This window comes from Lascolabacillus massiliensis, from assembly GCF_001282625.1.
In the GTDB taxonomy this organism is placed as follows: Bacteria; Bacteroidota; Bacteroidia; order Bacteroidales; family Dysgonomonadaceae; genus Proteiniphilum; species Proteiniphilum massiliensis.
This window is the reverse complement of the sequence record NZ_CTEJ01000001.1, coordinates 1095760-1153430: the sequence shown is the minus strand read 5'-3', so window position 1 is coordinate 1153430 and position 57671 is coordinate 1095760. Positions and strand designations below refer to the sequence as shown.

Annotated in this window: 48 protein-coding genes and 1 tRNA gene (2 of these 49 only partly in view); 36 read left to right on the top strand and 13 right to left on the bottom strand. The window is 34.0% G+C overall.

Annotated elements, in window-relative coordinates:
- Together BN1354_RS04725 and BN1354_RS04720 are read right to left on the bottom strand one after the other, a co-directional pair.
- Positions 1 to 557 carry the 5' end (the start) of a helix-turn-helix domain-containing protein gene (locus BN1354_RS04725; protein WP_197271974.1) on the bottom strand. 2224 nt of this gene lie to the left of the window's left edge, so the window shows 557 of its 2781 coding nt (coding positions 1-557); its start codon is at positions 555 to 557; its stop codon lies off the left edge, out of view.
- 365 nt (positions 558 to 922) lie between these two features.
- Positions 923 to 2716 (bottom strand): AraC family transcriptional regulator, encoded by a 1794-nt coding sequence (locus BN1354_RS04720; RefSeq protein ID WP_053826366.1) that lies wholly within the window; start codon positions 2714 to 2716, stop codon positions 923 to 925.
- Positions 2717 to 2974: 258 nt separating this feature from the next.
- Between BN1354_RS04720 and BN1354_RS04715 the strand changes: the two genes are divergently transcribed.
- Both BN1354_RS04715 and BN1354_RS04710 read left to right on the top strand, forming a co-directional pair.
- Positions 2975 to 3541 carry a 30S ribosomal protein S16 gene (locus BN1354_RS04715; protein ID WP_053826365.1) on the top strand — a complete coding sequence of 189 codons (567 nt, stop codon included), beginning with the start codon at positions 2975 to 2977 and terminating at the stop codon, positions 3539 to 3541.
- 277 nt (positions 3542 to 3818) lie between these two features.
- Entirely contained in the window at positions 3819 to 4622 is an 804-nt protein-coding gene (locus BN1354_RS04710) for a helix-turn-helix transcriptional regulator (RefSeq protein WP_154904824.1), read from the top strand.
- Positions 4623 to 4634: 12 nt separating this feature from the next.
- Here BN1354_RS04710 and BN1354_RS04705 read toward each other — a convergent pair whose 3' ends face one another.
- Together BN1354_RS04705 and BN1354_RS04700 are read right to left on the bottom strand one after the other, a co-directional pair.
- Positions 4635 to 5084, bottom strand: coding sequence for a lipid-binding protein (locus BN1354_RS04705; protein WP_154904823.1), 450 nt, complete (start codon positions 5082 to 5084; stop codon positions 4635 to 4637).
- Between the two features lie 39 nt (positions 5085 to 5123).
- Entirely contained in the window at positions 5124 to 6446 is a 1323-nt protein-coding gene (locus BN1354_RS04700; protein WP_082331535.1) for a right-handed parallel beta-helix repeat-containing protein, read from the bottom strand.
- A gap of 617 nt (positions 6447 to 7063) precedes the next feature.
- Between BN1354_RS04700 and BN1354_RS04695 the strand changes: the two genes are divergently transcribed.
- From BN1354_RS04695 to BN1354_RS04620, 16 genes are all read left to right on the top strand, one after another.
- Positions 7064 to 7849 (top strand): polysaccharide biosynthesis/export family protein, encoded by a 786-nt coding sequence (locus tag BN1354_RS04695; protein ID WP_053826361.1) that lies wholly within the window; start codon positions 7064 to 7066, stop codon positions 7847 to 7849.
- Between the two features lie 32 nt (positions 7850 to 7881).
- Positions 7882 to 10299 (top strand): exopolysaccharide transport family protein, encoded by a 2418-nt coding sequence (locus tag BN1354_RS04690; RefSeq protein ID WP_053826360.1) that lies wholly within the window; start codon positions 7882 to 7884, stop codon positions 10297 to 10299.
- Between the two features lie 57 nt (positions 10300 to 10356).
- Positions 10357 to 10761, top strand: a complete 405-nt coding sequence (locus BN1354_RS04685) for a sugar 3,4-ketoisomerase (protein WP_053826409.1) — start codon at positions 10357 to 10359, stop codon at positions 10759 to 10761.
- Positions 10758 to 11171: a sugar 3,4-ketoisomerase gene (locus BN1354_RS04680; protein ID WP_053826359.1), complete on the top strand. Its 414-nt coding sequence runs from the start codon at positions 10758 to 10760 to the stop codon at positions 11169 to 11171. The genes BN1354_RS04685 and BN1354_RS04680 overlap by 4 nt, the downstream gene beginning before the upstream one ends.
- Complete coding sequence (locus BN1354_RS04675) at positions 11168 to 11692, top strand: acyltransferase (protein WP_053826358.1); 525 nt, start codon at positions 11168 to 11170, stop codon at positions 11690 to 11692. Before BN1354_RS04680 ends, BN1354_RS04675 begins: the two co-directional genes overlap by 4 nt.
- A gap of 5 nt (positions 11693 to 11697) precedes the next feature.
- Positions 11698 to 12798 (top strand): DegT/DnrJ/EryC1/StrS family aminotransferase, encoded by a 1101-nt coding sequence (locus tag BN1354_RS04670; RefSeq protein ID WP_053826357.1) that lies wholly within the window; start codon positions 11698 to 11700, stop codon positions 12796 to 12798.
- A gap of 1 nt (position 12799) precedes the next feature.
- Positions 12800 to 14302: an O-antigen translocase gene (locus BN1354_RS04665; RefSeq protein ID WP_074010709.1), complete on the top strand. Its 1503-nt coding sequence runs from the start codon at positions 12800 to 12802 to the stop codon at positions 14300 to 14302.
- A 4-nt stretch (positions 14303 to 14306) separates the two neighbouring features.
- Complete coding sequence (locus BN1354_RS04660) at positions 14307 to 15224, top strand: glycosyltransferase (RefSeq protein WP_053826356.1); 918 nt, start codon at positions 14307 to 14309, stop codon at positions 15222 to 15224.
- Positions 15225 to 15236: 12 nt separating this feature from the next.
- Complete coding sequence (locus BN1354_RS04655) at positions 15237 to 16595, top strand: hypothetical protein (protein ID WP_053826355.1); 1359 nt, start codon at positions 15237 to 15239, stop codon at positions 16593 to 16595.
- A gap of 12 nt (positions 16596 to 16607) precedes the next feature.
- Entirely contained in the window at positions 16608 to 17756 is a 1149-nt protein-coding gene (locus tag BN1354_RS04650; RefSeq protein WP_053826354.1) for a glycosyltransferase, read from the top strand.
- Positions 17749 to 18873, top strand: a complete 1125-nt coding sequence (locus BN1354_RS04645; protein WP_053826353.1) for a glycosyltransferase family 4 protein — start codon at positions 17749 to 17751, stop codon at positions 18871 to 18873. Before BN1354_RS04650 ends, BN1354_RS04645 begins: the two co-directional genes overlap by 8 nt.
- Positions 18870 to 19979 (top strand): glycosyltransferase family 4 protein, encoded by a 1110-nt coding sequence (locus BN1354_RS04640; protein WP_053826352.1) that lies wholly within the window; start codon positions 18870 to 18872, stop codon positions 19977 to 19979. The genes BN1354_RS04645 and BN1354_RS04640 overlap by 4 nt, the downstream gene beginning before the upstream one ends.
- Positions 19980 to 19992: 13 nt before the next feature.
- Positions 19993 to 20925, top strand: a complete 933-nt coding sequence (locus tag BN1354_RS04635; protein WP_053826351.1) for a hypothetical protein — start codon at positions 19993 to 19995, stop codon at positions 20923 to 20925.
- 50 nt (positions 20926 to 20975) lie between these two features.
- The gene (locus tag BN1354_RS04630; RefSeq protein WP_074010708.1) at positions 20976 to 21746 is read left to right on the top strand and encodes a WecB/TagA/CpsF family glycosyltransferase; all 771 of its coding nucleotides are present in this window, start codon (positions 20976 to 20978) and stop codon (positions 21744 to 21746) included.
- Between the two features lie 26 nt (positions 21747 to 21772).
- Positions 21773 to 23179, top strand: coding sequence for an exopolysaccharide biosynthesis polyprenyl glycosylphosphotransferase (locus BN1354_RS04625; protein ID WP_053826350.1), 1407 nt, complete (start codon positions 21773 to 21775; stop codon positions 23177 to 23179).
- A 69-nt stretch (positions 23180 to 23248) separates the two neighbouring features.
- Positions 23249 to 24346 carry a GDP-L-fucose synthase family protein gene (locus BN1354_RS04620; RefSeq protein ID WP_053826349.1) on the top strand — a complete coding sequence of 366 codons (1098 nt, stop codon included), beginning with the start codon at positions 23249 to 23251 and terminating at the stop codon, positions 24344 to 24346.
- On the opposite strand, the gene BN1354_RS04615 is transcribed toward BN1354_RS04620, so the two are convergent.
- The 3 genes from BN1354_RS04615 to BN1354_RS04605 are packed head-to-tail and all read right to left on the bottom strand — an operon-like array spanning position 24316 to position 27158.
- Positions 24316 to 25965 carry an ABC transporter ATP-binding protein gene (locus BN1354_RS04615; RefSeq protein WP_053826348.1) on the bottom strand — a complete coding sequence of 550 codons (1650 nt, stop codon included), beginning with the start codon at positions 25963 to 25965 and terminating at the stop codon, positions 24316 to 24318. The genes BN1354_RS04620 and BN1354_RS04615 overlap by 31 nt on opposite strands.
- Complete coding sequence (locus BN1354_RS04610; protein WP_053826347.1) at positions 25958 to 26227, bottom strand: PqqD family protein; 270 nt, start codon at positions 26225 to 26227, stop codon at positions 25958 to 25960. The genes BN1354_RS04615 and BN1354_RS04610 overlap by 8 nt, the downstream gene beginning before the upstream one ends.
- Positions 26228 to 26270: 43 nt before the next feature.
- A complete protein-coding gene (locus BN1354_RS04605) occupies positions 26271 to 27158 on the bottom strand; it encodes a hypothetical protein (protein ID WP_053826346.1) in 888 nt (295 codons plus the stop codon).
- Between the two features lie 403 nt (positions 27159 to 27561).
- Between BN1354_RS04605 and BN1354_RS11985 the strand changes: the two genes are divergently transcribed.
- Together BN1354_RS11985 and BN1354_RS04600 are read left to right on the top strand one after the other, a co-directional pair.
- Complete coding sequence (locus BN1354_RS11985) at positions 27562 to 27699, top strand: hypothetical protein (protein ID WP_157360183.1); 138 nt, start codon at positions 27562 to 27564, stop codon at positions 27697 to 27699.
- A gap of 30 nt (positions 27700 to 27729) precedes the next feature.
- On the top strand, positions 27730 to 29373 hold the full coding sequence (locus BN1354_RS04600; RefSeq protein WP_053826345.1) for an FISUMP domain-containing protein: 1644 nt from the start codon (positions 27730 to 27732) through the stop codon (positions 29371 to 29373).
- A 170-nt stretch (positions 29374 to 29543) separates the two neighbouring features.
- On the opposite strand, the gene BN1354_RS04595 is transcribed toward BN1354_RS04600, so the two are convergent.
- Positions 29544 to 29617: transfer RNA gene (locus BN1354_RS04595), tRNA-Met, on the bottom strand.
- Positions 29618 to 29982: 365 nt separating this feature from the next.
- Between BN1354_RS04595 and BN1354_RS04590 the strand changes: the two genes are divergently transcribed.
- The 10 genes from BN1354_RS04590 (at position 29983) to tdh (ending at position 44656) form a co-directional block, all read left to right on the top strand.
- Positions 29983 to 32460 (top strand): endonuclease MutS2, encoded by a 2478-nt coding sequence (locus BN1354_RS04590; protein WP_053826344.1) that lies wholly within the window; start codon positions 29983 to 29985, stop codon positions 32458 to 32460.
- An 86-nt stretch (positions 32461 to 32546) separates the two neighbouring features.
- A complete protein-coding gene (locus BN1354_RS04585) occupies positions 32547 to 33929 on the top strand; it encodes an MFS transporter (RefSeq protein ID WP_045089504.1) in 1383 nt (460 codons plus the stop codon).
- Positions 33930 to 33961: 32 nt separating this feature from the next.
- Positions 33962 to 35953, top strand: a complete 1992-nt coding sequence (locus BN1354_RS04580) for a glucosamine-6-phosphate deaminase (RefSeq protein WP_053826343.1) — start codon at positions 33962 to 33964, stop codon at positions 35951 to 35953.
- A 171-nt stretch (positions 35954 to 36124) separates the two neighbouring features.
- Positions 36125 to 36511, top strand: coding sequence for an START-like domain-containing protein (locus BN1354_RS04575; protein WP_053826342.1), 387 nt, complete (start codon positions 36125 to 36127; stop codon positions 36509 to 36511).
- Positions 36512 to 36573: 62 nt separating this feature from the next.
- Positions 36574 to 38496: an LptF/LptG family permease gene (locus tag BN1354_RS04570; protein ID WP_082057355.1), complete on the top strand. Its 1923-nt coding sequence runs from the start codon at positions 36574 to 36576 to the stop codon at positions 38494 to 38496.
- A 12-nt stretch (positions 38497 to 38508) separates the two neighbouring features.
- The gene (locus BN1354_RS04565) at positions 38509 to 39729 is read left to right on the top strand and encodes a bifunctional 3,4-dihydroxy-2-butanone-4-phosphate synthase/GTP cyclohydrolase II (protein WP_053826341.1); all 1221 of its coding nucleotides are present in this window, start codon (positions 38509 to 38511) and stop codon (positions 39727 to 39729) included.
- A gap of 36 nt (positions 39730 to 39765) precedes the next feature.
- Positions 39766 to 41007 (top strand): glycosyltransferase family 4 protein, encoded by a 1242-nt coding sequence (locus tag BN1354_RS04560; RefSeq protein WP_053826340.1) that lies wholly within the window; start codon positions 39766 to 39768, stop codon positions 41005 to 41007.
- A gap of 8 nt (positions 41008 to 41015) precedes the next feature.
- Entirely contained in the window at positions 41016 to 42377 is a 1362-nt protein-coding gene (rmuC, locus tag BN1354_RS04555) for a DNA recombination protein RmuC (protein ID WP_045089509.1), read from the top strand.
- Positions 42378 to 42438: 61 nt separating this feature from the next.
- Positions 42439 to 43629, top strand: a complete 1191-nt coding sequence (kbl, locus tag BN1354_RS04550; RefSeq protein WP_045089510.1) for a glycine C-acetyltransferase — start codon at positions 42439 to 42441, stop codon at positions 43627 to 43629.
- Position 43630: 1 nt separating this feature from the next.
- The gene (gene tdh / locus BN1354_RS04545) at positions 43631 to 44656 is read left to right on the top strand and encodes an L-threonine 3-dehydrogenase (protein ID WP_045089511.1); all 1026 of its coding nucleotides are present in this window, start codon (positions 43631 to 43633) and stop codon (positions 44654 to 44656) included.
- Here the strand turns inward: tdh and BN1354_RS04540 are convergent.
- Positions 44637 to 45479 carry a DUF4230 domain-containing protein gene (locus BN1354_RS04540; RefSeq protein ID WP_052673138.1) on the bottom strand — a complete coding sequence of 281 codons (843 nt, stop codon included), beginning with the start codon at positions 45477 to 45479 and terminating at the stop codon, positions 44637 to 44639. The genes tdh and BN1354_RS04540 overlap by 20 nt on opposite strands.
- A gap of 145 nt (positions 45480 to 45624) precedes the next feature.
- Between BN1354_RS04540 and BN1354_RS04535 the strand changes: the two genes are divergently transcribed.
- On the top strand, positions 45625 to 46113 hold the full coding sequence (locus BN1354_RS04535) for a SixA phosphatase family protein (protein WP_053826339.1): 489 nt from the start codon (positions 45625 to 45627) through the stop codon (positions 46111 to 46113).
- 7 nt (positions 46114 to 46120) lie between these two features.
- On the opposite strand, the gene BN1354_RS04530 is transcribed toward BN1354_RS04535, so the two are convergent.
- The gene (locus tag BN1354_RS04530) at positions 46121 to 47305 is read right to left on the bottom strand and encodes a YeiH family protein (RefSeq protein WP_053826338.1); all 1185 of its coding nucleotides are present in this window, start codon (positions 47303 to 47305) and stop codon (positions 46121 to 46123) included.
- A 266-nt stretch (positions 47306 to 47571) separates the two neighbouring features.
- Between BN1354_RS04530 and BN1354_RS04525 the strand changes: the two genes are divergently transcribed.
- Genes BN1354_RS04525 through BN1354_RS04515 form a run of 3 tightly spaced genes read left to right on the top strand, consistent with a single transcriptional unit; the run spans position 47572 to position 52213 of the window.
- Positions 47572 to 50406, top strand: coding sequence for a TonB-dependent receptor (locus BN1354_RS04525; RefSeq protein WP_053826337.1), 2835 nt, complete (start codon positions 47572 to 47574; stop codon positions 50404 to 50406).
- 18 nt (positions 50407 to 50424) lie between these two features.
- Entirely contained in the window at positions 50425 to 51528 is a 1104-nt protein-coding gene (locus tag BN1354_RS04520) for a sensor histidine kinase (RefSeq protein ID WP_053826336.1), read from the top strand.
- Entirely contained in the window at positions 51497 to 52213 is a 717-nt protein-coding gene (locus BN1354_RS04515; protein WP_045089516.1) for a LytR/AlgR family response regulator transcription factor, read from the top strand. Before BN1354_RS04520 ends, BN1354_RS04515 begins: the two co-directional genes overlap by 32 nt.
- Before the next feature lie 74 nt (positions 52214 to 52287).
- Here the strand turns inward: BN1354_RS04515 and BN1354_RS04510 are convergent, their stop codons facing one another.
- Positions 52288 to 52761, bottom strand: a complete 474-nt coding sequence (locus tag BN1354_RS04510) for a Dps family protein (RefSeq protein WP_045089517.1) — start codon at positions 52759 to 52761, stop codon at positions 52288 to 52290.
- Positions 52762 to 53111: 350 nt separating this feature from the next.
- On the opposite strand from BN1354_RS04510, the gene BN1354_RS04505 reads away from it, so the two are divergent.
- A complete protein-coding gene (locus BN1354_RS04505; protein WP_053826335.1) occupies positions 53112 to 54260 on the top strand; it encodes an Sb-PDE family phosphodiesterase in 1149 nt (382 codons plus the stop codon).
- Positions 54261 to 54355: 95 nt separating this feature from the next.
- Here the strand turns inward: BN1354_RS04505 and BN1354_RS04500 are convergent, their stop codons facing one another.
- The gene (locus BN1354_RS04500; RefSeq protein ID WP_053826334.1) at positions 54356 to 54679 is read right to left on the bottom strand and encodes a hypothetical protein; all 324 of its coding nucleotides are present in this window, start codon (positions 54677 to 54679) and stop codon (positions 54356 to 54358) included.
- A gap of 423 nt (positions 54680 to 55102) precedes the next feature.
- Here BN1354_RS04500 and BN1354_RS04495 point away from each other — a divergent pair, with 423 nt between their 5' ends.
- Complete coding sequence (locus tag BN1354_RS04495) at positions 55103 to 57481, top strand: TonB-dependent receptor (protein WP_053826333.1); 2379 nt, start codon at positions 55103 to 55105, stop codon at positions 57479 to 57481.
- Positions 57482 to 57529: 48 nt separating this feature from the next.
- On the opposite strand, the gene BN1354_RS04490 is transcribed toward BN1354_RS04495, so the two are convergent.
- Positions 57530 to 57671, bottom strand: partial view of a pyrimidine dimer DNA glycosylase/endonuclease V gene (locus BN1354_RS04490; RefSeq protein ID WP_053826332.1) — the final stretch only. 287 nt of this gene lie beyond the right edge of the window; 142 of the gene's 429 nt are visible here — the last part of the coding sequence; its start codon lies beyond the right edge, outside the window; its stop codon occupies positions 57530 to 57532.

The window sequence follows — 57671 nt, the reverse complement described above, 5'->3', positions numbered from 1 at the left end:
TGTCCCTCTTTATTTTCATATTTTAAGTTTATTTTGAGAGCTTCATTAAAGTGTACTAATGCTAAATCTGACTGATTTAAATTTAAGTAGACAGAACCAAGGCCACAAAGAGTGCTTGCTTTATCTAATTCAATATTTTTAAAGCCATTTGAATTGTATTGATTATATACTAAAAGTGCATTGTAATAGTATTCAGCCGATTCATTATAAGCCGAAATTTCATTGTAGTCAGCTGCAACTCTGTTTAATGCCTTGATAATATATGTTGTATCGTTGAATTTATATGCCGTTTCTAAATATTTTTGATGATTTTCAATAGCTTTTAAAAAGCTATAATTCTTCATATAATACTGTCCTATCTTTTCGTATACCTTCATTTCAGCATATATATCACCAGATGTTTTTGTTAGATTAAGATAATTTGTCATTGCAACTGTATCTTTTGAAATGCTGGATACTAGTGAATCTATTGTAGAATATTTAGTTGTATTACCAGGTATGTAAGTATTATCATCACCCCCGTTTTTGGTGCAAGCTAATGCAAATAAAAAGTACATTAGATATGTACTTTTATGCACCAGGTTTCTGAGTAAAGTGAATCTTATACTTATCATTTTTGATGATATTAATCTATATGTGTAATATAATGGACCTAATGTTGCATATTAGGGACATGGTCAGGTATAAATAGATTGATAATCGGGTTTTTTAATTCCGTTATGCTGAGATTTTCATGCTGCTAATATAATAATGAAAAACTATAGTTGAATAAAAAAGTTATCATTTTGCAAAATAACGACACCTTAATGTGGAGATATTTACAAACTTGGACTTTTTTTACAAAATGATACTCATATTTACATTTTTATAATTTGATTGATATAACATTTTTTTAGTAAGTATGTTCACGGGATAGATATTATCAATCTTTAATAGTTTTTGTATATTGAATATTTTCTCTAAATTGAGCTGGTGTCATACCTGTTTCTTTACGAAAAGAATCAAAAAAGACTGACTTTGTATTAAACCCAACAGCTGTTGCTAACTTTTGCAGGGTATAGCTATTCCTTTCTTCATTCTCATTTTCAAATATTCTAATAACTTCACGTATACGATATCTGTTAATGATTTCATTAAATCCAATACCATGCTGATTAATCGATTTTGAAAGATAACTTCTGTTTGTACCTATTTCTCGTGCGGCCATGTTTAAATCTATATCCGGTTGAAGATATTTTTTTTCTTTTTCTAACCAGCTATTAAATTTTTCATATAAAATATCTGATCTGTTTTCACTGGAATTAATCTGTTTTTTGATTAAATCGTTCACTTTTTCTTCATATTTTAGTTGTGTCAGATTTTTTTTAACTAATACAGCAGAGCTGTTTTTTACCTTTTTGTTAAGACTATTAACTAACAAGCAACTAATAATTATTACAATTAGAATAACCAGAATCAGAATCAGGATGATTTTATTTCTCTTTTTTATTAATTCCAATTCAATAATTTGATTATATGCACTTTCTAACGCATCTTGTGTATTAACAAAGTCTGCAACCCTCTTAGATGATAATTCCTGATACTTAATAAGATTATTTTCAGCTGAATCAAGATAGTTATAAGCTAAAATAGGGTCTGTTTTGTAATAGGCCTCAGAGAGTTCTTTGTATGCTTCGTATTTTAAGTATGTACTTCCATCACTACCTATTTTGTTTAGTGCAGTTACTGCATTTTCTGCAGCTTTATTACTGTCTCCTTTTAAATTATAAATTGAAGCTAGTCTTATATAGGTCTCAATTTCTCTTATATTTGCACCAAAAAAATTGTTATCCACTTTTAAGACTTTATCAAACATCTCAATAGCATCATTATAATTACTATCAAGTTTTTCGATCATACCAATGTAATAGTATATTGAGGATAGTTTCTGATTACTCAATGTGTCATTTATTGTTATAAGTGCAAGATCGGCATAGAAACGGGCAGAATCGGGTTTTTCCGATGAGATGTAAGTTTTTAAACCTACTATATATAAATAATATAGTTCTTCTAAATCATTATATTCTTTAAGAGTTTTTTCTGCTTCATAAAGATTCTCTATTGCTAAATTATAACTTCCGAGCTGAGTATAAAAACTTGCGAGAAATTTCTTATTTATTGCTACACTTTTATCTAACTTTAATTCACCAAAAAGATTGCTTGAATTTATCATCATTTGAATAGCACTTTCAAAGTCTTCATAATAGTACAATGATCTGGCAATCTGTCGTTGGATTAAAGCTCGACATCTGGGATCTATGGTTTCGTAAGAAAGTAGTGGCGTAGCAATTTTAGCAAATTCCTGTAAATTGTCAAGCCTGAATTCAATCAATGCATGAGTAAAGTTAAAATAGTATTTATCATTTTCATTCAAACTTGTACTGTCTATATTAGCTAAAATTATCCTGGCACTATCGGCCATCCCTGATTCAGAGAGAGCTGCAGCAATAAAAATATCCCTTATTACATCATATTGAGGATATTCAGTTGACAAGTTTTTATCATTTAAAATATTAATAACAGAATCGTTCTCATTCTCTATGAAAAACAGATTTATAGCTTTCTCTATAGGGTATGGGTAATTTGTAGAATTATGAAAACAGGTAGCAAAAAAGCAAATTGCCGGAATCCACAAGAGGTGAATTATATTAATTCCTTTATGCTTCTTGGCAGTCATGGTTAAATATTTTTTTACAAATATAAGAAAATTGTTTACATAAAAAATATTATTATTGACTGATAATTATAACATTAAATATTATGTTTGAGGGGAATTCATACGAGGGTAATTTTACTGATACTATTACAAATGATAGTCTGAAAACTCTATTTACTTGATTTAAGATAAAAATGAGAGGATCAGCTTTGAAGAGATGTAATTAATTACTATCTTTGCAGCCGCAAATACAATATAAACTCATTAAAGAACTACTAAATGGCAACTAAATTAAGACTACAGAGAAGAGGACGTAAAAATCATCCATTCTACCAAATTATTGTTGCAGATAGCAGAGCTCCACGTGATGGAAAGTATATTGAGAGGATAGGTTCTTATAATCCGAACACAAATCCTGCTACAATCACTTTAGATTTCGATAGAGCTTTGTATTGGATGCAAACAGGAGCACAACCAACTGATACAGTACGAAATATACTATCAAATGAGGGTGTTCTATTGAAAAAGCACCTTTTGGGAGGTGTTGCAAAAGGCGCATTTGATGAAGCTGAAGCAGAAAGGAGATTTGAAGCATGGAAAAGCAACAAATTGAACTCAGAAAAATCTGCTATGACCAAAGATGCAGAAAAAGCACGTGCTGAAGAAAAAGCGCGACTGGAAGCAGAGAAAGAGGTAAATAAATCTCGTGCTGAAGCTTTGGCGAAAAAGAAAGCGGAAGAAGAGGCTGCAAACGCTCCTGAAGAGCAAACTGAAGAGACAACCGCCACTGAGGATACAGCTACCGCTGAAGAAGCTCCTGCTACAGAAGAGAAAATAGAAGAGTAAAACTTATATTTAGTTAGAAAATATAGAGAACGCTGGAATAAAAAAACTTTAATACTTATTAAGCCCGGTACTTTTGTACCGGGCTTTTATTTTTTATACCATTAAAAACAATTACTTACATGGTAAAATTTAAATTTTGTAAGTGGTTGATTTATAGAGTAGTAAATTACTACATATTTATTAACTAAGTTTTTGTAAGGTTTTTTTATTTGTACTATAATATATTATCACACAATAATTATATATTTGTGACAAATTTTAAAAATCAATGCTTACTATGAACTCTCCAAAAGTAGAGCTTAGGTTGGGTAGAAATATCCAATCAAGAGATAAAATAATAGTCGATATTAATGAGATTCCTTATCCTACTGCAATTTTTTTTGAAAGCTCTAATGATGTAATACTAAATAAACGTGCTTATGATACTTTAGGTATGAGGGAGGATGAGACTTTCGACTTAAAGGCATGGAAAAAAATGAATCCATACTTTACAGATATATTGAAGAATGAGGTCATGGGTGTCATTACAAATCAGAAAGTACATGTTATTCTTCTTAATGGAAAACATGAGATTATGAATTACTCACTTACTCATATTACAAACCCTTTTCTTGGTGATATATATATTATACATTTTACCAAAGCTTCTGAAAAATACTCAGTTGCATCAATATCATCACTATATAATATTAAAGAGGAAATTGTTAAACTGAAACCGTATCTTAATCGAACTGGTAAAAACATGCTTGATTCTATGATGAAAAAATATTTCAGAGACGAGAATCAGCAACTTACGCTTGACGATATTGTATATTATGAAAAAGAATTACGAGTAATCCAAAAAGCTTTCCCTACTTTATCTCATAGAGAAGTCATTTTGTGTGGATTACTCGTAAATAATATGGAAACCAAAGATATTGCTACAATAACTAATAGAACACTTGATTCAGTTTTTGTCACAATTCATCGCATCAACAAAAAACTTAATATCCTAAATAAAAAAGAGTTGTTGGATACACTTAAAGAAGTCGTTAATAATGAAGACAATGATCAGTGGTTAGTTGAAGAATTTGACATGTGACAATAAATTAGTTTATTTAACTCTATGACCCTTAATTTGGTATGTGTTGCCAAATGGAGTTATGTCATCTTCAAATTGCATCTCCATATAGATGCTATCTGAATCAATAATTTTCCCTACTGGTATTTTTACGCCAATAGCAAAATCATTAACTAACTCGTTTGTTGACAGTTTAGTCTGGAAAGTGTTGCTTTTACCATCAACACTCGCTTTAACCTGAAAATTCCAGAAGTTTACGATTGTGTCATTTATTACAATTGAGTCTCCTGATATACCTGAGGTGAATATGTTGAAAGTGTCATAAATAATTGAATCATTTAAATATGCTTTAACCTCCCAGCTACCAGGAACTGATGTTGAGAATTGCTCTTCAATATTGTTATCTTGAAAATCCTCTTTTTCACAAGATGCAATCATTACCATTGTAGCAATGATAGCAAATAAATATATTATCTTATTCATATTTTGTAGTTTGTTATATTGAAAGTGTTTGTTTGATGGTTAGAATGAAAGTTGTGTGTAGTTCATTCTATTGCCGTTTTTAACAACAACATCCACTACCATTCCTGAAGGAACAGTATAATTAATAGCGGTGTGATATCCGGTTAATCTTTGCGTGTGTGCTAAGTTATGACTTTTAACTGTAGCAGTAACAGTTGCTCCCGGATAAATACTACCAATGTTTAAAATACATACTCTATTGAATCTATCTTTATAAACTCTGATAGAAGGATGATTAACTATTTTTGATCCATCATCAACACCTGGGTTAGGAGTTGGGTCCTGTCCAGGAGTTGGTTCTGGCTCAGGAGTTGGATCCGGCTCTGGTTGTGTAGTAGGAGGTGGTGTTACAACACCGTTTCTAGCTCTACCAATAATTTGTTTTGGTAAAATAGATTCAGTTATATCAGGACGATATTCATTAGTAGATTTTCCTGCAACAGGTTCAACATTCTGATATATCCACCAGCTATTCTGAGCTCCATCCTTATTGGTATAATTAATTTTATTACCACTTACAGTAATGTTGTATGCCTGACCTTCATACCAGTTTACGGCAATAAGTCCAACATTTGTAAAGTTGTCTCTCTTAGCATATACAGTATTGTTCTTAAGTGCCATATCATGACCACCTGAGATAGCAATACCATACTGACCCGGATTAACCAAAATGTTATCTTCAGCTACCTGGTATGCACCGTTTAAATCACCAAGGTTGATACCTCCACCTGAAACCGATGGACCACCACCTCTGATCCAGTTGCCTTTAACAACAATAGGACTTTGGGCTGTACCGCTTGACTGATTGATGTTAATAAGGTCTTCAGGATCGCTCTGACCAGGGAAATTCTCATTTACATTGTAACTTACACTGTTTCCAGCTCCGGTTACCTGTATAAACTGAGCCAATACTCCAACTTCTTTTGCGCCTCTCAATTTACCAACAACGTTAGTTACATCGTTATACTCAAATTTGATACCCTGAGAAGTGGATGCTACTAGTGCCGATTGTACATCATTAAATGTATTATCGATAATAGTAATGTTTTTACAGTTGTAAAGGTAAATCGCTGTTTTTAAAGGCGTTGGACCAAATTTTGAATTCCTTATTGTTACATTCTGACTATTGTAGAGTACTATCGCATAACTATTTTCATTTGATATCTCTACTCCTTCTATAACAATATTGCTTACGCCATTATGTTGTATAGGCGCAGATTTTTTGTATGTCCCGGTATATCTTGCTCCTTGTCCAAATGACATCTGGAGTGATATAAATAGGAATACAATACTTAGTAGTGCAGTGACGTTTCTTTTTTTCATTGTGTGTGTGAGTTTGTTTAAAAAAAATAAATACAATATTGTAGCAAACCTGTTTTACTTAAACATTCATGCATTCTTGTGGTGTTTATTATACAAATAAACAAAGAAGAAATTCGTTATTATTTTTGAATTTTCTAAATTAGAAAAGTAACTTGTGGTACTATATCTATGTACAAATACTTCAAGAAAAACAGAGTATTTACATATTGATTTCCGCTGCAAAAATAGTAATTATTTTCTTGCCAAAATCTTAAAAAACAATCAAATAGCAATTAATTTGTTCATTTTAGTAAGAATTAGTTGGCATTAACTAAGGAAAAAATGTTATTTAGAAAGATTATAATTAACAGATTCTTTTATCCAAGTCCTACAAAGGGTCTCAGAAATATTTAACAACCGAATGTAAGTTTATGTAATATTTTTTCTTCGAACTTCTGTAATTTGGGCTGTTATATTTGCGATGCTTAACTAAGTTAGTTAAGATAATTGAGGTGTCATATAATTTTTTTCGTAACTAAAAGACAATACTGGATATTGTTCTGCAAAATTACGAAGATTTCATGTCATAGGCATACATGAAATTGAAATAATAATAATTTTTAAAACGCGCACTACAAATGAAGAAACTAATTTACCTGTTTTTGTTCATTACGTTTTCAGTGTCTTGTACTCAGGTTAGAGATATTGCATATTTGCAGAATGCCGAGTCAGGAATAGCAAACATTAATCAGGGTGTTTTTGATGCCAGGATTAAATCTAAGGATATATTATCAATTACAGTTGTAAGTAGTGAGCCTGAAGCATCAAGAAGATATAATCTATTGATGCCACAGCCACAGGGAATGGTGGGTTATGCCAATCAAACCTTACAAAACTTTCTTGTGGACAATGATGGAAATATAGATTTCCCTGTATTTGGTACTTTATCGGTTAAGGGATTGACCACAAAAGAACTTGAAGAACAAATTTCTGCTAAGCTTGCACCCTTCTTTACTGGAGAAATGCCGGTAGTTACAATTAGAATATTAAACTTCACAGTAAATATATTAGGTGAAGTCAATAGACCCGGGAAGTATGAATCTGTTAATGAACAATTAACAATTTTTGAGGGATTAGCTTTGGCAAATGATATGACAATATATGGTAAACGTAATAATGTCAAAGTATTAAGAGCAGATCCTGAAGGTAATGTAAATGTCTACACATTGAATTTAAATGACAGGAATGTCTTTAATTCTCCTGGATACTTCCTTGAGCAAAATGATGTTGTATATGTAGAACCCAATCAATCCAGAGCAAATTCATCAAAATATGGAGCAGCTGAGACACACAGAATCTCTACCTTATCTGTATTGATTTCACTGGCAACAATGGCAGTTACAATATTTGGGATAACCAGATAAATTAGTAAACAATTTGATTAATAAATAGTATTATGAACATGTATTCCGAAGTGGAACTTGAATTTAATAAGCTGGCCGATAAACCAATAGATATTCTTGGCATCCTTATGAAATATCTAATCCACTGGAAATGGTTTCTGCTTTCTTTATTCATATGTATTTTTTTAGCTGTAGCATTTATTTATTACTCTCTGCCTAAATATCAACTTGAAACTGCGATATTGTTCAATGATGATCAAAAAGGAGGAGCTTCTGAAGTAACTACTTTCAGAGAGATGGGGATAGTCTCAAGAAGGAATAATGCTGATAATGAGGTTGAAATACTAAAGAAAACATTGATTGTAGAAAGTGTTGTAAGAGAACTTGGATTATATGCTTTTTATACAGAATTAAGTCAACTGAGTATTCTTCGAAAAATTGGATTAAAAGATAATACACTTCCATTCTTAACCAGAAAAACCAAAAGTTTGTATGGTGAAGAAAGTCCGGTTTTAATAAGAATGGCTGATAGTGACCTGGATAAACTTACAGATGTTATAAATATTAATGTAAAAACTTACCATACAGGTAATTACGATCTTCTGGTTGAGTACAATAAAAGTAAATATCACTTTAGCTTATCTCCTGGTGATAGCACTATCAATTTACCATTTGGAAATATTGAAATATCTACAACATCTTCTATTCATTCAATGGATAGAATGCTAAATATAATGATTTATAGACCTGCAGATGTAGCTAATATGTTTCTTGGAAACCTTGATATACAATTAACGTCGAAAACTTCTTCTGTAGCCAAGATTGCACTTATATGTTCCAATCCTGCTTTAGGAAGAGAGTTTCTGATTAATTACATTGATACATATAATGAAAAAGGAATTCAGGATCAGATTGAGTTAGCAGATAAAACATCAAAACTTATTGAGGATCAGCTAGCCAAATTAAGTGGAGAGTTGAGTGACGTTGAAAGTCAGGTACAAACCTTTAAACAGTCCCAGGGCCTTACAGATATAGCATCCCAGGCGAATCTGTATAACTCACAAATGGCATCAGTAGGACAGAGGAGGATGGATATTGAGTCTCAACTAAGTATAGTTACTAATTTGAATAATTTTGTCCAGAATATTAATGATCATGAGCAACTAATTCCTACAAGTTCTGGTATCAGTAATCAAACTTTAGTTAATCAAATCAGCTCTTACAATAATTTAGTTTTAGAAAGGAATAGACTGGCACGTATTGCATCAAGCAGTAACCAGTCGATGATTGACATAAACTATCAATTATCCTCCATGCTTAACTCTATAAAAACTGGTCTTCAAAACGAGAAAAACAATCTTGAGATTCAATATAGAGATGTTGCTTCAGTATATAATCAAAATAGAGCAAGAGTAAGTGCAATACCTCAACAGGAACGTGTGTATTCTGACATAATGCGTCAACAAAATATAAAAGAGGATCTATTCTTGTTTTTACTCCAGAAAAAAGAAGAGAAATACATGAATATGGCATCTGTAGCACCAACCTCAAAGATTATTGACAATATAAGAGTTACCGGAATAGTTTTTCCACGCAAATTAATGATACTTGGAATATTCTTAGTTATAGGCATAATAATTCCTGTGATCATAATTAGGGTAAAAGAGTTACTGCGTTATCAAATAGTTTCAAAAGAAGAACTAGAGAAGATAACTACTGTACCAGTATTAGGTGAAATACCAAGAGTAATTAGAAATGCTAAAGATTCTCAAACAGATGACAAAGTTGCCACAGAGCGAACATTGATTACTGAAAATGGTAATGATAGTTTTAACGAAATGGTCAGACTTCTCCGTGCAAATCTAATGTTTGTAACAAACGGAAAGGAAAATAAAGTCATAAATGTACTTTCGAGTATAAGCGGCGATGGTAAAACTTTCACTTCTATAAATTTATCAATGAGTCTTGCAATGATTGATAAAAAAGTGTTATTGATTGATTTGGATATCAGAAAACCTAAGCTTGCAAAAGAACTGGGATTAAATAGTAAAGAGGGAATGACTCTTTATCTTTCAGGGAGAATGTCCAAAGATGAGTTAGTCAAACCCTCAGGTTTGCATCCAAACCTTTCAGTAATAACCGCAGGTGCAATTCCTCCTAATCCTAATGAATTGCTGGCAAAACCCGTTTTGGACGAGTTGATCAATGATCTGAGGAGTGATTTCGATTTTATTTTTATTGATACAGCTCCATTGGGACTGGTATCAGATGGATTCTTACTGAGTAGGTTAGCTGATATAAATCTTTATATTGCTAGATCTGAATATACACCAAAAAAATATCTTGAAGATGCAGGAAGACATTATAAAGAGGGAAAATTAAAACGATTATATTTTATTTTAAATTCAATCAATTTAGACGCGGCTGAGTATCGTTACGGATTTGGTAAAAAATATGGTTACGGCTATTAGTAATCAAACATACAAACATAATATATAATTAAGGTGGAATATAAACATGAGATTGGTATGGAATTAAGTCAAGCTAAAATTATTAATCTCCCAAAAATTTTAGATGCAAGGGGAAATCTATCTGTAATTGAAGAGAAAAAACAGATTCCTTTTGAAATAGAACGAACTTATTGGATCTATGATGTACCTGGAGGTGAAGTAAGAGGCGGTCATGCATATCGCAAAAATGAAGAATTTATTGTAGCACTTTCAGGTAGTTTTGATGTGATTCTTGATGATGGAAGTGATAGAAAAGTATTTTCACTCAATCGTTCATATTACGGCCTATATGTACCTAATGGCATCTGGAGGCAAATGGTTAACTTCTCAACAAATTCTGTAGCAATGATACTAGCATCTACAAAGTTTGATCTTTCAGATTACATATATAATTATAGTTTATTCAAAGATCAGGTAATATGAAAAGTGTAACTATATATGATTGTTCCGTGATTGAGATTGATAAACATCATCATGAGAAAGGTAATTTGAGTGTTATAGAGAATGGTAAATCAATACCATTTGAGGTAAACAGAGTTTTTTACCTATATGACATTCCTGGCGGTGAAGAGAGAGGGGCACACGCTCATAAAGAGTGCCATCAGTTTTTAATAGCAGTAAGTGGTTCGTTTGATATTCTCTTAGATGATGGGGAAACAAAACGAATTGTTACTCTAAACCGGCCATATATGGGACTTCATATACCACCGGGTATATGGGCAGGTGAATTAGGCTTTTCTTCCGGATCAGTTTGTTTGGTACTAGCTTCACACCCATATGATGCTGATGATTATTTACGAGATTATGATGATTTTTTAGAATATATAAGATGATACACGCTTTATCTAATGTACTAAGCAAGAATATCGGACCAAATACAGAAGTTTGGCAATTCTGTGTCATACTTCCAGAGGCGATTGTAGGAGACAATTGTAATATTTGCTCACATGTATTTATTGAGAACAAAGTTATTATAGGGAATAATGTTACTATTAAAAATGGTGTACAGATATGGGATGGTATTACTATTGAAGATAATGTTTTTATCGGTCCTAACGTGACGTTTACCAATGAGCTGGTTCCTAGATCAAAGGTGTATAGCTTAGAGAATCTGAAAAAAACAATAATAAAAAAAGGTGCAACTATAGGTGCTAATTCTACTATTCTTCCAGGAATAGTTATTGGTGAGTATGCATTTATAGGAGCGGGGAGTGTAGTAACAAAAGATGTTGAGCCATTTTCGCTATTATATGGTAATCCAGCTACTCAGAGAGGCTTTATTACCGCAGAAGGCATTATCCTGGATATGGAAAAAAAAGATGCTAATGGAATTGAACACAAATTAAAAACATAGTAGTAATGATTAAATTTCTTGACATTAAAAAAATTACGGATCAACATTTATCTGAAATTCATTCAGCAGCTGCACGTGTGATAGATTCAGGCTGGTATCTTCTTGGCGAAGAGGTAAATAGCTTTGAGAAAAAATATGCTCAATTCACAGGCTCAGAATATTGTATAGGTGTAGCAAATGGGTTAGATGCACTAAGAATTATTCTACGTGCCTACATTGAGATGGGTGTTATGCAGGAGGGAGATGAAATAATTGTGCCTGCCAATACATATATAGCTTCAATAATAGCAATTTCAGATAATAGATTAGTGCCTGTATTAGTGGAGCCCGATATTAATACCTATCAGATTGATGAAAACAGGATTGAATCAGCAATCACTTCTAAAACTAAAGGTATTATGATAGTTCATCTTTATGGACAATGTGCATATACTGAGAAGATTGGCAGAATTTGTAAACAATATAACCTGAAATTAATTGAAGACAACGCACAGGCGCATGGTTGTAAATTTAAGGGTAAAAAAACGGGATCGTTAGGAAATGCTGCAGGACATAGTTTTTATCCAGGAAAAAATTTAGGTGCTTTGGGTGATGGTGGTGCTGTAACGACAGATGATAAAATTCTTGCAGATAAGGTAAGATCTTTGGCTAATTATGGATCTACTGTAAAATATGTTTTCGATTACCAGGGCTATAACAGTCGTCTAGATGAAATTCAAGCAGCTATACTAGGTGTTAAGTTAAATTATCTGGATGAAGACACAGCTAGAAGAAGAGAGGTAGCTCATTATTATCTTAACCATATAATTAATAAAGATGTAATCTTACCAATAATAAATGATTGGGATGCACATGTGTTTCATCTTTTTATTATTCGTTCTTCCAGACGAGATGAATTACAGAAACATTTAACTGAAAATGGAATACAAACAATTATACATTACCCGATTCCACCACATAAACAAAATGCATACAAAGAGTGGAATCACTATTCATATCCAATTACAGAAAAAATACATGAAGAGGTGTTAAGTCTGCCCATTAGTCAGATTATAACTGATGATGAAGTTAAACGGGTGGTTGAAGTGATAAACTCATTTAATTAAGATGATTATCAAAATGCAGGAGCAAAGATCGTCATATAGACAAATAGTAAAAGCAACTTCATTGTTTGGAGGAGTTCAGTTTTTCCAGATTCTGATATCTGTGGTACGCTCAAAGTTTGTGGCAATTTTACTAGGTCCTTCAGGAATGGGTATAGTAGGGTTGCTGACGTCTACAACCGGACTGATTACAGGTCTAACAAACTTTGGTTTAGGTACCAGCGCTATAAAAAATATTTCTGAAGCTACTGCAACTAACGATAACGCAAGAATATCATCGGTTATTACAGTAATGCGTCGCTTAGTGTGGTTAACAGGTTTATTGGGGGCAATAGTAACACTAGTATTTTCTCCATGGCTAAGTGAGTTTACATTCGGGAATAGGGATTACACTTTAGCATTTATATGGATATCAGTGACGCTTCTTTTTAATCAATTAAGTACCGGTGAATTGGTTCTTCTTCAATCTCTAAGACGTCTTCAAAATCTGGCTAAGGCAAATGTGTATGGTAGTTTTGTTGGTTTGCTGGTTACAATACCTTTATACTACAAGTACGGTGTTGAAGGAATTGTTCCTGTAATAATCATCACCTCGTTGATTACACTATTTTTCTCCTGGTATTTCGCAAAAAAAGTCAAACTGGAGAAAACAAAAGTTTCGTATGAAGAAACAGTTTCAGAAGGTAAAAGTATGATGCTGATGGGATTCATGATTAGTTTAAGTGGTTTGGTAACACTTATTGCAGCGTATTTACTAAGAATTTTTATTAATAGAACAGGAAATGTAGCCGATGTAGGTTTATACAGTGCCGGTTTTACAATCATTAATACCTATGTGGGAATGATTTTTACAGCTATGGGTACTGATTACTATCCCAGACTATCTGTTGTATCAGCAGATGATGAAAAAAGCAAACAACTGATAAATCAACAGTCCGAAATAGCTCTACTTATTTTGGCACCAATACTCATTGCTTTTATCATTTTTGTAAACTGGGCAATAATTATTCTTTACTCTACTCAATTTTTATCAGTTACAGGTATGGTATACTGGGCAACTTTAGGTATTTTCTTTAAGGCTGTCAGTTGGGCAATTGCTTTTGTTTTCCTTGCAAAAGGAGCAGGAAATCTCTATTTCTGGAATGAATTTCTTGGAAGTGTTTATTTCCTCTTATTTAGTCTGCTTGGTTATCATTATTGGGGGCTAAACGGGCTTGGAATATCCTTCCTTGCTTCTTATGTATTCTATCTTATACAGGTATTTATAATAGCAAGGCATAAATATAGATTTTCATTCAGCTATTCTTTCATTCAGATTTTTGCAATACAGTTTTTTTTGGCAATGCTAGGATTTGCTATGGTAAATTTAGTCAGACAGCCGTATACCTATCTCTTCGGTATACTGTTGATTTTAGTTTCCGGATGGTATTCATATAAAGAGCTGGAATCCAGGATTGGAATTAAAGAAATTTTAGATGGGGTATTAAGTAAATTTAGAAAAAAATAGAGTTATGGTCATAAATGAAGATGCTTTGATTTCGATTGTTGTAATAACATACAATAATTCTAACTATATAGAAGAAACATTAGAGAGTATTAAGTCTCAGACATATAATAATATAGAGTTAATAGTTAGTGATGATTGTTCAACTGATAAAACAGTGGAGATTACTGAAGAGTGGATAGATAAAAACAGAGATAGATTTGCAAATGTAAAATTAATAACTACACCTGTAAATACTGGGATATCTAAAAACTGTAATAGAGGTCTCAGGGAATGTAGTGGTAAGTGGTTGAAAGTTATTGCAGGTGATGATATACTTCTGAATAATTTTATAAAAGATAACATTGAGTTTACTTATTTAAATCCTGGTGCGTCGATCATTTTTTCAAATGTTTGCGAGATAGATGAAAATAGTAATCTAGTCAGATCTATTGTAGTAAATGAAGGGCAAGAAATGTTTGCAAATATCTCAACTGCAAAAAAACAGTTGAAATATTACTCACGTTGGCCTATATTTTTGAATACACCTACATTCTTTATTAAGAGGGATCTGTTTAAGCTTGTTGGGTATTGTGACGAGGAATTCAGGATATATGAGGATATGTCCACTCTGTTCAGAGTTCTTGAAAATGGTTATAAGATCTATCATCTTGATGAAACAACAGTTGCTTACAGAGTACATAGTAAAGCAGTTTCGAGAGATATGAAGAAAAATGGTCCAAGAGAAAAAGAAGCTCTCAGGATTTTTGAAAAATATCAAATGAAAAACCTTAATATTCTTAACCCATTTGACTTATCGATATATTATGAGAATTGGCTGAGATTTAAATACCGAGGTTTTTTTGGACTTAAAGGTGATTCAATATTGCGCAAACTAAGTTTGTATTATTGGTATATGAGACTAAATGGTGTGAAAACTTATTAATTAAAAAATCCTATGACAACAGTAAATAAACATATTATAAGTCGTCTCATCCCTATTACTATTTTTTTTCTGACGCTATATACTGCATTACCTTATGTAAAGCCGGGAATACCATTCCTTCACTCATTGGATAGCACCCCCTTAAGATGGAGTATATCTATTATGATACTTGCTGTATTCTTTTTAGCTCGATATTCTTTTTATGACAAAAGGAATGAGGATAATATGATACTAATATGGATATATCTGCTTTGGAATGCAGTATGTATAATCAGAGGTGCATTTGCAGCAGAGATGTATTGGGATTGGAAAGCATTAACAGGAAATACTATGGCTTTGATGTTACCTCTTGTGATTATTGCTGCAACAAATAAATCTATAGTTCAATCTACATTATCATTTTATATGAAATATATGTTCCCTCTTTTTCTGCTGTTTATTGCACTTTTAAGAACAGATGCATATGGTTTTTATCTGGTTCCTGTAGCATTCCTATTACTCTTTTTCCCTGCTCTTACAAAGAGAGCCAAAATACTTCTGATTGCTGCAACAGTTGTTGTTTTAGTTGCTGATCTGGGTGCCAGAAGTAATGTAATCAAATTCGGTGTTCCTCTTTTGTTTATATTATTGTACTATATTCATAAAAAGCTACCTTCTAATATTTTTGAGACTTTACGCTTAACAATGTTTATTGTTCCTGTTACTCTCTTCGTGTTAGGTGTCTCTGGTGTATTCAATGTATTTAATATGCAGGATTATATCAAAGGAGAATATAAAACAAAAGGTGTAAATAATATGGGAGAAATAGAAGAACTAGATTTTACTACAGATACAAGGACATTTATCTACGAAGAAGTGCTTGAGTCAGCAATAAACAATAATTATTGGTTTTTAGGCCGAACTCCTGCGCGTGGAAATGATTCCTTTACATTTGGCATTTATGGTTATGAATTGACAGGAAGACATGAAAGAATCCAAAATGAAGTAGGTTTAGCTAATATTTTCACCTGGACAGGTTTAGTTGGTGTAATCCTATATACCATTATTTTCTTCAGAGCAACATATCTGGCTGTAAATAGGTCAAAAAGTATTTATGCCAAATTGTTGGGTACATATGTTGCTTTCCGATGGCTATTTTCATGGGTGGAGGATATCAGTGACTTTTCCCTCAATTACTTTATGATAATGACAATGTTGGGGCTCTGCTACTCCTACTCATTCAGAAATATGACAGATATCGAAGTTGCAGTTTGGGTACGTGGCATTTTTGATGTAAGATATGTCCGTTTACAGCAATATTTAGTTGAAAAACTTAGAGTTAAGGAAAAAGAAGCTAAGGGATTGGTTAATTTATCAACGCAAGAAGAATAAAAAAATATCACTATGTCCAATATTAATGAAATAGGAAAAAAGAAGTTGTTGATTTTTCATCCTGTTCTTGCTACATACAGGATAGATCAGTTCAACATTCTTAATGAAATATTTGATCTGGAGGTGGTATTGCTTTTTGATCAGATGTGGAATTTTAATATCGATCAAAATAAAATATCAGAACAGTGTCATTTCAAGTATTCTTATTTGTTGTCGGGACCGAGGTATAAAGGCAGGCTATTTCGTTTTGGAATGTATAAAAAAATCAGGCAAGTAGATCCAGATATTATTTTAGGTTATGAGTATTCTTTTACTACTCAGTATCTATTATTGCTTAAGAAATTGGGATTGGTAAAGCAGAAGGTAGGAACTTTTGTTGATGATAGTTTGGATATATGTATAAATATACAATCTAAAATAAGGAAAATTGCAAGAGATAAATCGTTAAAGATACTAGACTTCTTAGTTGTAATGTCAAAAGAGGTGGCAGATTTCCATCACTGCAATTTTAATTTAAAAGAAAACAGCTTAATTATTTCACCAATATTACAACTTCCTGAAAGATTGAGAAAAAACAGTGATACAATAGAGAAGATTGCTCAGAACCATATTAGCAAATATAATTTGAAGGGCAAGAAAGTATTACTTTTTGTTGGGAGATTTATTCCTGAAAAAGCACTAGATATATTTCTTAAAAAGGTATCGCAGTTTATTAAAGATAAAGATGATTGCCTCTTTTTATTAATAGGAGAAGGTAGTGAACTTGAGAAAATAAAATCTATAGTAGAAGATGAGAAAATAGATAATAAAGTATTATTTCCAGGCAAATATCAATTTGATGAATTATATGCCTGGTATGCCTCTTCTTCCGGATTTGTACTTCCCAGTTTATCAGAAACTTTTGGTGCTGTTGTAAATGAAGCTTTAGTTTTTGGTCTTTCGGTATTTTGCTCAAAATACGCAGGGGCATCTTCATTAATAGACTCAAATAACGGTATAACATTCAATCCATTAGATGAAGAAGATACTTTAAAAAATCTTGAATTGTTTTACAATCAGATAGAGCCTGTGAATGAAGTGAATATAAATGAAAGACCACCTTTGATAAGCAGTTTTAGAGAAAGGATGATTAGCGAATGGGGGAAACTAGCATATGAGTAAAATTTATCAAATAATTTCGTCGATTCAGTTAGGAGGAGCAGAATTAGTTGCTTTCAATCTTGCCAGGTTTTGTGGAAAATATCTGGGAGATGGAGTTGAGTTGGAACTTATTGAAATTTATCCAACTAACAGTAGTTATGCACAGAGTAAAAAGGAGGAACTTAAATCTGATAATATAAAGGTTACAACGCTTTTTAAAGGGCAAAAACGTGTAAGTCTTATTTTTGCTCCATTAAAACTATTTATGCATATCAGAAAGGAAAAACCTGATATTATCCATTCTCATACCGACTTGCCCGATTTTGTTTTATCTGTTCTGTTAAGGATGTTCAGGTTATTAAAACTGAATTTCCCTAAAATTGTACGTACAATACACAATACACAACTTTGGCGTTCGCACCATTTATTAGGAAAAATTACTGAATCAGCACTTTTCAATGAAAGTGTGGTCTCTGTATCTTCTTACGCTATGGTTGCATATGAAGAACTCAGGAGAAAGTATAATCTTCAAATTTCAGATGATAGACAAATTATTTATAACGGCTGTCCAGTACCCGGTAAAATAGCACATCCATTTAAAATAGATAATAATAAAATTAATATAGCTTTTTGTGGTCGCTTTGAAGATTACAAAGGAATGGAAACAGTTATCTCTGCATTGAATTACATAGGAGAAAAATATCCGGATAACTTTCTATTTCACTTAATTGGAGATGGAACTTACAAAAACAAATTATTTAATCTTGCAGAAGAGAGGAGCGATTTAATATTATATAATCCGGTTCCCAATGTTTCAAATATGCTTTATGCATTTGATTTCCTATTCATGCCATCACATTTCGAAGGTCTTGGGCTAACCTCAATTGAGGCTTCTTTGGCTCATACACCTGTTATTGCGTCTTTTGCCCCTGGATTGGATGAAACTTTACCTGATAACTGGCCATTAAGATTTCATCTTAATAATGATGATGAGTTGTATTCCATTTTCGATAAGATATACAAGAGAGAATATGACATGGGAAAAATAAGAGAGATAGCCTTCGATTTTGTAATTAATAAATTTTCACTAGATAAAATGATTCAGCGTTATTCAAATTTATATTCAAGAATGCTATGAATAATAAAAAGAAAAACATACTTTTTTTGCTGCACCTGCCACCTCCGGTTCATGGATCATCTATAGTGGGAGAGACTATCAAGAATAGCATATTAATAAATAGTCAATTTCATGGAAGGTATATAAATCTGCTCTTATCCAGAAAAGTGGATGATACTGGTAAAATCAAAACTAGTAAGACATTCAGATTCATTTTATCATGGTTTCATCTGCTTGGAAAATTGATTCATCGAAGGCCTAATCTGTGCTACTTTGCTTTAACTACTACAGGAGCAGGCTTCAGAAAAGATGTGATGTTAGTATCCTTATTACGTCTGTTCAGGGTCAAGATATTGTATCATATACATAATAGAGGAATTACTCTTGAAAATAAAAAATGGTTTAATAATTTACTCTATCGTTTTGTATTTAGAAACCAGAAGGTAATACTGCTTTCAGAGAACCTATATTATGATGTAGAGAAATATGTACCGCATAAAAATGTGTTCATATGCCCTAATGGCATTAAGGATTATCAACCTACAACAGAATTACTTTCTCTGCCGGATATAAAACCTTTTAATATACTGTTTTTTTCTAATCTGATGCTTGAAAAGGGAGTATTTGTGCTTATTGATGCTTGTGCAAAATTACATGAAAAAGGCATTTATTTTCGATGTGACTTTGTTGGTGGTGAAGCAGATGTATCAAAAGAGCAGTTTTGTAAATATGTCGAACAGAGAGGTTTATCTGAGCATATTCAATATCTGGGTAAAAGATATGGAAAACTAAAGGTTATGACTTTCGAACAGGCAGATGTGTTCGTATTGCCATCTAAATGTGATTGTTTTCCTTTGGTTCTACTAGAAGCTATGCAGCATAGACTACCTATTATAACTGCTAATGTCGGAGGAATGCCCGATATGGTAGAAGATGGCTATAATGGGTATTTATTAGATAAATATGATGATGCTGATACCTTGGCGGATAGGCTTGAATATTTATTTTACAGACCTGAACTGCGAAGGCGTATGGGAATTAATGGAAGAATAAAATATGAAAGAAATTTTACAATTGAAATTTTTGAAAAGAGGTTGCTTTCTATTTTACAACAAGTTATAAATTAAAAAAAAGAAAATTATGTTAGTAGAGGTGTCAAAGGATAAGTATAGGAGACATTTTCCTATAGATTCAAACCCCTATATCTCTGAGCCTTTTATAGATTTGGTGAAGAGTAAAGCTGACAGGGTAATAAGGTTAATGAACGAAGGATGTAATTCAATAGGACTAATTGCTGGTATAAAAGATAATGTAATTCGTGCTCCTTTTTCAGCTCCATTTGCAGGATTTCATTATACACATGAGCATCTTTTGTATAATGAGGTGGAAAATTTTGTGTCGAATCTAAAAACATATGTTACTGACAATAATCTGGATGGATTAATAATTACTCTTCCTCCTGATCTATATCAGACTAATATGAATGCAAAATTTATTAATGCCTTTTACAGACTGGGTTATAATATGTCAACTCCTGAAATAATTAATTGGATTGATTTAAAGAAGTTTGATGGTACCTGGGTGAAAAACACAGTATTACAGAACTATAATAAAGCTATCAATAATAATCTCACTTTCCATGTAGTTTCAGATGAGCAATCTATAAACTATGTATATGATATAATTTTTAGAAACAGAGAAATACAGGGCAGAAAAATTCATATGAGCTTGGAAGACATTATTAAAGTGAAGTCAGTTATTCCTGTTGATTTTTTTCTGGTTAAAGATATATATGGCAGGAAAAAGGGAGCGGGAGTATTTTATCGTGGACACGATAAAATAGCTCAGGGAATATTTGTTGGCGATGATATGGAAAACAGGTCATTAGGAATAATGGACCTTTTATATTCAAAGATATATAATTTCTATAAGGAGCTTGACTATGATGTTATTGATTTGGGTACTTCAGGTGTTGAGGGTGAGCCAAATGTTGGATTAATTAGGTTTAAAGAGATACATAATTGTGCTGCTTCATTAAAATTCACATTTTCATGGAGTTCTGATAAGAACTAGAAGTGCAACAATATAATAATAAAGAGTATAAAACATAATACTAATAGAATATGCTAAGTAACTTCGAATTATATAATGGTCCTCTTATTGAGCTTGACTCTTCCAAAAAGTTGATAAATACACTCAATGCTCATTCCTATAATACGCTTAAAAAAGATGTTTTTTTTCGCGAAGCTATATATGCCAGCGATATGTTGTTGCCTGATGGCATTAGTGTTGTTTTAGCAATGCGTATATTAAAAGGAGAAAAATTGAAAAAAATTGCAGGTGCAGATCTTTTTCACTACGAGATGCAAAGATTAAATAGTATTAATGGAAAGTGTTTCTTTCTTGGCAGCACACCAAAAACATTAAAACTAATAACTGAAAGAGCAAAAAGAGAGTATCCTGGTATACAGGTATATTCCTATTCTCCGCCATTTAAACCCGTTTTTAGTGAGGAGGATAATAAAGCTATGATTGATGCAGTTAATGAAGTTGAGCCGGACGTTCTTTTTGTAGGAATGACAGCACCTAAACAGGAAAAATGGTCATATCAATTTTATGATGAATTGAAAGCTGGTCACATATGCTGTATAGGTGCAGTATTTGATTTTTATGCCGGTAATATAAAAAGAGCACCTGATTGGATGATCTCAACAGGATTAGAATGGTTATACAGGCTTTTAAGTGAACCACGTCGAATGTGGCGAAGATATATTATTGGTAATAGCTTATTTGTTTATGAAATTCTTAAGGAAAAATTTCTTTCATCTAATAATCGTGAGGCTATCACGATTAGAAATTCATCTGAGATGCCTCCCGGTACTTCAATGAACTGAATGTTTAAATAGAAAAATAATTAAATATGGAACCGGACAATTCAGGAGTAAAAGTATTTTTTCTTTTCTTCGATTTATTATTATTAAATATTGCTGTACTCTTAGTGTTTTACTTTAGCCCTATGCGAGATTACCTATATGAGGAGTTACGCAATATATATATACTTCATGCTAATATCTCGGAGTTAATAGCATATTCATTGTATTCCAAGAGAAACTATTTTTTCACTGATATGTTTAGCGACAGACTTAGAATTACTACAATTCGTTTTCTGGTACTACTTTTGACACTATTTATATTGGCTGAAGTTTTTCTTCCAAAAGGTTATTACAAAGGTTCATTATTAGAATATACAACCATCTTTTATATTATGAAAGTAGTCGTATTCTATTTTATCTATACAATACAGAAATATAGGTTTAATAAAGGATATACTCATTTCAGGGTCGCAATAATTGGATTGGATAACCCTAGTCGTGTTCTGGGTAAACTTTTGGAAAACAACCCCTCATTAGGGTACAGTTTTGTGGGTTTTATATCTGATAAAGATAATGTTGAACAGCTAAAACAGGGTCGTAAAACTAAAAATAAAGCTATTGGCAAATTAAGTGAATTACGTGAATTCACTGAGAAATATAGGATTAATATGATTTTTGTTACTAATCCTAAGTATTTCACTAAAGAAAATACAAAGCAGTTGCTGGCTATATGTAACGAAACCGGTTTACGTTTAAGATATATTCTGACAAATGGATACTGGAATAAGCATGCTTTTAAAAATAAAGAGTCTTCACGTTACTTCGAAATATTTAATCCTCAGGAAATACCATTAGACAACCTTACTTTACGTATAGGAAAAAGATTATTTGATATTGTTTTTTCATTGGGTGTAATCATATTTATCTTCAGTTGGCTTTTCCCTATTATAGGTATTCTAATCAAATTAAACTCCAAAGGACCTGTTTTCTTTGTACAACAACGTACAGGTATTAATAACAAGACATTTAAGTGTTATAAATTCCGAACAATGACCGTAAATAAAGAATCCGATAGTAAACAGGCACAAGTTAATGATGCCAGAATAACTTCAATTGGAGCTTTTTTACGTAAAACAAATATAGATGAATTGCCTCAGTTTTTTAATGTGCTAATGGGGCATATGTCGGTAGTTGGACCACGTCCACATATGTTGAAACATACAGAACAATATTCAGCTCTTATTGAACATTACAAGGTTCGTCATTTTGTTAAACCTGGAATAACTGGATGGGCTCAGGTAAATGGTTACAGGGGTTTAACCGATGAGTTGTGGAAAATGGAGAAAAGGGTAGAGTTTGATATGGACTATCTCGATAAGTGGAACTTTTTTTGGGATATCAAGATAATATTCATGACTTTATTAGGTAAGAATGCATATAAAAATGCAGGATAGATCTGAATTTGAACAAATATGGGATAATAACTAATTATAATTAATCAGTACGCAAAGGTGTAATATGCCATGGATGAGAATAGTAAGATTTATGTAGCAGGTCATAAAGGATTAGTAGGCTCTGCCATTTGGAAGAGACTAAAATCAAAAGGTTATAATAATTTAGTAGGGAGGACTCACGGTGAGCTGGATTTAATGGACATCTCTGCGGTTAGAGAGTTTTTTAAAGAAGAACAGCCGAAGTATGTTATTTTAGCTGCAGCATATGTAGGTGGAATAATTGCAAATAATACTTACAGAGCCGATTTTATTTATAGAAACCTTCAAATACAGAACAATGTGATTATTGAAAGCTTTAATCATAAAGTTAAAAAACTACTGTTTTTGGGAAGTACTTGCATTTATCCTAAAGATAGCCCACAGCCGATTAGCGAGGAATGCCTTCTGACATCTTCATTAGAGTATACAAATGAACCATATGCAATTGCAAAAATCGCAGGTCTTAAGATGTGCGAGAGCTTCAATATTCAATATGGTACCAATTTTATTTCTGTAATGCCTACAAACCTGTATGGTCCAAATGATAATTTCGACTTGGAGGAGAGTCATGTAATACCTGCAATGATTCGCAAGATACACTTAGCTAAATGTTTACAGGAAAATAACTGGAGTGGTATAAAAAGAGATCTTACAAGGAGAATTTTTGACGATTTGGATGGAAAAAGTACTTTAGAAAACTCAATAAATACATTTAATAAGTATGGAATATATGCGACCTATCTAGAACTTTGGGGAACTGGAAAACCTTTTAGAGATTTTTTGTGGAGTGAAGATATGGCCGATGCCTGTATCTTTGTTATGAATAACATCGATTTCTCAGATATGGCTAAGGGAAAACAGGAAATTAGAAACTGTCATATAAATATTGGTACAGGAGAAGAGATAAGTATTAAAAATCTGGCTCATTTAATTGCAAAAGTTATAGGTTATAAAGGCAGAATAAAGTTTAACTCACAGCAGCCTGATGGTACATTGAGAAAACTGACTGATACTTCAAAATTAACCTCAATGGGATGGAAACACCAAGTAAATCTTGAAGAAGGAATATACAGACTTTATAAATGGTATTTGGAGGATCAGGGGTTAAACGGTAATGGTGATAAATAATATGTGTGCTCGCAGAATGATGCAACTTCTCTTTGGTGAGTGATAAACAATACTGTGCGGTCACTGATTTCACTTTTCAGGTTTTTTAGGAATTCTCGTTCTGTATCATTATCCAATGCTGATGTCGCTTCATCGAACAGAAGCACTTTACCTGGTCGTAATAATGATCTTGCTATTGCAATTCTTTGTGCCTGACCTTCAGATAATCCTGAACCATTTTCACCTAAAACAGTATCTAGTCCTTCAGGTAAATCAAACACGAATTCAGCAACTGCAATTTTTAAAACCCTCTTTAGTTCATCATCATCAGCACTTAAATCTCCCATAAGTAGGTTATCTCTGATTGTTCCACTGAAAAGTGAATTTCCTTGAGGAACATAAACAAAGTTAGCACGTGTACGCTCTGAAATAGTCACATCTTCATTCCCGTCTGAAATAGTTATTTTTCCGGAATCTGGTTTAATTAGTGCAAGTAATAGCCTCAATAAAGTTGTTTTACCAACACCTGTTTCTCCCATTACTGCAACCATAGTACCAGGTTTAACAATCATTGAAAAATCTGATAAAACAGGTTTTGATTCAGGTGTATACGCAAAAGTCACATTTTCAAATTTCAATGTTATTTTTCCATTAAGAACTATTTTCTCTTTTATATCTTCCAGTTTAAATCCGGTAAGATATATTAAACGTTCTACAGCTGTTTTTGCTGAAACTATCGAAGGCAATAAACGTATTAAGTCAAATAGTGGTCGTTGTATTCTGTTAACCAATTGCAGGTAAGCGGTAACTGTGCCAAAAGACACTGTCTTTTTTGCTAAACCATAAGCACTCCAAATAAATGCAGTAATATATCCACCACTAAAAGTGGAACCCATTAGAAGGTTTGCAACTACAGAAATATTTGTTCTTTTGTGAACACTTCTATGAAGTTTAGACTGAAGTTTCTCCAGTCTGTTCAACTCATTTTCCTGCCTTTCGAAAGTACGTATAATAATCTGGTTGAGCAGACTTTCCTCCATCATGGAAGTAATTAAGCTTTCGCTCTCCTTAACCTCAACAGTATACTTTCGCATTTTCGTATAATATAACCTCCCAAAAAGAGCCAGTAAAGGCATACCTATTCCAAGAATCAGTGCAAGTATTGGGTCTAAAATGAATAGTATAACCAAAGCGCCGATAAACTGAACACCGGCAGAAATTGCAAGTGGAAAGGTAGTTACTATTACGTTAATAACATCATCCGTATCTTTTATTATACGTGTAAGCATGTCTCCACTATGTAAAGTAGATAACTCCTGCCATCTTGTGTATAATAGTCGAGAAAAAACATTTAATCGTATAGAATTGGCCATTCTGACCTCTGTCATTCTTCGTAGCCTTATATCCCATAGACGCAACAGGATCTGGAAAACCACGAGCGTCACTAATATTATTGAATATTGCAGAAGGTTACCTTCTCTTTCACCTGTAGCAACATCAATTATTGTTTTCGAAAACCACACAAATGCAAGAGAAGAAGCTACTTCACTTAATCCAATGAAGGTGATCAAGCCAATTCCTGACTTAAAGCCTTTTGAAGTAACCCTGAGAAATTGAAGTGTACCTTTGATGTCATTCATCTATTAAACCTTCTTTCTTTAGTTTGTCCAACAGTTTCTGGACATCTTTTTCAGCTTTTTTTATATCTATATTATATTTTTCCACAAGATTATTTACCAACTCATCTTTAGTGAATTCAGATCCTTCAACTTTCATAATAAGGTATGCTGCAGTTTCATTTAGACTGATAACTCTTGTGTAGTCTAAAGTTGATCCACTTTCCGATATCATTATATATTCATTACCTAATTTTCGTACAGATAAATTGTCTTTCAGCTTCATAAATTTTATTTTCTAATAATAATTTAGCTCTAATTAAAATGACTCATCCGATTAAAGTAAATGTTAATCCTACTGCTTCACGATCAGGAAGGTTGTCAAGCCTATAAACCGGTATTTTATCAATAATGTCATTTACCATCGAAATAATCTGATTGCGATTCATTGTGCTGGAACGCAAAACAGAACTTGATTGATATATTGATGTAAAAGCCTTTAAACCTGAGATTTTTGAGAGTCTGTTTTCTTTACTTTGGTAAAGATGCACAAATGCATATACATCAGCAGATTCATTTATATAACAAGGAGTACTTCCACTCCAGGGTGCACCATACACTTTCACTTTTCCATCTTCCTTAATTCGAATCAAAGGTTCATCATCATTTAATAATCTGCATCCAGGCACATACTTGAGCCAAAGCCGACTGTGAGTACTTTTTCCGGTACCGCTTTTTCCCAGAAAGATAAGTGCTTTACCATCTTTCTCTATGACTGAACCATGTATTTTTAAGGTACTTTTGTATGCTGATAAAATACCAAATGCTGCCCTGATAAAGTAGGCGAGAAACTGACTCTCATATTTATTTTGTAGTGTAAGATCACTAATCACAGTTTTTCTGTCGGTTAAAATTTGAAAGCTATGCTCTTTGTCCTTAATATTTCCAGAATCATCTACTTTCATATTAACGGTTATAACATCATTAGTCTGGTACACTCTAAAGTTTATACCTTCCATAAATAACTCTTCAGCAGGCGTTGTCTCGGGAACTAAAATATTCTGATTCCCTCTGAAATGAAAAAGCAAATCGTTACTTTCAGATTTTTCAGCAAAAAAATCATTATATGAAGGCAATAATTTTATTGTAGCCTCCCGATCTTTTGTCTCAATTAAGATATTGTGGCCTGCAATTGTATATAAAAGCGAATCATTCATTCAGCAAAAATAGTATTTTTTATTAATTTGATCTATATTACAAAATATATGTACATTTTTGGAAAAACAAATAGAAAATAATGCTTCATTAACAAGGTTAACAAAAAATAACATAGATTTGAAACTTAGTTATAATAAAATTAACTACTATTGCATTGGTAATTAAGGACGTAGAAATGTAAAAAATAAGACAGTTTCTTGTAAATTGCTAGTTGTTTATTAATCAATCGCTTAGTTGTTAAGTGTATACTTATAACTCAGTTTTTGAGAGTTTAAAGAAATTTATTGAAAATCTATATTTAGTAGAAAAAATTTATGTTTTAACTAAACATAAATGCTAATAATGTGTTTAACATTACAGAATAATTAAGGTGAAAATAATATTAAAAAAAGTAGAAATGACATGAAAGCAAAATCAAACGTGCAAATTGAGTGTGCTGCTTCATATGAAGCACCAATGATCGAGGTTATTGATATAAGACTAGACCAGAATATTCTTCAGACTGGATCCAGTCCCGATACTCCGGGAGAAGTCTGGTAATTTCATATTTTAAAAAATAAACAAATAGTTATGAAAAAAATAATAATTAATTTATTTGCAGGTCTGATGATCCTGTTTACCGGATGTACTGAAGAAGCAGTCACTATTGAACAGCCTATAAATGAAATTAAAGGTAAAGTAATATCGGTAAAAGCCGGAATGCCCGGTGAAAATCAAAAAACACGATTAGCATTGGATCAAAACGAGTTGGATGTTATTCTCACTTGGGAAGTAAATGATGTGATATATCTCGTGTTTGATGATGGTACAAATACTATACAACAAACTTCAACAGTAACCGCTGTAAGCAATGGAGGAAGAACAGCTGAGTTCGAAATTGAAATACCTCAGGAAATAATTGATGGAGAATCGACTACATTTAATCTTTATGGTCTGTATGGAGGAGTTACTTTTTCAGAGATAGAGGGTGAAGAGGGTATAGTAGAGTTGACTACAGCTCCCTGGAGTGGAGCGTTTTTGCAGCTGGAGGAGAACGATATTGTGCTTATCAGATTCGCAGAAACTGGTATAGATAAGAATAGCCCTTCTATTTCTGTTAACTTTCAGCATGTAGGTTCTCTCTTCAAAATTTATATTGATAATACAGGTGCATTTGACTTAGAGGGTATTACAAGTGTGGAGCTTTTTTCAGATTCACCTATATATGCATACCAAAACGCAAGCGATGAAGAAGGGGCTAAATATGATCTGATATCAGGAACTTTTGTTGGAGGAACTACGTTTTCAAATGTTCTGCCTTTCAATGTAGATACTGAAGGAATTTTATATGTTGGTGATGCGCTTCAATTGTGGGGGTGGTATTCACCTTCTCAGAATGAAGAAGATATATGGCCTGCTCTTAACTTAAGAATCAATTATGGTGAAGGACAACAATTTACTACAGTGGTACCCAAACCGGCAAGGACTGCTACTACTGATATAGGCAAAGCTTATCACTTTTTTTCCAGATTCGATGCTTCACTGGATCCTGCATTAGCATTTACCAATATTGTCAATGGCATAATTCTGGATGAACGTGACGGTCAGATTTATAGTACTGTTAGAATAGGAGATCAGATATGGATGGCAGAGAATCTAAGGTATTTCCCCGGTTTTCCTGATCCAACTAGTGTAAATTTACCTGAAGATGGATCAACTACAGAACCACGCTACTATGCCTATGGTTACTATGGTCCGGAGACATTGGATATAGCAATTGCAAATTTCGTCAATTATGGAATACTTTATAACTGGCCTGCTGCAATGCAAGGAGAAGAAAGCAGTAGCTCTAACCCCAGTGGAGTTCAGGGAGTATGTCCTGATGGCTGGCATCTGCCAAGTGAGGCGGAATGGGTTCAGTTGACAGATTTTGTAAGGACCCCGGAATTAAATGATGCTGCTAATAAGCTCAAAGAGACCGGAGATACTTACTGGATTAGCCCAAGTCCCGGCACAACAAATGAGTTTGGTTTTAATGCCCGGGGTGGAGGTGCGCGTCAAGGTTCAGATGATTATTATTTTAATCTAAGAATACTTGGACACTGGCTAACATCAACAGAGGCTGATGGGGGATTGCAGTTTAGAGCTGTCTGGATGCAGCAGGATTCGCCAAGTGGTGGATTTAATCAAGGAAATAAAGATTTTGCAGGTTCAGTGCGATGTGTAAAAGATTGAAATATTATGTAGTAAACTGTTTGAAAAAAAGATCCCTTGTTCATGGGGTCTTTTTTATTATTACTACATACCTTTTTATTAACATTAAATTTATAATGATGAAAACTATAGTTATCACATATTATTGTATAAAAAAAGTTGATATTTTATTTATCAACCTCTCTATTGAGTAGCGAGAGGGGGGCATGATCCCCCGACCTCATGATTATGAATCATGCGCTCTAACCAACTGAGCTATCTCGCCAAATTTGAAGTGCAAAAGTAGTACAACTTTTTAATTTTGCCAAATCAAAACGCAACATTATTTACCTGATATTTGCTGATAATTGGATTTCAGATCATAAAACTTTTGATATTAGCATGTTGTAGATAGTGATTTTATAGTCATAAAACAACTGACAATTGCTTATAAGTAGTTTATTAACGGTATATAACTATATGTAGTTGCTATAAGCCGGTAATAAGCGGATAATATACATATGATATACAGAATACGAATGAAACCTTTATAATTGATACTTCAGTAGTTAAACTAATCTTTGTTTTTCGTTTAAATATTGTAATTTTGCGTGTTTAGAAAAGCTTGAAACTGTATTAGTTATTATAACTGTGATATATCCTGATAATTTTGAACAAAAAATAGACTTTCAGAAGATTCGTCAGCTGATTGCTGATCGATGTTTTAGTCCCCTCGGAAAAGAGAAAGTGGAAGAAATGAAATTTTCTTCCGACTTTGATGAGATATTGGAAAAACTGTTACAGACGGAAGAGTTTGTAAAGATAAAAGAGGAAGAGGATAACTTTCCTGTTGATAGTTTTTTTGATATGAGGCCGGTGTTAATAAGAATCAGGATTGAAGGTTCTTGGATAGACCAGAACGCACTTTTTGAATTGCGTCGATCTCTGCAAACAATTAACGGGATAGTGGCTTTTCTAAAGAGAGAAGACGATAAGGATCCTAAGTATCCACATTTGCTGGGACTAACAGAAGGTATTGTTACATATCCTGAAATTACTAAAAAAATTGATCAGATTCTTGATGGATTCGGTCAAATAAAAGATCACGCATCAACTCGATTATCAGAAATAAGACGTGAACTCACAACTACAATTAATGGAATTTCCAGAAGCCTTAATTCCATAATGCGAAAGGCTCAGGCAGAGGGCTTTGTTGATAAAGATGTTACACCGAGTATGCGTGATGGCCGACTTGTTATTCCTGTGAATCCATCACATAAAAGGAAAATAAAAGGAATTGTTCATGACGAATCTGCTTCAGGTAAGACAGTATTTATTGAACCTTCGGAAGTTGTAGAGGCAAATAACCGTATCAGAGAACTCGAGAGTGAGGAGAGAAGAGAGATAATTAAAATTCTTACTGAGTTTACTAATTACCTAAGAACATTTTTGCCTGAATTGCTTGAATCGTATGAATTTTTAGCTAAGATAGATTTTATACAGGCTAAAGCCTCTTTTTCACTATATATTGGAGGAATAATGCCATCTATTGAAAATTCTCAAAAAATCGATTGGGTGCAAGCCGTACATCCATTGCTTGATCTGGCACTTAAGAAGCAAAACAGGAAAATTGTTCCACTTGATATAACACTTGAAAACCAAAACAGAATACTTGTTATTTCAGGCCCAAATGCAGGTGGTAAGTCGGTATGCCTTAAAACTGTAGGTATGCTCCAGTATATGGTTCAATGTGGTCTGCTGATCCCCTTAAAAGAGAATTCAAGAGTGGGTGTCTTTGAAGATATTTTTATTGACATAGGTGATGAGCAGTCAATTGAAAATGATCTATCCACTTATAGCTCTCATCTAATGAATATGAAATTCTTCGAAAGGAGATGCAATGATAAATCGCTATTACTGATTGATGAATTTGGTAGCGGCACAGAGCCTCAAATAGGTGCAGCAATTGCTGAGGCCCTCCTTGACAGGTTTAACCGTAAAAAATCTTTTGGAATAATAACTACTCACTATCAAAACCTTAAACATTTTGCAAATGAGCATGAAGGAGTAGTTAATGGTGCCATGCTTTATGATCGTCATGAGATGAAACCACTCTTCAGACTTACAATTGGTAATCCCGGTAGTTCTTTTGCTGTTGAGATAGCCCGCAATATTGGTCTCCCTGAAGATGTAATAGCTGATGCTTCTGAAATAGTAGGAAGTGAATATATCAATATGGATAAATATCTGCAGGATATTTCAAGAGACAAAAGATATTGGGAAAGAAAGCGTGATGAGATTCGTCGTGAAAATAAGAGACTAGCAGAACTATCCTCGAAATATGAAAGTAGTTTAGAGGATATTGATAAACAGAAGAAAGAGATACTGGCTCAGGCTAAGCTACAGGCAGAACAGTTGCTTGCAGAAAGTAACGCACGTATTGAAAATACTATTAAACAGATAAAGGAAGCTGCAGCTGATAAAGAGAAAACGCGACAGATTCGTAAAGAGCTCAATAGTTTCAGAGATAAAGTGGGTGATTTTGCTGATAATAATCTTCAAGTAACTAATGGTGTACCTCTATCAAAGAGCAAGTTTGAAAAAGGTAATAAAAAAACCAATAAAACGGAGAAACGAAAAAATATATCATCTTCATCAGCAGCTATTAAACATGATAAGCTTAAACCAGGTGATAATGTTCGTTTAAAAGGCCAGACGTCTATTGGTGAAATAATGGATGTATCGGGTAGGAAAGCGACAGTAGCTTTTGGTATGATAAAATCCACAGTAGATATTGAAAAACTGGATAAAGTGAGTAACAACCAGTTGAAGAAAGAGATCAAAGCTTCTAATACAGGTGATTTTATTCATGAGAAGAGACTCAATTTCAAACAGGATATAGATGTAAGAGGTATGAGAGGTGATGAAGCATTGCAGGCAGTAATTTATTTTATTGATGATGCATTACAGTTAGGTATTTCACGAGTTCGTGTACTTCATGGCACCGGTACAGGCGCACTGCGACAGATTATCAGAGAATATCTTGGAACTGTTAATGGTGTTGCTAATTTTCAAGACGAACATGTACAATTTGGCGGTGCCGGTATAACTGTTATTGACCTGGAGTAATTTATATGTTATTCTATGACAGATTTTATTTATCTTTGTCTGCTTAATTAAAAATATTAATATATAAACCTATAATTTATTTTTTAATGGCAAAATTTTCTAAGCCTTTTTGGGTAGCAAACTTCGTAGAACTCCTTGAACGACTGGCATATTATGCCGTTTTTATAGTTATAACGCTGTACCTTTCAAATGTGTGGGGATTCAGTGATATTGAAGCTGGTTTGATAGCCGGTTTATTCTCAGCATCACTTTATTTACTTCCAGTATTTTCTGGTGCTATAGCAGATAAAATAGGCTTCCGGTCAGCAATAATATTCGCCTTTACAATGCTTACCTTGGGGTATGCGGGGTTGGGGATATTGCCCACTATGTTAGAGAATGCCGGACTGGTTGAATATGGTATGGTGACAACATACACCGGTCTTAATGAGAGTCATTTAAGATGGTCAATCATTGCTCCGCTGGTTCTTGTTGTAATAGGCGGTGCTTTCATAAAATCAGTAATTTCCGGAACCATAGCAAGAGAAACAACACCTGAGAACAGAGCACGTGGTTATTCAATCTTCTATATGATGGTGAATATTGGTGCATTTACTGGTAAAACTGTTGTTGATCCACTAAGAAGAAGCATGGGTGATCAGGGTCTCGTATATCTCAATTACTTCTCAGCTGCAATGACTCTACTGGCTCTTATTTCTGTATACTTCTTTTATAAATCTTCTAAAACAGAGGGTGAAGGAAAGAGTTTTGCGGAAGTCGGCCGTTCGTTTATGAAGGTTATGCTAAATGGAAGGTTACTTCTGCTAATTATTATAGTTAGTGGTTTCTGGATGATTCAGAGTCAGATGTATGCAACAATGCCTAAATATGTTATTAGACTGATAGGAGAAGATGCATCTCCAGGCTGGTATGCTAATGTTAACCCATTGGTGGTTTTCATATCTGTTAATTTTGTAACATCTCTGATGAAGAAATATAGTGCAATAAAATCAATGATGATAGGTATGCTGATAATACCTTTTTCTGCACTGGTAATGTCTTTAGGCACACAAGTTGGTGGAGATCACTTGCTTGGTTTGCATCCGGTGGCATTTATGATGGTTATAGGTATTGCATTTCAAGCTATAGCCGAGTGTTTCATTTCGCCACGTTACCTGGAGTTTTTTTCACTTCAGGCACCAAAAGGGGAAGAGGGCTTGTATCTTGGATTCAGCCATCTGCATTCCTTCTTTTCTTTCCTTTTTGCTTTTGGATTATCAGGATTCCTTCTTGATAAGTATTGTCCGGACCCACGTCTGTATACAGACGAAGCAGGAGTGTTAGATACACTGAGTTATGCTGCTGCTACACAACATGCACATTATATATGGTATGTTTTTGTAGGTATCGGATTGATTTCTGCAATAGCTCTGTACATTTATGGCAGAGTTACAAAGAATATCGATAGTAAAAAGGAAAATGTAATATAAGTAATGGTATCATTTAAAAATCAAAAAGTATTATGAGATTAGATCTTAGTTCAAAAATTACTCTTGAGCGTGTCCCAAAGAAGTACTACAAACCTGATAACGACTTTGAGGAGTATAATCTGGCACGCTATGAAAAGCTTCCTGTAGCTATTTACGAAGAGCCTAAAAGAGCTGCTAAAAAGATAGCCAATGAAATTTCCAGGGAGTTAAAACAATCGCAGAAAGAGGGAAAACAGTTTGTACTTGGAATTAGTGGAGGTACTTCAACAGCACCTGTTTATGAAGAGCTGGTTAAATTACACAAGGAGGAGGGGCTTAGTTTTAAAAATGTTGTAATTTTTAATACTTATGAGTTCTATCCTGTTATGGATTTCTCTTATAGTAACTTGCAGATGTTAAAAGAATCTTTCTTAAACAAGATTGATGTAGATCCGGAAAATATTTACTCCCCTGATGCCACAGTAGAAAAAGATCTGATTTCTGAGAATTGCGAAAAGTTTGAGAATAATCTGAAAGAAAAAGGTGGATTGGATTATCTGATTCTTGGATTAGGTACTAAAGGAAATGTTGGCTTTAATATGCCAGGTAGCAGTTTGCATTCACAAACCAGATTAGTAATGCTCGATGGTGATTCAAGATCTGATATATCAAGGAATTTTGGATCATTGGATAAGGTTCCGGTAAGTGCAATCACTATGGGTCTTTCTGATATGCTGGCAGCCAAGAAAATTTCTTTAGTAGCATGGGGAGAACAGAAATCTGAAAGTATCAGAGATATAGTGGAAGGACCGGTAACTGATTTGATTCCTGGTTCAGTATTACAGACACATGCTGAGGCTGTAATATATGTTGATCTTGCAGCTGCATCTGAACTTACAAGAATTAGCCGCCCGTGGTTAGTAACAAACTGTGAGTGGGATAGTAAGCTTATCCGCAGAGCTATAGTGTGGTTGTGCCAGGTAGTTGATAAGCCAATACTGAAGCTTACAAACAAGGATTACAATGACAATGGACTGAGTGAGCTGATAACATTATATGGTTCTGCTTACAACGTAAATATCAAAATATTCAATGATCTTCAGCACACTATCACAGGATGGCCTGGTGGTAAACCCGATGCTGATGATACTTATCGTCCTGAAAGAGCAAATCCATATCCAAAGAGAGTTATAATTTTTAGTCCACATCCTGATGATGATGTTATATCAATGGGTGGTACTTTTCAGAGGTTAGTTAACCAGGGTCATGAAGTGCATGTTGCATATCAAACATCAGGTAATATAGCTGTAGGTGATGAAGAGGTAATACGTTATACATCTGTATTGCGTAGTATGCTGAAGAAATTTGACCCTGACAACACCAAAATGTTCCAGAAATATGATGAGATACGTAAATTTCTTCTAAAAGATAAGAAGAAAGATGATATGGATACTGCTGATATACTGTTTATTAAAGGTAGAATACGCAGGGAAGAAGCACGTTCTGCCGATAGATATGTAGGTTTATCTGAAGAAAATGTTCACTTTCTTGACCTACCATTCTATGAAACAGGAACTGTAAAAAAGAATCCAATTTCAGAGAAGGATGTGAATATTGTTAAGGACTTTATTGAAACAATCAAACCTCATCAGATATATGTTGCAGGAGACCTTGCAGATCCTCATGGAACTCATAAAGTTTGTTTGGATGCCATTCTTGCAGCGATTGATATATTAAAATATGAAGATTGGTATAAAGACTGCAGAATATGGATGTATCGTGGTGCATGGATGGAGTGGGAGATTGACCATATTGAAATGGCTGTACCACTATCACCGGAAGAGCTTCGTCAAAAAAGGAATTCAATACTTCAGCACCAATCTCAGATGGAGGGAGCTCCATTCCTTGGAGATGATGAAAGACTCTTCTGGCAACGTTCTGAAGACAGAAATAGAGCTACTGCGGATCTATATTGGAAACTGGGTCTTGCCTCCTACGAAGCGATAGAAGCTTTTGTAGAGTATATTCCAATTCAGGACAACTAAACAAAATTACAAGAATATATTTATTCTTTAAAATACTTAAAATAAAGGGTGAATCAATTAGTGGCTCACCCTTTATTATTTATATATAGTTATAGATAATCTAAAATTAGTTCATTAATGAGAAAAAAATGAAAAAAAGTTGTATATTGTGTCTCAATTACAATTTGATTCATGTTACAAGAAAAATTCCATATCGAGTTTCTCATGGGAAACGCCACCCAGAGTAGCTTATGGCGTATGATTAGCCAAATAGACGGTCTATCAGAATGGTTTGCCGATGATGTAACAATGGACGAAACCGAATCTATCTATACCTTTACGTGGGGCAAGAGCCAGAGTCAGGCTGAAATCATTCAGATAAAACCACAAACTAACATCAGATACAGATGGTTAGATGACGATGAAGATGTCTATTTTGAATTTAGACTAAGAAAACTTGACCTTTCGGGTGAAATGACACTTGAGATAACTGATTTTGCCGAACCTAACGAAAAGGGGGATTCCATTATCTTATGGGAATCTCAAATTGAAGAAATGAAGAGAAGGCTTGGAGTATAGAAATCCATACGTTTTTATTATCTTTGCCGTATAGTTAAACGTGACTCATTATTGCCTGATCAATGAGAAAAGATTTCCATATAAAGAGGTTATACAGTTATATTTTAAAGACTTTTATTCCTATATTCCTGATGACGTTTGCAATATGCCTTTTTTTGGTGTTAATGCAATTTTTATGGAAATATATAGAAGACATGGTTGGTAAGGGTCTTGGTCTGAATGTCCTGGGTGAAATGTTCTTATATGCTGCACTTAACCTTATTCCTCTTGCACTTCCGCTTTCAATTCTGTTGGCATCACTTATGGTTTTCGGGAATATGGGTGAAAACCTGGAACTACTTGCCATAAAATCAGCAGGTATACCTTTGCTAGGCATTATGAAACCACTGATTATATTGGTTTTTTGTATTAGCATAGGGGCATTTTTCTTTCAGAATAATGCTATACCCATAATACAGACAAAATTTTACTCTCTATTAATATCTATCAGACAGGCATCTCCTGCTCTTGATATTCCTGAAAAAGTTTTTTATAAAGATATTCCTGGTTATAATCTTTATGTAGAGCGTAAAGATCAGAAAACCGGTATGTTGCATGAAGTAATGATTTATGATATTGCCAGTGGTTTCAACAATATGAGAGTTATTGTTTGTGACTCTGCTGAAATGAGCAGCTCGGAAGACAAAACAATGGTGATCTTTACAATGCATAATGGACAGCAATTTCAAAACTCCAATCAGGGAAGGAGTTCAAGATATGATCAGGATTTTGTACCTTACTCTAGAGAGAGTTTCAGTAAAAAGACAATGTTAATCCCATACGATGCCAATTTTTCACGAATGGGTGAGGATGTTATCGAGGGAAGTTCTACAAGTAACTATGTGTCAAAGAACTTATCTGAGTTATCTTCTTCAATAGACTCAATGGAACTTGTAATGGATAGCGTCAATAGAGTGGATAGGAACATGATGAAAAATTATTCCTATTTATCATTTAGAAACAGTTATCCAAAGGAACTTAAAGATTCAATAATAAATACAGCTGTCAGTCCTGAAATTATTGTTCCATCCCCTGATACTTTATTCGTTTCCAAAGAACCTCACGAACAATCTTCAATTTTGCAAGGGGCTGTAACAAAAGCAGAAAATAATAGTAATGAATTTCTATTCAGATCATTAAATAAAACAACAACGCAGAAAACAATTAATAGGCACTGGGTAGAGTGGCATAGAAAATTTACTATGCCTTTTACATGTTTGATTTTCTTTTTTATAGGTGCACCACTTGGTTCAATTGTTAGAAAAGGAGGTTTAGGTACTCCCATTGTTATATCAGTAATTCTATTTATTATTTACTATATTGTGGAAAATGTAGGTTATAAGATGACACGTGACGGGGTATGGGCACATTGGTTTGGAATGTGGTTCAGCTCATTTATTCTGCTACCAATTGGAGTATTCCTTACATATAAAGCAATGAATGATTCAGTTATACTGAATGTAGACACATATTCAACCATTATCAAAAGGTTCTTTTTTATAAGAGAAAAAAGGAAATATCCTGTCAAAAGTGTTATAATTGAAACACCTAAATATGATGAGATCGCAGTATCTCTAAATGAGTTGACGAATGATATTGATTCATTTTTCAATAATCAGTTACCGTTAACTTATAAAAAATACTGGACTGATGAATCGTATGATAAAGAACTTTTATCTATTAAAACTAAATTAGAGATTATACTAAATAATATTTCAAATTCCAGAAAACCGGAAGTTTTATCTAAAGCAGAAGAATTTCCTGTACTGATAAAGAATGCTCGTCTTTTCGATACAGGATCTGCACTTTCAAAAGTTTGTATGTATCTATTTCCGGTAGGAATTATTTTAAGACTCCTTTCTATTCCGTTTGAATTGAGAATAAAGAGAGATTTACAAGAAATCAAGCGGTTAAACAGGGAGTTGATTACAATAGCAACAGCATAAAAGATTTTTAATATGCAAGAAGAATTTAAGTTAGACACCATCGAGGAAGCCATAGAAGAAATCCGTAAAGGTAATTTTATAATTGTGGTTGACGATGAAGATAGAGAAAATGAGGGCGATTTAGTTATCGCTGCTGAATGCATAACTCCTGAAAAAGTAAACTTTCTGGAAACTCATGCAAGAGGATTAATTTGTGCACCAATAACAAAAGAGAGAGCCGAAGAGCTTGAGTTACCTCTGATGGTAACTCAGAATACATCGGTACATGCAACACCATTTACTGTTTCGATAGACCTGTTGACTCATGGTTGTACTACAGGTATTTCAGCATACGACAGAGCTCAAACAATACTGGCGCTAACACGCAAAGAAACTGCACCTGAAGATTTTGGTCGCCCCGGCCACATATTCCCTCTAAGAGCTCAAACTAAAGGTGTATTGAGGCGTGCTGGTCATACAGAAGCTACAATAGATTTTGCACGTCTTGCCGGTTTATATCCCGCAGGTGCACTTGCTGAAATAAAAAATGAGGATGGTTCAATGGCACGTCTGCCGGAACTTATGGAGATGGCCAGAAAATTTAACTTTAAAATTGTTTCTGTTGCTGATTTGATTAAATACCGACTTAAAACGGAGTCTCTCATTGAACGTGGAGAAGCTGTACAGCTGCCAACTGAGTATGGGGAGTTCAAGATGATCCCATTTCTTCAGACTGCAACAGGACAAGAGCATGTAGCGCTTATAAAGGGAGAGTGGACTTCTGATGAATCTATTCTTGTTCGAATGCATTCTTCTTGTATGACCGGAGATATTTTTGGGTCTTACAGATGTGAATGTGGCGAACAGCTGCATAAGGCATTAGAGCTTATTGAGAAAGAGGGTAAAGGAGTGCTTGTTTACCTAAATCAGGAAGGACGTGGAATTGGCTTGATGGCTAAAGCTGCAGCATACAAGCTCCAAGAGCAGGGTTATGACACTGTTGATGCTAATCTTCATCTGGGATATCAGGCAGATGAAAGAGATTATGGAGTTGGTGCTCAGATTCTAAGAAGTCTTGAAGTTAGAAATATGCGACTGATGACCAATAATCCTAAAAAAAGAATTGGATTAGAGTCTTATGGTCTGAAGGTTGTTGAAAATGTACCACTTGAGATAACTCCAAATAAGTATAACCATTTTTATATGGAGACTAAAAAAAAGAAAATGGGACATGTTTTAAAAAATATAAAGTAGTTCTTCATGATTTAGATTCTATAACCCTGTTTTACAATGGATAAAAAAATCAAAGTGCTTTGGATGGGTGCAGGATATTTTACCGATAAAAAACCTGATGCAACAGGAACATGGTCTCACTCCATGGCAAATGAACTGGTTAAGTCGGGTGAAATAGAGCTCTACAACATAACTCAATCATCAGTTAAAAGCACCCTAAGAGAAGATTTTTCATCCATAACACAATGGGTAATTCCTTCATCAAAATTAAATAGAAGTGGTCTTCCAAGTAAATCAATCATAAGAGATATTGTGAAAATTACTGCTGAGGTAAAACCTGATATTATACATATATGGGGAGTAGAGTCTTTTTGGGGATTGCTTAAAGCCCGTAATTTAATCTCTGGCAAAGTGATACTCGAGATACAGGGATTGAAATCTGAGATTCATAAGTATTTTTATACAGCATTGACCTATAAAGATATAATTGCATCTTTTGGTTTGAGGGAACTTATTAAATCTTCTGATTCAATTATAAGTCAGAAAAGATCATTTAAAAGATGGGGTAAATTTGAAAAAGAGATTATAAGAAACCACTTTTTTATAACCACTCAGTCGGTTTGGGTCAGGAGCCATATAAGGAACATCAATAAAGATGCAAAATTGTATGAAACAAAGATGTTGCTTAGAGAAGAATTCATAAATGCAGAAAAATGGAACTACGACTCTTGTGTACCGCATTCATTGTTTACAACTTTCTCTTCCATTGTTTCATATAAGGGTTTGCATGTATTGATTGATGCAATTGCTATCCTAAAGAAGGATTTCCCGTCAATTAAACTCAATATTGCAGGAAGTACTGGGCGACAAGGTATCTTGGGATATGGTTATTATAACTGGATAAAAAAGAGAATTAATAAGTTAGGGATTAAAGATAGTGTCAACTGGTTAGGCCCGCTGAAAGCAGACGAAATAGTGAAAAATCTGCGTGATGCAAACGTCAATGTTGTTCCATCTTTCGTGGAGTCATACTGTATGGCACTGGATGAAGCAATTCATGTAGGAACACCTACTGTAGCATCATTTGCGGGAGCTATGCCAGAGTTGGGTAAACACAAAGAAACAGTGTATTATTTCCAGTCAGGGGATCCTATTATGTGTGCAGATGCAATAGCTTCATTTTTTAAAAACAGGGCATTTTCAGAGAATGTTTCAGAGAATGCATATAAAAGCAGAAGTGCCAACTCTGATAAATGTAGCCTGCAGTTAGAAATTTATAGAGATGTTCTAAATAAATAAAGCATAGAGTGTATTATTATCTTATTATTGGATTAGCGATAGGTGGGGTATTTTCCTGGATAATTGCTTCTTTGGTTATCAAGTCAAAAACTGTTTCTAAAAGAAGTTATGAAGAGTTAACCGAAAAGAATATCTCTCTTAGAACTGACTTAATTGTATCAAATGAAAGACTCTCAGATATGGAGAGTGAGGTTGAACGTTACAGACTTGAACTTAAAAATATATCAAAAGAGTACAATGAGATAAATAGTCTACTTGCATCAACCATAGCTGATAATAATTCTTTGCAGGAGAAACTGGAAAATCAGAAAATTGAAATATCAGAATTACACAAACAATTTAATCTTGAGTTTGAAAATATAGCTTCAAGAATTCTTGAAGAGAAAACGGAAAAGTTTACAAATATCAATCGTCTGAACCTGGATTCAATACTGAAACCATTTGGAGAAAATATTGATTCTTTCCGTAAGAAAATTGAGGATGTTTATTTAAATGAATCACGTGAACGCTTTTCTCTTGGCCAGGAACTTAAAAATCTGAAGGAAATGAATGATCGTTTGAGTAATGAGGCAAACAATCTTACTCTTGCTCTAAGAGGTAATTCAAAAGTTCAAGGTGATTGGGGAGAATTGATTCTGGAAAATATACTTGAAGGGTCAGGATTAGTAAAAGGTCGCGAATATTTCATTCAAGAACATCTCAGGGATGATGATGGTAAGGTAATTATAAGTAGTGAGGGTGCAAGGATGAAGCCTGATGTGATAATATCATATCCAGATGATAGAAAAGTAATTATTGACTCTAAAGTATCTCTGACTGCTTATTCAAACTATATCGGGACAGATAATCCTGATGAACAAAAGATATTTGTGAAGGATCATTTAAGATCAGTTAGAAAGCATATTGATGAACTGAGCAGTAAAAGCTACCACGAATATGCATCTACACTTGATTTCGTTATGATGTTTATCCCTAATGAACCTGCATATATACTAGCGTTGCAGCACGAAGAAAATTTGTGGCAGTATGCTTATGAAAAAAATATTCTGTTAATCAGTCCAACCAATCTTATCGCTGCACTAAAATTGATTGCTGATTTATGGAAACGGGAATACCAAAATAGGAATGCACTGGAGATTGCAGAAAGGGGAGCAGCACTTTATGATAAATTTGTCAATTTTGTATCCTCTCTTTCTGAAATAGATAATCATCTAAGCAGAGCACAACGGAGTTATGATAAAGCTTACTCACAACTAAAAACTGGTGGTGGTAATCTAATTAGTCAGGCAGAAAAACTGAGAGAATTAGGGCTGAAAACCAAGAAAACATTACCCACATCAATTGTAGAAGAGAGTAAACAGTTAGATTAGATTAGAGATAAATGACAATAAAAAAAATATTTACAGGCATATAACTTATTAAAACATTGATATGTACGGAAAAATACAACAACACCTGCAAGAAGAATTAAATAATATCAAAGAAGCAGGACTTTACAAAAATGAGAGGATAATAGTAACTCCTCAACGAGCAGAGATTAAAGTTAATTCAGGACAAAATGTTCTAAACTTCTGTGCTAATAATTATTTGGGACTTTCTAATCATCCACGACTTATATCAGCTGCCAAAAAGGCTTTGGATGAGCGTGGATACGGGATGTCATCAGTACGTTTCATCTGTGGTACACAAGATTATCATAAGGAGCTGGAGAATACAATTAGCAGATTCTTTCATACTGAAGATACAATTTTATATGCATCTTGCTTCGATGCTAACGGTGGGGTGTTTGAACCTCTTTTCACTGAAGAGGATGCAATTATTTCAGACTCTTTAAATCACGCATCAATTATTGATGGAGTAAGGCTTTGCAAGGCAAAGAGATACCGTTATGCAAATGCTGATATGACTGACTTGGAAGAAAAGCTTAAAGAGGCTCAGTCACAGCGCTTCAGAATTATTGTTACGGATGGTGTATTTTCAATGGATGGTAATCAGGCACCATTGGATAAAATACTTGAACTTGCAAAAAAATATGATGCATTGGTTATGGTTGATGAGAGTCACTCGGCAGGAGTAGTTGGAAGAACCGGTAAAGGTGTGTCTGAGCTGTATAATGTATTAGGAGAAGTTGATATAATCACAGGTACCCTGGGTAAAGCTTTTGGAGGTGCAATTGGCGGATTTACAACTGGTAGAAAGGAGATAATTGATATGTTAAGACAGCGATCACGTCCATACCTGTTTTCCAACTCAATCCCTCCCATGGTTGCTGCCTCAGGAGTAGAAGCTTTCAATATGCTTGAAGAAACTAATGAACTACAAGATAAACTTCATGAGAATGTAGAATATTTCGTTTCTAAAATGAAAGAAGCTAAATTTGATATTAAACCTACACAATCTGCTATTTGTGCTGTAATGTTATATGATGCAAAGCTATCACAACAATTTGCAGAGGAGCTTTTAGAAGAGGGAATCTATGTTATAGGTTTTTATTATCCGGTAGTGCCTAAAGGTGAGGCACGAATTCGTGTTCAGTTGTCCGCAGGTCATGAAAGAGAACATCTTGATAAAGCTATCGAAGCCTTTATTAAAGTAGGTAAAAAACTAAATGTAATAGAATAATATGAAAGCACTTGTTAAACTACGTCCTGAAAAGGGTATATGGATGGAAGAAGTACCCATTCCATCATTTGGTGTAAACGATGTATTGATCAAAATAAAGAAAACATCAATTTGTGGAACCGACCTTCATATTTATAAATGGGATGAATGGTCACAACAAACAATCAAAACTCCTATGACAATTGGTCATGAGTATGTAGGTGAGATTGTAGATATGGGAAGCGGCGTTGAAAATCTGAAAATTGGTGACAGGGTAACGGGTGAAGGACACATTGCTTGCGGACACTGCCGTAACTGTCGACGGGGAAAGTTACATGTGTGCGAAAATACAATAGGAATAGGTGTAAACAGGGATGGTGCATTTGCGGAATATTTGTCACTACCAGCAGCTAATGTTGTAAAGCTGGATGATAGAATTTCTGATGAGATAGCATCTATAATGGACCCATTTGGTAATGCTACTCATACAGCTCTCTCTTTTCCTTTAATCGCAGAAGATGTACTTATTACAGGTGTTGGGCTTATTGGAAGTATGGCAACTGCAATTTGCAGATTTGCAGGAGCCCGTTATATTGTTGTAAGTGATTTTAGTGAATACAGATTGAATATTGCAAAGAAAATGGGAGCTACAATAGCTGTAAATCTGTCAAAAGGAGAAACGGTTGCACAGGCAGTAAAACAACTGGGTATGCGTGGTTTTGATGTAGGTCTCGAGATGTCTGGTTCTCCAGCAGGATTTAGAGAGATGATTGACAATATGTATAACGGCTCAAAAATATCAATGTTAGGTATATTGCCAAATACAACTACAGTTGATTGGAATAAGATCATCTTTAAAGCACTTACACTTAAAGGAATATATGGTCGTGAGATGTGGGAAACCTGGTATCAGATGGAACAAATGCTGATTTCTGGTCTGGATCTCTCACCTGTTATAACACATCGTTTCCATATTGATGAATATATGAAAGGATTTGAAGTAATGGAAACCGGTCAGTGTGGAAAAGTTATTCTAAGTTGGGATTAGTTCTTCCCGGTTTAAGCTTAAACAGATTTATTGCTTTATCGAGCAGATTAACCTTGTTAAGTATTGGAGGTTCAATCTGCTCGATATTTTTTTCCTCTTCCTCTGGTGGGTAAGAGTAGTCTTCTATCAAGTGACTGTTCTCAATACTCCAATTGTTTAAAGATACTACTTCACCTACTAGTAGCTTCATCTGGTCTGCAGCAATTTTTAGTAAATCACTCTGCAGAACAGTTTTTTTTACCTGTTTTTTGGCAAGGTACTGAATTTCCTGCAGGTCGTTTCTACCAATAAAGTTAAAAAGATCATCCTCAAAGTAGTAATAATTAAAATCTGTTTCAAGAGATAATACCTCAGGTTTTGGAAAACTAATTAACCTCAATACTTTTTTTTCTTCATCTATTTCCCACTGGCATTTATTGATATCATAGCCAACAAGAACTTTTGCTTTAACTATAACAAGGGCCTTTTTTGTGGATGGAATAAATTTTAGAAGCTTCTTTGTGTTCTCATAATTAAAGATCTCATTTAACTGTCCTTCAGCCACAACAATCTTAAACACTTTTTTTATGCTTTCAACAACAGTGTGTGAAGATGTTACAGTGTTAGCAATTTTACTTTTTGTATTAATTACCCTATGAGTAAGCAATGTTATTATTATCCCTAAAATTAAGCCAAATATCAGTATGCCTAAAAAGTTACCACTTAAATTTCCACTGTTTATATAACTGGGCTTGAAGAATATCTTGTAAATAAAGCCTGCTGCTAATAATAGAAATATAATTGAAGTTATAACTATTATTGTTCTACTGGTTATTTTTCTCATAGTTTCTTAATATTACAATATTAAAGTAAAGTAATAAACTTTCGAAGATAGCGATAGTAGAGAAATAAAATAGAATCTATATGAAAAATTATTCATAATTTTGCGGTCGATTCTTTATTAATGAACTGTAACTAAACATAGGTATATGAAACAATTGATTATCTTCCGTCATGGTAAAGCAGAACAAAACACTATGGCAATTGATGATTATGATAGAGAACTGACCGAACGAGGAAAACGTAATGCTAATGATATGGGAGCATTTATTCTTAAAAAGGCCGGAGTTCCTGATTTAATTCTTTCTTCATCAGCAAAAAGAGCGCATCAAACAACAATAATAGCCGCAAAAAGTATTGGTTATCCAGAAAATGAAATTCAGACTGATCAAAACCTCTATTTTGCTCCTGAACGCTGGATAATGAATGTACTTTCAAAGCTTCCCGATAATATAAATAGCTGTATATTTGTGGGACATAACCCAGGCTTAACTGATTTAATCAACTCATTAGGAGTACAGTTAGACAATTTACCAACTGCTTCAACCGCTTGCTTTGAATTTAATGTAGATTCCTGGCGTGAAGTTTCTACTGATCAGGCAAATTTCAAGTGGTTGAAAATTGCCAAAGAACTGTAATCTGTTTTTAATCTTGTGAAAAAAGTGCCCAGGCTATTAACAAAGTAAGTATTATGTTGAAAATCTGAGCTGTAAGAAAAGACCAAATATATTTAGAATTCTCCTTTTTAAAGATATACCGGAAATCTGTTTCAAGTCCAATACAAATAAATGCAAGTGAGAACAGTAAACCTCTTGAACCTTTGTTTGCTATACGTGACAATTCTTTTCCGGTTTCTGCATCAAACACAAAACTGAAAACCAATGATGCTATAAGGAATCCTAGAACAAACTTAGGAAATCTGTCCCAAAGAATAGTTCCTGTAGGTCTGATTTCTGAGTTTGTTCCTCTGTATGACCAGTAGATTGATATTATAAAAGCAGCAACACCCAGAAGAACGTTTTGTGCGGACTTGATAATAACACTATACTGTTCAGCCGTTTCTCCGATAAATTTACCCGATGCTACAACTGCAGCAGTAGTATCTATTGTTCCACCAAGCCATGCGCCGGCTACTTCTTGTGAGAGCCCCATTAATTTTGCCAGATATGGAAGCAAATACATCATTGGTATTGCTACAATCAGTACAAGCGAAATAACAAATGATAGCTTTTTAGGATCACCCTTTATAGCACCGCTTGTTGCAATTGCTGCAGAAACTCCGCAAATTGAAACAGAGCTTGAAAGGAGCATAGACATTTCCTTATCAATCCTGAATGCTTTGGTTGATATCCAGAAACTAAAATACCATACTGAAAATACAACTATTAATCCCTGAACCATTCCTAATGCACCCGCTTTCATAATCTCATTAAAAAGTATAGAGCTACCAAGAATAACTAGTCCGGCTTTTATATAATATTCGCTTCTAACTGCTGAAGCCATCCATTTGGGGAGACCAATGGTATTTCTAATAAATAATCCTATCAGGACTGCAAAGAAAACCGACTCCAAACCTATGGTTTTAATTGAGCTGATATTTGCAATGTATGATGCCAGCTGAGCGAGTAAAAATATTATTATAAATGATATCAAAAATTGCCCATTGTCTTTATTACCCATAAATAAGTAACCCATATAAGAGAGTATTGCAATTATTGCAGACATTGATATATTGTTAGTCATTAAAGATGGAAGCAATATAACGAGGACCAGAATGAGTGCACCTATAATGGTTGCTACCCAATCTTCACTTTTTAATGTTTTCAGCATATATAAATTGATTAGATTAACTCAAAAAGAGTGATAAATTTATAATTTAATTAAGTTCTATATGACAAATTTATGAATTATTTACGATTTAGGAAATCTTTTGTAATTTCTTTTTGCAAATAAACAGCCATTTAACGTTTAAAACACTTTGTTGGTCGATGAATTCAAACAGTTAGTCTATTTAATTTGTTAAAAGAGGTCTCTTATGTTATTTTTGTTTCGGTTAATATTTAAAAAACTGTTTATACGGACAAGATACTATTATTATGAAAAAAATTTATTTCTTAGTTATAACCATTCTGTTATGCTCTTTTGGATTAACAGCTCAGTCGCAAATTACTCGTGGAATAACGGGAAGAATTCTTTTAGAGAATACAAATGAACCTGTTCCTCAAGCTAATATTCGTGTACTGAGACAATCTGATAGTACATTTGTTACTGGCAAGGCGTCAGAAATGGATGGTAAATTTTCTATTCCGGTAAATAATGGTTCATATATAGTTCATGTATCCTTTATAGGCTTCCATGATTTATATAAAAATGTTTCAGTTTCATCCTCAACTCCTATGGCAAACCTGGGAGATTTGGTAATGAGTGCTGATAATATCCTTTTATCTGAAACAGTAGTAACAGCTAAAGCGCCGGAAATTGTTGTAAAAGGTGACACTCTGGAATATAATGCAGATTCCTATAAAGTAACTGAAAGTGCTGTAGTAGAAGACCTATTAAAGAAAATGCCCGGTGTAGAAATAGACAGTGAAGGAAATATAACTGTTAATGGTAAATCTATTTCAAAAATATTAGTAGATGGTGAAGAGTTCTTCAGTGACGACCCAAAAGTAGCTTCAAAAAATCTACCTGCCAAGATGGTTGAAAAGTTACAGGTTCTGGAAAGGAGAACTGAAATATCTCAAATGACCGGTTTTGATGATGGAGAAGAAGAAAATGTTATAAATCTTACCGTTCGTCCGGGAATGAAAGAGGGGCTTTTTGGAAATGGATTTGCAGGATATGGAAGCAAGGATCGTTATGAGGCCAATGCTATGGTAAACTATATGAGAAATAACGACCAGTATACTATAATAGGAGGAACCAACAATACAAATAATGCAGGCTTTTCTGATTTAGGTACTGCCATGTTTGGAAGTATGGGCGGATTTGGAGGCCGTGGTGGAGGATTTGGTAGTCGTGACGGTATTACCACTTCTGCTAATATTGGTGGTAATTTTAGTAAAGATTTCACCAAGAAATTCAAGTTAGGAGGTAATGTAAGGTATGGTTATGGTGATACAGAAGTCACTTCAGAAGTATTTACACAAAACATCCTGAGTGCAGGTAATACCCTTGAAAGCGAAAGAAATACAAGAAATAATATAAGTCAGAACTTCCACATGAATTTAAGAATGGAATGGAAACCTGACACTTCAACAACAATAATTTTCAGACCAAACGTCTCATTTTATAATAACTCACGTAATGAAACCGGAAATTTCAATACAATACAGCAGATGACTGGTGACACAATCAATTTAGGTGAGTCAGTATACATGTCAGAAGGTGATGGTAATAATTTAGGTGGTAGATTAGATATGAGCCGTGAACTCGGGAAAAAGGGTAGGGTTTTAAGTGCTCAGATCAGTGGGAATATGAGCAATTCTGAGAATAGCGGTTCTAGTGAGTCAACTACAATATATTTCAGGGATCAACGCCCCTCAGACATCATTGATCAACGTTTTGTTAATACAAATGACAATAGTTCATGGAGAGGCTATCTCTCTTATGTAGAACCAATCGGTAAGAACAATTTTCTCCAGCTGGCATACCAGTACCGACAAAATAACTCAGAATCAGACAGAGATACCAGAACTAAGGATGAGTCAGGTAACTATACTGTTCTCGATTCAACATATAGTAAAAGATTAGAGAATAGTTTCGTCAGACAGGAACTGGAGCTGAATTTCAGATCTGTCAGAGAGAAGTTCGATTATATGTTTGGTTTCTCAATGCAACCTTCTAGTTCTCACAGCAAAACATTTATCGGTGCTCAAAAGATTGATGACCTGAAACAGGATGTTATAAACTATGCACCAATGGCACAGCTGAATTATAGATGGAGTAGAAATCAAAATCTTAGAATCCGTTATTTTGGAAATACTGATCAGCCATCTGTTTCACAATTGTCACCTGTAGTTGATGTGTCTGATCCACTGAATGTTAGCTTTGGTAATCCCGATTTGAAACCCTCATTTGAACACAGACTAAATATAAACTACAGATCTTCTAATCCGGAAAAGGCAAGTTCATTTAACGCGTTTGCCAATGCAGGATATATGACAAATGATGTTGTTTCACTAACTGCTACAAATGTAGAAACAGGACGTAAGGTAAGAACTTATGAAAACATAACAGGCAACTGGAATGCAAATGGGCGTATGGTACTAAATGTTCCTCTAAAAAATATTAAGTTTTCTATATTCTCGATGTCATTCCTGAGCTATAATCATACTAATGGTTTAACTGGTACTTTTGTGCAAACTGGTGATGAAATATCACGAGATGACATCACTCCTGAAAAGAACCTTAGCAAGCGAATGAATGTAGGAGAGGTATTAGGGCTGAACTATAGATCTGATCTTTTTGACTTGGGTATCAGAGGTAATTTCAACTACAATAAGGTAAGAAACAGCCTTGAGGGTCAGCAAAATCAGGAGTATCTGAATTATGGTGGAAACGCAAATGCAACAATTTATCTCCCGTTGGATTTTACAATTGAGAGTGATATAAATTACTCCACAAATTCAGGGTACGCAGATGGATTCCAGCAAAATGAATGGTTGTGGAATGCCTCAATTCAGAAAACACTCTTTAAACAGAAGAATGGCACATTACGCTTCAAAGTATATGATATTCTGCAACAACGAAGCAATATAAATCGTAGTGTAACTTCAAACTACATAAGAGATACTACAACCAATACACTTACAAGTTATTTCATGGTACATTTTGTATATCGCTTCAATATCTTCAAAGGAGGAGCATCAAGTCAGGATATGATGCCTGGAAGAGGTGGATTTGGTCCCCCAATGCGAAGAGGAGGATAATTTAAATATATCATAAAGATGGATCAAACAATTAAAAGAAATAATCAGACAAAATGGAACAGTGTATTTGTTCATGTCTTATTATGGGGAGTAATTTTCATACTCCCTTACTTCTTTATAAATGAGGAGCAGATTTTTAACTGGAAACCATTTCTAAGGTCTCTGCCTGATATGCTGGGCATAATGTTGGTTTTCTATATCAACTATTTCGTACTTATTGAAAAACTTCTCTTTAAAGGTAAGACAAAAGAGTATATTATATGTAATATTATATTAATTGTAGGTGTTACATTACTTATGTCCTATATGCCTATTTGGTTAAACAAGCTTATACCTGAAATGAGAGTGTTTAGAAGAAGACGATGGGGAGGTATCTCTGTAATGCATATAATTAGGAACTCTACTACTTTGTTTTTAATAACAGGGTTGAGTTTAGCCTTCAAAATGACTGTAAGATGGTTTGAACTTGACAATGAGAGAAAAGAATTGGCCAAAGCAAAGTCTGAAGCTGAATTACAAAATATTAAGAATCAAATAAATCCTCATTTTCTACTCAATACCTTAAATAATATTTATGCACTGATAGAGTTTGATCCTCCAAAAGCCCGAAGGGCAGTAGTGGACTTAAGTAAACTTCTCAGACATTTGCTTTATGATAATAATCAAACCTATGTTCCGCTCAAACAGGAAGCGGAGTTTTTGCGTAATTATTTAGATCTCATGCGTATACGTCTTTCAGATAATGTGGAACTTAAAGCCGACTTCTCATATTCTGAAAGCAGAAACACACTAATTCCTCCACTAATTTTTATATCTTTACTTGAGAATTCCTTTAAACATGGAATAAGTGGAGATAAATCTTCATTTATAAATGTAACATTAAAAGAGCATCCAGATGGAAAAGTTGAGTTTGTTTGCAAAAACAGCTATTTTCCAAAAAGCAAAAAGGATAAAAGTGGTAGTGGTATAGGACTTGATCTTGTTAAAAGACGTCTTGAACTTCTTTATCCAGGAAGTTATAATTGGGAAACCACAATCGAAAATGATGTTTACTCTACTGTATTGGTAATTGATTCCAAAAAACTGATGAATGATACTAAACTGTTGGATAGTCGACGATGAACCTTTGGCTCTTTCTCTATTAGAGTCATATGTGAACAGAGTTCCATTTCTTAAACTTACCGGAAAATATAGCAGCGCAATTTCTGCAATGCAGAATATAACATCTGAAAAAGTTGATGTTCTCTTTCTGGATATACAGATGCCTGGTATAAATGGAATGGATTTTGCCTATACAATCAGTGATAATACACGTGTAATATTTACTACAGCATTCAGTGAATATGCTATTGAGGGATATAGAGTAAATGCTCTTGATTACCTGCTAAAGCCCTTTTCTTTCGAGGATTTCATGATTGCAGCCAAGAAAGCACTTAATTGGTTTGAAATTAAAACGAAATCTGGTTACGATTCAGAAAGAGAAAGATCAAACGTAGGAATATTTGTAAAGTCAGAATACAAATACCTTCATGTTCTGTATAAAGATATTGATTACATTGAGGGACTCAAAGATTATGTCAAGATATACACAATTACAGATCCAAAACCTATTCTGTCACTGATGAGTCTTAAACAGCTGGAAGAGGAGTTACCTTATGATAATTTTATCCGTGTTCATCGGTCATATATTATCAACATGGAAAAAATTACAAGTATCAATAAAAACAGAATAATTATAAGCAATAAAGAAATACCGATAGGGGATACCTATCGTAAACAGTTTATGGCAATAATTGATAAAAGATAAAATATAAAAGCTCTCTAAAATTAATCAGAGAGCTTTTATTATTTTAGAAATCGACTATATAAGTCGGACATAAATTAAGAAAGTGTTGCTGCTATCATCCAAACATCTTTCTCATGTCCAGAAATCAAATCAGACACAAGTGCAACTGTACCTTCATCTTCTGCTTCAGATGCAGCATTCAGGACTTCACGTTCAAGAGCTAATAACTCTTTCAGGTAGTCAAGAACTAGCTTGAACATCTCAGTAGGATCTGTTAAAACACCGCTTTCTTTAATACTGGCAGTTTTCAGATAATCACTGAAGTTATGGGCAGGAACCCCACCAAGCATCAATATACGCTCAGCTACTTCATCAATATGATCTGCTGTTGCATCATAATACTCTTCAAATTTCTCATGAGCTCCGAAAAAGAGTGTTCCTTTCACATTCCAGTGAAACCCTCTAAGGTTTGTATAATAGAGCTGTAAGTTAGCTAATAGTTTTTGTAAACCATCTACTGTTTTCTTTGTTTTTTCAGAATCTAATTGTAAATAATCTAATGTTTTCATAATTCTTTTTTTTAATATTTTTATTTAGAGCTGTTACAAATATAACGAAAAAAGAGCTGTTTTGCAAAGGTTTTCAGGTTCAATAACAAATAGAAATAATCTATTCTATGAGTTTAGATATAGAAATAGTTATCTTGTGACGGCCCGGAACTTCTATAAGTCTATAAGTCTATAATTCCAAAAATCTCAAAAATTCATATATCCATTTAAAATCAGAAAAAGTTCAGAGCATATACTTTACGGTATATATAATTGTAATATAATTGACTAATTAAGTTGTATATACAATTGACTTTCATTTTGAATTTCTATATTTGTAAACAGTTTTACCCACTAAAAAGTAATATCATATGAAACAGAGAAATCTATTGTTAATCGGACTGCTAATTATTCCGATACTGGCTTTTGGTCAGAGACGAGAAGTTGAGGGAATGAAATACCTGGATGAGAACCGAAAACCTATCTACAGACAAAATGTATTTATTCCAAATGTTGGGGAATTTCAGGTATTGAAATGCGACTTCCACACACATACTGTTTTTTCAGATGGTCAGGTTTGGCCAACAGTACGCCATCAAGAAGTATGGGAAGAGGGATTAGATGCCTATGCCATTACTGATCATATTGAGTATACACCACACAAAGAAGATGTAAAAATAAACCCTGACCGTGGATTTCAACTTTTAAAAGAAACTGCTGAAAGGAGTAATATAATTTTAGTAAAAGGTACAGAGCTAACCAGGAATACTCCTCCGGGCCATTTTAATGCTATATATATAAACGACCCATCTGATTTTATTGAAGACAGAGCAAATGAACTAGACAGAGAAGCAGTTATGAAGGCTTTAGAACAAGATGCATTTATATTTTGGAATCACCCTGGATGGCAGCCAGGCATAGAAGGTTCTTACGAGTGGATTCCATTTGTAGATGATCTGTATAAGAATAAAGCACTGCATGGAATTGAAGTGGTAAATGGATTCGGAATTCATTTTAAAGCTCTTGACTGGTGTATTGACAAAGGGTTAACAGTAATGGGCAATACAGATATACACAATCTTACAGCACATGACTATGATTTCAGTAAAGAGTATGTACATCGTACAATGACTCTTGTTTTAGCAAGAGAACGCACTGCTGAATCAATCAGAGAAGCACTCGAAGAAGGCAGAACAGTTGCCTGGGCAAGTAAATACCTCCTGGGTAAAGAAGAGAATGTAAAAGACCTGTTTAATGCATGCGTGGAGCTGAAACCTTCGCATTATACAGAAGCCAGAAACAATGGTACTAAGATCAACTATTATGAAATAAAAAATAAAAGCGACCTTTATTTTGAATTGAGCCTCTCAGATGGTAGCGCAACTAAAAATGTTGTACTTTATCCCCGCTCAACTCAGCTAATTACTGCAAACGAAGAAACAGCTTCACTTTCAGGAGAAGTTGTTTCAACTTACGTAAGGAGTGACCAGCATCTTAAGGTTGATTTTGATTTAAACTGATAACTAAGAGGAAGAAGTAAATTCTTCATGAAGCACTTAAAATAACAAAGGAGTTCAATTGGGTTAAATCCAATGAACTCCTTTATTTTATATAACTAAAAAAACGGAGGAATTAAATAAAGAGAACTTAGGAGTTTATCTTCTTCTATTGAAGTTACTTTTTTTATTTCAATACCTAACTTAATACACTTACTGTTGGTAATGCCATCAATTGTAGAAAGATAGATTACTTTGATGTATTTTCTGGATAAATAAATAAGCAAATCATCCTTACAGTATAAATCCTTATTCATTTCAATGGTCTCTACGCCTACGACCCTGTTGTCTTGCAAGACAAAAATTACCAATCTTTTATTATCATTATCATCTAGGTTGGTTATTTTATTTTCTGAAATCAGTATCGCTTTCCTTTCAAACATGACTATCTAATATAAAATTTTTGAATATTCAAAACATCATTTTCTTAAAACTATTCACTTTCAGCCTATGAAATTTATGTAACTAGAAATAGATATCAAATTAGTGATATTACAAAACATTAGTTTATAAAATTAAAATGATTTCAATTTATCATCCAGTATACTATTCCATTACTCCTTTGTACTTTATTTTTATCCAGAACATATCTTTTATTTGATATGAAAGTACCTTACGACACAGTGGTTGCGAGTAATCCGGCTTAGGTTAAAAAGTGGTTTGTATTTTGATGTGATTTATATTATTAAAAATGTAGTGTTCTATGGTTAAATAACCATAAATACTCTATATATAACAAGAACTTAAAAGTACTTTTATTGTTTGTAGTAACGTGAAAATTAACACAGCTATAATAAAACACTTTTATGTATAAATATTTAACGACTTCACTTTTTCTTTTAGTGAGCCTGTTAACTTTTGCACAAACAGGTACAGTAAAAGGACGAGTGTATAACCAAAAGAATAATGAACCTCTTGAATTTGCTACTATCAGAATTCAAGGAACAACTAATGGTACAACAACCGATTTAGAGGGAAATTATGAAATTGTGTATCGACCTGGATTCTACCGATTAGAAGTTAGCTATGTAGGATATGAAACAACACTATCGGCAGAAGTGCAAATTCAAGGTAACCAAACTGCTTTTATCGATATTGCTGTTCCCGAGTCATCAACACTTATTGATGAAGTTGTGGTCAGGCCAACTTTTAATCTGAAAAAAATTGAAAGTCCGGTTTCATTTCTCACTATTGGAGTAAGTGATATTGAGAAAGCAGCAGGTGTTAACCGTGATGTTTCAAAAGCATTACAATCGCTACCAGGGGTGGGGGCAACCGATCCTAATCGTAACGATCTGATTGTAAGAGGTGGTGGTCCTTCTGAAAATGTATTCTATCTCGATGGTATAGAGATCCCTATCATCAATCACTTTGCAACACAAGGCTCTTCGGGAGGAGTTGTGGGTATTATTAATCCCGATTTCGTGAGAGAGGTTAATTTCTATACAGGTGCATTTCCTGCCAACAGGCCCAATGCTTTAAGTTCGGTGATGGATATCAGGCAAAAGGATGGAAGTCGCGACCGTATCCACACTCAACTTGGTATAGGTGCATCAGATGCTGCTTTTACTATGGACGGACCAATCGGTGATAAAACTACATTTATCGTCTCAGCTCGCCAGTCATATCTTCAGTTGCTTTTCAAGTTCATAGGTCTGCCATTCTTGCCTACGTACAACGATTTTCAGGTTAAGTATAAATATCAGATAGATCCAAAGAATGAGCTCTCAATAATTGGTCTGGGTGCAATTGATAATATGACTCTTAATACCGATTTACAGGAAGACGGCACTGAGTCACAACGTTATCTTCTGGATTATCTACCTGTTTATCAGCAGTGGAACTATACAATTGGTGCTGTTTACAAGCATTTTAGCGATAATTATTTTGATACGTGGGTGCTCAGCAGAAATATGCTGCGAAACAAAAACTTCAAATATCCTGATAATGATGAATCGCAACCAAAAATATCAGACTATCGCTCAGATGAAGCTGAGAATAAGTTCAGATTTGAAAGAAGCTATCCCGACCTGCCCGTTAAACTACTGATTGGCGCCGGAGTAGCATACTCACACTATGAAAATGAAACCAATCGTAAAGTTTTCAGCAATGGATCTTTAAACGATCTTATCTATAATACAAAACTCGATCTATGGTCATATCAGGCATTTATTCAGGCATCTGATACTTATCTTAACAACCGTTTATCTCTTTCATTAGGATTAAACACAATCGGAAATAATTTCAACAATAATATGAAGAACCCTCTGAATCAGGTATCGCCACGATTCTCAGCTTCATACAGGTTAACAGATAAATGGGATATAAATGCTAATGTTGGTCGCTACGCCATGCGCCCTGCCTACACAACATTAGGCTACAAGGATGCCTCAGGACTGTTTATAAACAAAAATGAGAATCTTAAGCATATCATCTCCAACCAGGCAATTGCAGGCTTTGCCTATGAGCTCAATTTTAAACTTAGGTTTAACTTAGAAGGTTTTTATAAGCTATACAATAATTACCCACTCTCGGTAACAGACGGAATGAGTATTGCCGGAAAAGGAACAGATTATGGTCAAGTTGGCGATGAAGAGATAGTTTCAACCGGTAAAGGCAGGGCATATGGAATTGAATTTTCAGGAAAACTTGTTGATTATAAAGGTCTCAATAGCACTATAACATACACGCTTTTCAAGAGTGAATTCACAGGAGCAGATGGAATTTATCGTCCGTCAAACTGGGACACCCGTCACATGGTAAACCTTCTTGGCAGCTACAATCTCCCAAAAAACTGGAATATTTCTATGCGTTGGCGCTTTGTGGGAGGTGCACCATACTCACCAATTGATGTGGACCTATCTACAAATAAAGATGCATGGAGTGTAAACAACAGGCCATATATCGACTATGCAAATTATAATACACTACGACTGAAAGACTCTCATCAACTCGATTTAAGAATAGATAAGGAGTATTATTTTAAGAAGATGATGCTAAACTTCTATCTTGATGTACAGAACGCTTATAATTTCCAGTCGGAAAATCCACCAATTTATACAAATAAAGATGCAAGCGGAATGATAATGAATGACCCCTCCGATCCCGAAAAACAGTTATTGAGGCAGCTTGATTCTTTTAGCGGCACAGTATTACCGGCAATTGGAGTGATGATTAAGTTTTAACCGGTAAAAAGATGAATGTAATAAGAATTGGGAAATTGTTTTAAAGTATCAGACGATTTCCCAATTTTCTATTTCACCCTCAACAATCTTAAACAATGGGTGTGCATCCAAACATAATATCTTTTCAACTTGATTGAGTTTCTCAAGATCTCTTATTTTTAACTTCTTAAGCAGATGCTCTCTTTCATAC

Bases quoted from the DNA above. Each gene is read 5' to 3' on its own strand.
- BN1354_RS04720 (WP_053826366.1), bottom strand. From the start codon at position 2,716: ATGACTGCCAAGAAGCATAAAGGAATTAATATAATTCACCTCTTGTGG.
- BN1354_RS04715 (WP_053826365.1), top strand. From the start codon at position 2,975: ATGGCAACTAAATTAAGACTACAGAGAAGAGGACGTAAAAATCATCCA.
- BN1354_RS04710 (WP_154904824.1), top strand. From the start codon at position 3,819: ATGAACTCTCCAAAAGTAGAGCTTAGGTTGGGTAGAAATATCCAATCA.
- BN1354_RS04705 (WP_154904823.1), bottom strand. From the start codon at position 5,084: ATGAATAAGATAATATATTTATTTGCTATCATTGCTACAATGGTAATG.
- BN1354_RS04700 (WP_082331535.1), bottom strand. From the start codon at position 6,446: ATGAAAAAAAGAAACGTCACTGCACTACTAAGTATTGTATTCCTATTT.
- BN1354_RS04695 (WP_053826361.1), top strand. From the start codon at position 7,064: ATGAAGAAACTAATTTACCTGTTTTTGTTCATTACGTTTTCAGTGTCT.
- BN1354_RS04690 (WP_053826360.1), top strand. From the start codon at position 7,882: ATGAACATGTATTCCGAAGTGGAACTTGAATTTAATAAGCTGGCCGAT.
- BN1354_RS04685 (WP_053826409.1), top strand. From the start codon at position 10,357: ATGGAATTAAGTCAAGCTAAAATTATTAATCTCCCAAAAATTTTAGAT.
- BN1354_RS04680 (WP_053826359.1), top strand. From the start codon at position 10,758: ATGAAAAGTGTAACTATATATGATTGTTCCGTGATTGAGATTGATAAA.
- BN1354_RS04675 (WP_053826358.1), top strand. From the start codon at position 11,168: ATGATACACGCTTTATCTAATGTACTAAGCAAGAATATCGGACCAAAT.
- BN1354_RS04670 (WP_053826357.1), top strand. From the start codon at position 11,698: ATGATTAAATTTCTTGACATTAAAAAAATTACGGATCAACATTTATCT.
- BN1354_RS04665 (WP_074010709.1), top strand. From the start codon at position 12,800: ATGATTATCAAAATGCAGGAGCAAAGATCGTCATATAGACAAATAGTA.
- BN1354_RS04660 (WP_053826356.1), top strand. From the start codon at position 14,307: ATGGTCATAAATGAAGATGCTTTGATTTCGATTGTTGTAATAACATAC.
- BN1354_RS04655 (WP_053826355.1), top strand. From the start codon at position 15,237: ATGACAACAGTAAATAAACATATTATAAGTCGTCTCATCCCTATTACT.
- BN1354_RS04650 (WP_053826354.1), top strand. From the start codon at position 16,608: ATGTCCAATATTAATGAAATAGGAAAAAAGAAGTTGTTGATTTTTCAT.
- BN1354_RS04645 (WP_053826353.1), top strand. From the start codon at position 17,749: ATGAGTAAAATTTATCAAATAATTTCGTCGATTCAGTTAGGAGGAGCA.
- BN1354_RS04640 (WP_053826352.1), top strand. From the start codon at position 18,870: ATGAATAATAAAAAGAAAAACATACTTTTTTTGCTGCACCTGCCACCT.
- BN1354_RS04635 (WP_053826351.1), top strand. From the start codon at position 19,993: ATGTTAGTAGAGGTGTCAAAGGATAAGTATAGGAGACATTTTCCTATA.
- BN1354_RS04630 (WP_074010708.1), top strand. From the start codon at position 20,976: ATGCTAAGTAACTTCGAATTATATAATGGTCCTCTTATTGAGCTTGAC.
- BN1354_RS04625 (WP_053826350.1), top strand. From the start codon at position 21,773: ATGGAACCGGACAATTCAGGAGTAAAAGTATTTTTTCTTTTCTTCGAT.
- BN1354_RS04620 (WP_053826349.1), top strand. From the start codon at position 23,249: ATGGATGAGAATAGTAAGATTTATGTAGCAGGTCATAAAGGATTAGTA.
- BN1354_RS04615 (WP_053826348.1), bottom strand. From the start codon at position 25,965: ATGAATGACATCAAAGGTACACTTCAATTTCTCAGGGTTACTTCAAAA.
- BN1354_RS04610 (WP_053826347.1), bottom strand. From the start codon at position 26,227: ATGAAGCTGAAAGACAATTTATCTGTACGAAAATTAGGTAATGAATAT.
- BN1354_RS04605 (WP_053826346.1), bottom strand. From the start codon at position 27,158: ATGAATGATTCGCTTTTATATACAATTGCAGGCCACAATATCTTAATT.
- BN1354_RS11985 (WP_157360183.1), top strand. From the start codon at position 27,562: ATGAAAGCAAAATCAAACGTGCAAATTGAGTGTGCTGCTTCATATGAA.
- BN1354_RS04600 (WP_053826345.1), top strand. From the start codon at position 27,730: ATGAAAAAAATAATAATTAATTTATTTGCAGGTCTGATGATCCTGTTT.
- BN1354_RS04585 (WP_045089504.1), top strand. From the start codon at position 32,547: ATGGCAAAATTTTCTAAGCCTTTTTGGGTAGCAAACTTCGTAGAACTC.
- BN1354_RS04580 (WP_053826343.1), top strand. From the start codon at position 33,962: ATGAGATTAGATCTTAGTTCAAAAATTACTCTTGAGCGTGTCCCAAAG.
- BN1354_RS04575 (WP_053826342.1), top strand. From the start codon at position 36,125: ATGTTACAAGAAAAATTCCATATCGAGTTTCTCATGGGAAACGCCACC.
- BN1354_RS04570 (WP_082057355.1), top strand. From the start codon at position 36,574: ATGAGAAAAGATTTCCATATAAAGAGGTTATACAGTTATATTTTAAAG.
- BN1354_RS04565 (WP_053826341.1), top strand. From the start codon at position 38,509: ATGCAAGAAGAATTTAAGTTAGACACCATCGAGGAAGCCATAGAAGAA.
- BN1354_RS04560 (WP_053826340.1), top strand. From the start codon at position 39,766: ATGGATAAAAAAATCAAAGTGCTTTGGATGGGTGCAGGATATTTTACC.
- kbl (WP_045089510.1), top strand. From the start codon at position 42,439: ATGTACGGAAAAATACAACAACACCTGCAAGAAGAATTAAATAATATC.
- tdh (WP_045089511.1), top strand. From the start codon at position 43,631: ATGAAAGCACTTGTTAAACTACGTCCTGAAAAGGGTATATGGATGGAA.
- BN1354_RS04540 (WP_052673138.1), bottom strand. From the start codon at position 45,479: ATGAGAAAAATAACCAGTAGAACAATAATAGTTATAACTTCAATTATA.
- BN1354_RS04535 (WP_053826339.1), top strand. From the start codon at position 45,625: ATGAAACAATTGATTATCTTCCGTCATGGTAAAGCAGAACAAAACACT.
- BN1354_RS04530 (WP_053826338.1), bottom strand. From the start codon at position 47,305: ATGCTGAAAACATTAAAAAGTGAAGATTGGGTAGCAACCATTATAGGT.
- BN1354_RS04525 (WP_053826337.1), top strand. From the start codon at position 47,572: ATGAAAAAAATTTATTTCTTAGTTATAACCATTCTGTTATGCTCTTTT.
- BN1354_RS04520 (WP_053826336.1), top strand. From the start codon at position 50,425: ATGGATCAAACAATTAAAAGAAATAATCAGACAAAATGGAACAGTGTA.
- BN1354_RS04515 (WP_045089516.1), top strand. From the start codon at position 51,497: ATGATACTAAACTGTTGGATAGTCGACGATGAACCTTTGGCTCTTTCT.
- BN1354_RS04510 (WP_045089517.1), bottom strand. From the start codon at position 52,761: ATGAAAACATTAGATTATTTACAATTAGATTCTGAAAAAACAAAGAAA.
- BN1354_RS04505 (WP_053826335.1), top strand. From the start codon at position 53,112: ATGAAACAGAGAAATCTATTGTTAATCGGACTGCTAATTATTCCGATA.
- BN1354_RS04500 (WP_053826334.1), bottom strand. From the start codon at position 54,679: ATGTTTGAAAGGAAAGCGATACTGATTTCAGAAAATAAAATAACCAAC.
- BN1354_RS04495 (WP_053826333.1), top strand. From the start codon at position 55,103: ATGTATAAATATTTAACGACTTCACTTTTTCTTTTAGTGAGCCTGTTA.